Source organism: Nocardia sp. NPDC087230 (assembly GCF_044744725.1).
Classification (GTDB): Bacteria; Actinomycetota; Actinomycetes; order Mycobacteriales; family Mycobacteriaceae; genus Nocardia; species Nocardia canadensis.
Genome location: NZ_JBIUYV010000002.1, coordinates 286,765 through 344,207, shown reverse-complemented (window position 1 = coordinate 344,207; position 57,443 = coordinate 286,765). Strand labels below are relative to the sequence as shown.

45 protein-coding genes, 1 tRNA gene and 6 pseudogenes (2 of these 52 only partly in view) are annotated in these 57,443 nt (G+C 71.2%); 25 read left to right on the top strand and 27 right to left on the bottom strand.

Features of this window, described 5'->3' with window-relative positions; genetic code table 11:
- Together ACIO52_RS07770 and ACIO52_RS07765 are read right to left on the bottom strand one after the other, a co-directional pair.
- Positions 1–2,487: the 5' portion of a carboxyl transferase domain-containing protein gene (locus tag ACIO52_RS07770; RefSeq protein WP_402642523.1), read on the bottom strand. The gene continues 735 nt to the left of window position 1, outside the view; only the first 2,487 of its 3,222 coding nucleotides appear in the window; the start codon lies at positions 2,485–2,487; the stop codon falls past the left edge of the window.
- A gap of 30 nt (positions 2,488–2,517) precedes the next feature.
- Positions 2,518–3,150: a TetR/AcrR family transcriptional regulator gene (locus ACIO52_RS07765; protein ID WP_218717528.1), complete on the bottom strand. Its 633-nt coding sequence runs from the start codon at positions 3,148–3,150 to the stop codon at positions 2,518–2,520.
- A 120-nt stretch (positions 3,151–3,270) separates the two neighbouring features.
- On the opposite strand from ACIO52_RS07765, the gene ACIO52_RS07760 reads away from it, so the two are divergent.
- Positions 3,271–3,344 (top strand) — tRNA-Asp (locus ACIO52_RS07760).
- 55 nt (positions 3,345–3,399) lie between these two features.
- Here the strand turns inward: ACIO52_RS07760 and ACIO52_RS07755 are convergent.
- The 5 genes and pseudogenes from ACIO52_RS07755 to ACIO52_RS07735 form a co-directional block, all read right to left on the bottom strand.
- Positions 3,400–4,434: a hypothetical protein gene (locus ACIO52_RS07755; protein WP_316573448.1), complete on the bottom strand. Its 1,035-nt coding sequence runs from the start codon at positions 4,432–4,434 to the stop codon at positions 3,400–3,402.
- Positions 4,435–4,443: 9 nt separating this feature from the next.
- Positions 4,444–5,724, bottom strand: coding sequence for a hypothetical protein (locus tag ACIO52_RS07750; protein ID WP_218717526.1), 1,281 nt, complete (start codon positions 5,722–5,724; stop codon positions 4,444–4,446).
- Complete coding sequence (locus tag ACIO52_RS07745) at positions 5,724–6,032, bottom strand: hypothetical protein (protein ID WP_218717525.1); 309 nt, start codon at positions 6,030–6,032, stop codon at positions 5,724–5,726. Before ACIO52_RS07745 ends, ACIO52_RS07750 begins: the two co-directional genes overlap by 1 nt.
- An 83-nt stretch (positions 6,033–6,115) precedes the next feature.
- Positions 6,116–6,328 (bottom strand): annotated as a pseudogene (locus ACIO52_RS07740) (zinc ribbon domain-containing protein); the annotation flags it as partial.
- Positions 6,329–6,342: 14 nt separating this feature from the next.
- Positions 6,343–6,570: pseudogene (locus ACIO52_RS07735) on the bottom strand (transposase); the annotation flags it as partial.
- A gap of 89 nt (positions 6,571–6,659) precedes the next feature.
- Here ACIO52_RS07735 and ACIO52_RS07730 point away from each other — a divergent pair.
- Together ACIO52_RS07730 and ACIO52_RS07725 are read left to right on the top strand one after the other, a co-directional pair.
- Positions 6,660–7,343, top strand: coding sequence for a GAP family protein (locus ACIO52_RS07730; protein WP_218717523.1), 684 nt, complete (start codon positions 6,660–6,662; stop codon positions 7,341–7,343).
- Between the two features lie 124 nt (positions 7,344–7,467).
- Entirely contained in the window at positions 7,468–8,187 is a 720-nt protein-coding gene (locus ACIO52_RS07725; RefSeq protein WP_255587442.1) for a polyprenol monophosphomannose synthase, read from the top strand.
- Between the two features lie 55 nt (positions 8,188–8,242).
- On the opposite strand, the gene ACIO52_RS07720 is transcribed toward ACIO52_RS07725, so the two are convergent.
- Positions 8,243–8,683 carry a DUF6069 family protein gene (locus tag ACIO52_RS07720; protein ID WP_218717522.1) on the bottom strand — a complete coding sequence of 147 codons (441 nt, stop codon included), beginning with the start codon at positions 8,681–8,683 and terminating at the stop codon, positions 8,243–8,245.
- Between the two features lie 153 nt (positions 8,684–8,836).
- Here ACIO52_RS07720 and ACIO52_RS07715 point away from each other — a divergent pair, with 153 nt between their 5' ends.
- The 3 genes from ACIO52_RS07715 to ACIO52_RS07705 all read left to right on the top strand — a co-directional run bounded on the left by ACIO52_RS07715 (position 8,837) and on the right by ACIO52_RS07705 (position 11,227).
- Positions 8,837–9,388 (top strand): hypothetical protein, encoded by a 552-nt coding sequence (locus ACIO52_RS07715; protein WP_402642515.1) that lies wholly within the window; start codon positions 8,837–8,839, stop codon positions 9,386–9,388.
- A gap of 80 nt (positions 9,389–9,468) precedes the next feature.
- Positions 9,469–10,029 carry a copper chaperone PCu(A)C gene (locus ACIO52_RS07710; protein ID WP_316573453.1) on the top strand — a complete coding sequence of 187 codons (561 nt, stop codon included), beginning with the start codon at positions 9,469–9,471 and terminating at the stop codon, positions 10,027–10,029.
- Entirely contained in the window at positions 10,022–11,227 is a 1,206-nt protein-coding gene (locus tag ACIO52_RS07705) for a Dyp-type peroxidase (RefSeq protein WP_218717520.1), read from the top strand. Before ACIO52_RS07710 ends, ACIO52_RS07705 begins: the two co-directional genes overlap by 8 nt.
- 18 nt (positions 11,228–11,245) lie before the next feature.
- Here the strand turns inward: ACIO52_RS07705 and ACIO52_RS07700 are convergent, their stop codons facing one another.
- Together ACIO52_RS07700 and ACIO52_RS07695 are read right to left on the bottom strand one after the other, a co-directional pair.
- On the bottom strand, positions 11,246–12,664 hold the full coding sequence (locus ACIO52_RS07700) for an HAD-IB family hydrolase (RefSeq protein WP_402642512.1): 1,419 nt from the start codon (positions 12,662–12,664) through the stop codon (positions 11,246–11,248).
- Positions 12,664–15,093 carry a glycerol-3-phosphate 1-O-acyltransferase gene (locus ACIO52_RS07695; protein ID WP_218717518.1) on the bottom strand — a complete coding sequence of 810 codons (2,430 nt, stop codon included), beginning with the start codon at positions 15,091–15,093 and terminating at the stop codon, positions 12,664–12,666. The genes ACIO52_RS07700 and ACIO52_RS07695 overlap by 1 nt, the downstream gene beginning before the upstream one ends.
- Before the next feature lie 193 nt (positions 15,094–15,286).
- On the opposite strand from ACIO52_RS07695, the gene ACIO52_RS07690 reads away from it, so the two are divergent.
- Positions 15,287–16,573 (top strand): salicylate synthase, encoded by a 1,287-nt coding sequence (locus tag ACIO52_RS07690; RefSeq protein WP_402642508.1) that lies wholly within the window; start codon positions 15,287–15,289, stop codon positions 16,571–16,573.
- A 117-nt stretch (positions 16,574–16,690) separates the two neighbouring features.
- Here ACIO52_RS07690 and ACIO52_RS07685 read toward each other — a convergent pair whose 3' ends face one another.
- The gene (locus ACIO52_RS07685; protein ID WP_402642505.1) at positions 16,691–18,310 is read right to left on the bottom strand and encodes a (2,3-dihydroxybenzoyl)adenylate synthase; all 1,620 of its coding nucleotides are present in this window, start codon (positions 18,308–18,310) and stop codon (positions 16,691–16,693) included.
- Positions 18,311–18,471: 161 nt separating this feature from the next.
- Here ACIO52_RS07685 and ACIO52_RS07680 point away from each other — a divergent pair.
- The 4 genes and pseudogenes from ACIO52_RS07680 to ACIO52_RS07665 form a co-directional block, all read left to right on the top strand.
- Positions 18,472–20,214 (top strand): annotated as a pseudogene (locus ACIO52_RS07680) (condensation domain-containing protein); the annotation flags it as partial.
- Positions 20,215–20,313: 99 nt separating this feature from the next.
- Positions 20,314–22,254 (top strand): annotated as a pseudogene (locus ACIO52_RS07675) (amino acid adenylation domain-containing protein); the annotation flags it as partial.
- Positions 22,255–22,330: 76 nt separating this feature from the next.
- A complete protein-coding gene (locus ACIO52_RS07670; RefSeq protein ID WP_316573457.1) occupies positions 22,331–23,194 on the top strand; it encodes an oxidoreductase in 864 nt (287 codons plus the stop codon).
- A gap of 94 nt (positions 23,195–23,288) precedes the next feature.
- Positions 23,289–23,759 carry a carboxymuconolactone decarboxylase family protein gene (locus ACIO52_RS07665; protein WP_316573458.1) on the top strand — a complete coding sequence of 157 codons (471 nt, stop codon included), beginning with the start codon at positions 23,289–23,291 and terminating at the stop codon, positions 23,757–23,759.
- A gap of 43 nt (positions 23,760–23,802) precedes the next feature.
- On the opposite strand, the gene ACIO52_RS07660 is transcribed toward ACIO52_RS07665, so the two are convergent.
- Positions 23,803–24,621 carry an NAD(P)H-binding protein gene (locus ACIO52_RS07660; RefSeq protein WP_402642501.1) on the bottom strand — a complete coding sequence of 273 codons (819 nt, stop codon included), beginning with the start codon at positions 24,619–24,621 and terminating at the stop codon, positions 23,803–23,805.
- 314 nt (positions 24,622–24,935) lie between these two features.
- Here ACIO52_RS07660 and ACIO52_RS07655 point away from each other — a divergent pair, with 314 nt between their 5' ends.
- A complete protein-coding gene (locus ACIO52_RS07655; RefSeq protein WP_316573460.1) occupies positions 24,936–26,024 on the top strand; it encodes a 3-deoxy-7-phosphoheptulonate synthase in 1,089 nt (362 codons plus the stop codon).
- Between the two features lie 51 nt (positions 26,025–26,075).
- On the opposite strand, the gene ACIO52_RS07650 is transcribed toward ACIO52_RS07655, so the two are convergent.
- Positions 26,076–26,693: a LysE family translocator gene (locus tag ACIO52_RS07650; protein WP_218717510.1), complete on the bottom strand. Its 618-nt coding sequence runs from the start codon at positions 26,691–26,693 to the stop codon at positions 26,076–26,078.
- Between the two features lie 97 nt (positions 26,694–26,790).
- Here ACIO52_RS07650 and ACIO52_RS07645 point away from each other — a divergent pair.
- A pseudogene (locus ACIO52_RS07645) lies at positions 26,791–27,765 on the top strand (Rpn family recombination-promoting nuclease/putative transposase); the annotation flags it as partial.
- An 84-nt stretch (positions 27,766–27,849) separates the two neighbouring features.
- Positions 27,850–30,702, top strand: a complete 2,853-nt coding sequence (gene hrpB / locus ACIO52_RS07640; RefSeq protein ID WP_402642497.1) for an ATP-dependent helicase HrpB — start codon at positions 27,850–27,852, stop codon at positions 30,700–30,702.
- Between the two features lie 342 nt (positions 30,703–31,044).
- Here hrpB and ACIO52_RS07635 read toward each other — a convergent pair whose 3' ends face one another.
- Together ACIO52_RS07635 and ACIO52_RS07630 are read right to left on the bottom strand one after the other, a co-directional pair.
- Positions 31,045–31,584, bottom strand: a complete 540-nt coding sequence (locus tag ACIO52_RS07635; protein ID WP_402642494.1) for a class I SAM-dependent methyltransferase — start codon at positions 31,582–31,584, stop codon at positions 31,045–31,047.
- Positions 31,585–31,674: 90 nt separating this feature from the next.
- Positions 31,675–32,253 carry a GNAT family N-acetyltransferase gene (locus ACIO52_RS07630; protein ID WP_218717507.1) on the bottom strand — a complete coding sequence of 193 codons (579 nt, stop codon included), beginning with the start codon at positions 32,251–32,253 and terminating at the stop codon, positions 31,675–31,677.
- A gap of 67 nt (positions 32,254–32,320) precedes the next feature.
- Between ACIO52_RS07630 and sigJ the strand changes: the two genes are divergently transcribed.
- Positions 32,321–33,214: an RNA polymerase sigma factor SigJ gene (sigJ, locus tag ACIO52_RS07625; RefSeq protein WP_218717506.1), complete on the top strand. Its 894-nt coding sequence runs from the start codon at positions 32,321–32,323 to the stop codon at positions 33,212–33,214.
- Positions 33,215–33,262: 48 nt separating this feature from the next.
- Here sigJ and ACIO52_RS07620 read toward each other — a convergent pair whose 3' ends face one another.
- Complete coding sequence (locus tag ACIO52_RS07620; RefSeq protein ID WP_316573465.1) at positions 33,263–33,391, bottom strand: hypothetical protein; 129 nt, start codon at positions 33,389–33,391, stop codon at positions 33,263–33,265.
- A 261-nt stretch (positions 33,392–33,652) separates the two neighbouring features.
- Here ACIO52_RS07620 and ACIO52_RS07615 point away from each other — a divergent pair, with 261 nt between their 5' ends.
- A complete protein-coding gene (locus ACIO52_RS07615) occupies positions 33,653–34,831 on the top strand; it encodes a pyridoxal phosphate-dependent aminotransferase (RefSeq protein WP_402642489.1) in 1,179 nt (392 codons plus the stop codon).
- A gap of 8 nt (positions 34,832–34,839) precedes the next feature.
- Here ACIO52_RS07615 and ACIO52_RS07610 read toward each other — a convergent pair whose 3' ends face one another.
- Together ACIO52_RS07610 and ACIO52_RS07605 are read right to left on the bottom strand one after the other, a co-directional pair.
- On the bottom strand, positions 34,840–35,505 hold the full coding sequence (locus ACIO52_RS07610) for a trimeric intracellular cation channel family protein (protein ID WP_255587448.1): 666 nt from the start codon (positions 35,503–35,505) through the stop codon (positions 34,840–34,842).
- Positions 35,506–35,661: 156 nt separating this feature from the next.
- Entirely contained in the window at positions 35,662–36,258 is a 597-nt protein-coding gene (locus ACIO52_RS07605) for a LysE family translocator (protein ID WP_402643535.1), read from the bottom strand.
- A gap of 369 nt (positions 36,259–36,627) precedes the next feature.
- Between ACIO52_RS07605 and ACIO52_RS07600 the strand changes: the two genes are divergently transcribed.
- The 3 genes from ACIO52_RS07600 to ACIO52_RS07590 all read left to right on the top strand — a co-directional run bounded on the left by ACIO52_RS07600 (position 36,628) and on the right by ACIO52_RS07590 (position 40,555).
- A complete protein-coding gene (locus tag ACIO52_RS07600; RefSeq protein WP_342801066.1) occupies positions 36,628–38,295 on the top strand; it encodes a DNA repair helicase XPB in 1,668 nt (555 codons plus the stop codon).
- A 94-nt stretch (positions 38,296–38,389) separates the two neighbouring features.
- Positions 38,390–39,055 carry a DUF3239 domain-containing protein gene (locus tag ACIO52_RS07595; protein WP_218717501.1) on the top strand — a complete coding sequence of 222 codons (666 nt, stop codon included), beginning with the start codon at positions 38,390–38,392 and terminating at the stop codon, positions 39,053–39,055.
- Between the two features lie 108 nt (positions 39,056–39,163).
- Positions 39,164–40,555, top strand: coding sequence for a M1 family metallopeptidase (locus tag ACIO52_RS07590; protein WP_218717500.1), 1,392 nt, complete (start codon positions 39,164–39,166; stop codon positions 40,553–40,555).
- Here ACIO52_RS07590 and ACIO52_RS07585 read toward each other — a convergent pair whose 3' ends face one another.
- Entirely contained in the window at positions 40,556–41,413 is an 858-nt protein-coding gene (locus ACIO52_RS07585; protein ID WP_316573469.1) for a hypothetical protein, read from the bottom strand.
- Between the two features lie 109 nt (positions 41,414–41,522).
- Here ACIO52_RS07585 and ACIO52_RS07580 point away from each other — a divergent pair, with 109 nt between their 5' ends.
- On the top strand, positions 41,523–42,032 hold the full coding sequence (locus ACIO52_RS07580; RefSeq protein WP_218716885.1) for a hypothetical protein: 510 nt from the start codon (positions 41,523–41,525) through the stop codon (positions 42,030–42,032).
- A 95-nt stretch (positions 42,033–42,127) separates the two neighbouring features.
- On the opposite strand, the gene ACIO52_RS07575 is transcribed toward ACIO52_RS07580, so the two are convergent.
- Positions 42,128–44,428 (bottom strand): helicase-associated domain-containing protein, encoded by a 2,301-nt coding sequence (locus ACIO52_RS07575; protein ID WP_316573470.1) that lies wholly within the window; start codon positions 44,426–44,428, stop codon positions 42,128–42,130.
- A 155-nt stretch (positions 44,429–44,583) separates the two neighbouring features.
- Between ACIO52_RS07575 and ACIO52_RS07570 the strand changes: the two genes are divergently transcribed.
- The gene (locus ACIO52_RS07570; protein ID WP_218716887.1) at positions 44,584–44,775 is read left to right on the top strand and encodes a hypothetical protein; all 192 of its coding nucleotides are present in this window, start codon (positions 44,584–44,586) and stop codon (positions 44,773–44,775) included.
- A gap of 65 nt (positions 44,776–44,840) precedes the next feature.
- Here the strand turns inward: ACIO52_RS07570 and ACIO52_RS07565 are convergent, their stop codons facing one another.
- Entirely contained in the window at positions 44,841–45,449 is a 609-nt protein-coding gene (locus ACIO52_RS07565; RefSeq protein WP_218716888.1) for a resuscitation-promoting factor Rpf1 domain-containing protein, read from the bottom strand.
- A 373-nt stretch (positions 45,450–45,822) separates the two neighbouring features.
- Positions 45,823–46,071, bottom strand: coding sequence for a hypothetical protein (locus ACIO52_RS07560; protein WP_218716889.1), 249 nt, complete (start codon positions 46,069–46,071; stop codon positions 45,823–45,825).
- A gap of 158 nt (positions 46,072–46,229) precedes the next feature.
- Between ACIO52_RS07560 and ACIO52_RS07555 the strand changes: the two genes are divergently transcribed.
- Positions 46,230–46,649 (top strand): cold-shock protein, encoded by a 420-nt coding sequence (locus tag ACIO52_RS07555; protein WP_218716916.1) that lies wholly within the window; start codon positions 46,230–46,232, stop codon positions 46,647–46,649.
- Between the two features lie 46 nt (positions 46,650–46,695).
- Here ACIO52_RS07555 and ACIO52_RS07550 read toward each other — a convergent pair whose 3' ends face one another.
- The 3 genes from ACIO52_RS07550 to ACIO52_RS07540 form a co-directional block, all read right to left on the bottom strand.
- Positions 46,696–47,211: a DUF2771 domain-containing protein gene (locus tag ACIO52_RS07550; protein WP_218716890.1), complete on the bottom strand. Its 516-nt coding sequence runs from the start codon at positions 47,209–47,211 to the stop codon at positions 46,696–46,698.
- Complete coding sequence (locus ACIO52_RS07545; RefSeq protein WP_308248384.1) at positions 47,208–49,037, bottom strand: MFS transporter; 1,830 nt, start codon at positions 49,035–49,037, stop codon at positions 47,208–47,210. The genes ACIO52_RS07550 and ACIO52_RS07545 overlap by 4 nt, the downstream gene beginning before the upstream one ends.
- A gap of 67 nt (positions 49,038–49,104) precedes the next feature.
- A complete protein-coding gene (locus ACIO52_RS07540) occupies positions 49,105–49,881 on the bottom strand; it encodes a glutaminyl-peptide cyclotransferase (RefSeq protein WP_218716891.1) in 777 nt (258 codons plus the stop codon).
- Between the two features lie 8 nt (positions 49,882–49,889).
- Here ACIO52_RS07540 and ACIO52_RS07535 point away from each other — a divergent pair.
- Positions 49,890–50,649, top strand: a pseudogene (locus ACIO52_RS07535) (DUF3027 domain-containing protein); the annotation flags it as partial.
- Positions 50,650–51,469: 820 nt separating this feature from the next.
- Positions 51,470–54,499, top strand: a complete 3,030-nt coding sequence (locus ACIO52_RS07530) for a sacsin N-terminal ATP-binding-like domain-containing protein (RefSeq protein WP_402642480.1) — start codon at positions 51,470–51,472, stop codon at positions 54,497–54,499.
- Here ACIO52_RS07530 and ACIO52_RS07525 read toward each other — a convergent pair.
- Positions 54,496–55,122 carry a TetR/AcrR family transcriptional regulator gene (locus ACIO52_RS07525; RefSeq protein ID WP_218716894.1) on the bottom strand — a complete coding sequence of 209 codons (627 nt, stop codon included), beginning with the start codon at positions 55,120–55,122 and terminating at the stop codon, positions 54,496–54,498. The two genes, ACIO52_RS07530 and ACIO52_RS07525, sit on opposite strands and share 4 nt — an antisense overlap.
- A gap of 119 nt (positions 55,123–55,241) precedes the next feature.
- Between ACIO52_RS07525 and ACIO52_RS07520 the strand changes: the two genes are divergently transcribed.
- Entirely contained in the window at positions 55,242–57,290 is a 2,049-nt protein-coding gene (locus ACIO52_RS07520) for a neutral/alkaline non-lysosomal ceramidase N-terminal domain-containing protein (RefSeq protein ID WP_402642476.1), read from the top strand.
- Here the strand turns inward: ACIO52_RS07520 and ACIO52_RS07515 are convergent.
- Positions 57,287–57,443 carry the 3' portion of a DUF2530 domain-containing protein gene (locus ACIO52_RS07515; protein ID WP_218716896.1) on the bottom strand. The gene runs 104 nt beyond the window's last position, so the window shows 157 of its 261 coding nt (coding positions 105–261); its start codon lies beyond the right edge, outside the window — the gene reads right to left on this strand; it ends in the stop codon at positions 57,287–57,289. The genes ACIO52_RS07520 and ACIO52_RS07515 overlap by 4 nt on opposite strands.

The following is a 57,443-nucleotide window of genomic DNA, read 5'->3' as shown; positions in this document are numbered from 1 at the left end:
CGGGCCCTGGAAGTAGCCGAGGTACTGCTTGGCCAGCGCGACCGCGTGCGCCTCGTCGCGGGCCACCAGGTGCACGACACCGTTGCGCCGCTGCACCTCGATCGGCCCGATGTCCTCGGGCCGGTACACGCCGAGCCCGCCGCCCTCGATCATCGCCGGGCCGCCCATGCCCAGATTGGCGTCCGGCGTCGCGATGATGACATCACAGACCCCGGCCAGCGCGGCATTGCCGGCGAAGCAGCGGCCCGACACGATCGTCACCAGCGGCACCCGCCCGCGCAGCGCGGCGAGCGCGCGGAAGGTCGGCACGTCCAGACCCATGCCGGTCACGTCGGTGTCGCCGGGCCTGCCGCCACCACCCTCGGCGAACAGCACCACCGGCACCCGCTTGCGGGCGGCCAGCTCGAAGGCGCGGTCGGTCTTGGCGTGATTGTTCTTGCCCTGGGTGCCCGCGAGCACGGTGTAGTCGTAGGAGACCACCACGGCCTCGGCGGCCGCAGTGCCGAAGCGGTCCGCGCCGATGGTGGCCAACCCGGTGACCAGGCCGTCGGCGGGGGTGTTGGCGATCAGGTCCTGCTCGGAGCGCCTGCTGCGCTGCGCGGCGACGGCCAGCGCGCCGTACTCGACGAAGCTGCCCGGGTCGACCAGGTCGGCGATGTTCTCCCTGGCCGTGCGGCGGCCGAGCCGGTGTCGCTTCGCCACCACGTCCGGGCGAGCTTCGTCCAGTGTGACGCGGTGGCGCGCGCGGATCTCGTCGACGTCGGCCCGGGCGCGCGCCGGGTCGAGCTCCGCCTGCGCGGCGCCGGTGGCGTCGGCACCGGTGGGGGCGATGATCACCAGCGGATCGCCGGGCGCGACGACCTGGCCCGGGCGGACCAGCACCCGGACCGTGCGCGCGGCGGCCGGTGCGGCGAGCACGTGCTGCATCTTCATCGCCTCGAGCACGACGAGCTGTCCGCCCGCCGCGATCTCGACATCCTCGCCGGTCACCTCGACCACGGTGCCCGCCAGCTGCGCCCGCACCGCCTCCTGCCCCGGATACAGCTCGACCGCCGCGACCGCGAGCTCCGGCTGCCCGGCCTCGGCCGCCGCGACCAGCGTGGCCAGGTGCTCGCCGAGATAGGAGGTCGTGACGGTGCCGGTCTGGAATCGGCGGTCGGTGAGCACTTCCCGCAGGAAGCCGCTGTTGGTGCGGAGGCCGTCGACGGTGAATTCGGCCAGTGCGGTCGCCGCCTTGCGCGCGGCGGCGGGGAAGGAGTTCCCCCTGGTGCGGGTGATGACCTTGGCCAGCAGCGAGTCGTAGCGCGGGCTCGGGGTGAGGCCCGGTCGGCCGAAGGTGTCGACGCGCACGCCCGGACCGGTGGGCGGGGCGAAGGCGGTCAGCGTGCCCGCCGTCGGCACCGCCGATCCATCGGCCGCCATGGTCTCCATGTTCACCCTGGCCTGAATGGCGATGCCGTCGGCGGCGGCCGGTTCCCCTTCGGCTCGGGTTCCGTCCGAGACGATTCCGCTCGGCAGGCCCAGCGCGTCGAAGGTCGCGCCCCGGGCGATGTCGAGCTGGACCGCGACCAGGTCGACCCCGGTCACCTCCTCGGTGACGGTGTGCTCCACCTGGATGCGCGGATTGACCTCCAGGAAGACGAAACGGTCACCGGCGACCAGGAATTCGACGGTGGCCAGGCCGCGATAGCCGACCCGCGCGCACAGCCGGGCCGCCGCCTCGTGCAGGCCACGGCGCAGCTCGTCCGGAAGCCCCTGCGCCGGAGCGATTTCGATCAGCTTCTGATGCCTGCGCTGCACACTGCAATCCCGGTCGCCGAGCGCGAGCGCGGTGGTGCCGTCGCCGGCCGACGCGGCGACGACCTGCACCTCGATGTGCCGGGCGTCGGTCATCAGCGCCTCGGCGAACACCGCCGGATCGCCGAAGCCGAGCTCCGCCTCGGCGGCGCACTGCCGGTAGGCGTCGTCGAGCTCGGCGGCGGTGCGCACCACGCGCATGCCGCGCCCACCGCCACCGGCCAGTGCCTTGATCATGATCGGGCCGGATTGGGCCGCGAAGAACGCGCCGACCTCGGCGAGCGTGCTCGCGCCCGCGGTGGCGGGCAGCACGGGGACGCCGGCGGCGTCGGCGCTCCGGCGGGCCGCGGACTTGTCGCCGAACAGGTCAAGGACGGCGGGGTCGGGGCCGACGAAGGTGTGGCCCGCCGCCGCGCAGGCCCTGGCGAACTCGGCGTTCTCGCTCAGGAAGCCGTAGCCGGGGTGGATGAGCTCGGCGCCGGATTCCTTGGCGGCGGCCAGGATCGCGACATGGTCGAGATACGGTGCGGGTCCGGCGCCGGTCAGGCAGATCGCCTCGTCGGCCGCGTGCACAGGGGGAGTGGCGGCGTCGTCCTCGGCGTAGACCGCCACGGTGCGCAGGCCGAGTTCGGTGGCGGTGCGGATGATGCGCAGGGCGATCTCGCCGCGATTGGCGATCAACAGGGTCATGGGCGTCCTCGATGTCGTCGACCGTGCCGGTCAGGGAGCTCGGTGGGGTTGCTCGGTGAAGCCGATCAGCCGGTGGGCGATGGCGATGTGGTCGGTGACGAACTGGGCGCGCTCGTCGGCGCGTACGCGGGCGGCGCCGATGAGCAGTGCGTCGGACAGGGTTTCGACGATGCGCGGCAGCGGCGCGCACGGGTCGATCGCGCCCTCGGCGTCGACGCGTTCGAGAAAGGCGATGAACCGCTGCCGCAGGCGTTCCCGCATCCGGGTCCACTGCGCGCCGATCGCCGGGTCCACGTCGGCGCGATGCTCGATCAAGGTCCCCAGGGCGCCGTTGGCGAACACCGCCTCCGCGAACGCCCGCGTGGTGGCGGCGATGACCTCCGCAGGCGCGGTGACCTCGACGTCGACCACCAGCTGCGCGTCCAGGAACCGCGCGCACACCCGCTCGGTGATCGCCTGGAACACCTCGTCTTTGGAGGAGAAGTACGCGTAGAACGTCGCCCGCGAGACCCGCGCCCGCGTGGTGATCGTTTCCACCGAGGTCTGGTCGTACCCGAGCTCGGCGAAACACCCCGCCGCCGCGTCGAGCAATTCGCCCCGCCGCGGCCCACCACTGTCCTTGCGGGCCGACCGGGCCCGCTCCTGCGCCGCACTCGTGGTCACCGCCCGAGTGTCGTTGACATTGACGTCAATGTCAACGCTTCCTCGCGGGCCCCACCTGCGTGATTACCGCCCACACCGTTCCACCGGGTACAGTCCACCCGCGATGTAGCGATACATCACGGCCCTGTGGCGCAGTTGGTTAGCGCGCCGCCCTGTCACGGCGGAGGTCGCGGGTTCGAGTCCCGTCAGGGTCGCAAGAAAATCCCCGCATCGAGCATCGGTGCGGGGATTTCTGCGTTCGGGGCGAGGTCAGCGGCGGTGGTCGATGCTGGTGATGCGGTAGCGGCCGGGGGCCACTTCGGCGGTGCGCATGGTCTGCTGGATCTTCTCGATGGCGGTGTCGCCGGGCCACTGCTGCTGGACGGTGACGTTCCAGACGGTGGGGTCGGTGGAGTCGGCGCGGGTGATGTGGATGCAGTACTTGACGCCGGTGGGGAAGGTGGAAATGCCTGCGGCCAGGGCTGATTCGTCGCCCACGTGAGCGTCGTCGGTGACGTAGGTGCGGGCCTTCGCGGCATCGCGGTCGACGTAGTAGCTGTATTCGAAGCCGAGGATGGCGCCCTGCGGGGTGGCGGTGTCGCCGCGTTCGGCGCTGATCGTGATGGACTGGCTGCGGAAGGACTCACAGCCCGCCACCGCGTGCGCGGGCAGCGGGGCGACGGTGGTCGCGGTGGATCCCGTGGTCGGTGAACCGGAGACGGAGGCCTGTTTCGCCGCGACCGGTTTGTCGCCCGAGCCGAGGAAGATGTTCGCCGCCAGACCGAGCACCACCACGAAGATCAGCGCGCCGACGATGCCCTTCACCGCGGCGGCGGCCTTCGCCCGGCCGTGCGGATCGTCGTAGCGTTCGTCGTCGTACTTCTTGCGTGGCCTGCGCGCGATCGGGCCGCCACCACCGAAGTCCTTGAGCCGCGGCAGCACCGGCATCTCGACCCGATCACCGCTCTGCTCGGTCGCGGTGGCGGTGGCCCAGTCGTTCCAGTCGACGTCGTCGGTCCGGCGCGGCGGTTCCTCGACGGGCGCCTCGTCGTTCCAGTCGTTCCAGTCGCCGGTGAACCCGTCCTCCTCGGCGGCGGTGCGATAGATCGGCTCGGTCGGCGCGGTGGTGAGCGCGCCGGGAACGTCGTCGTAGTGTTCCGGCTCCGGTGGCGGCCAGGTCTCCGGATTGGTGCCGATGGTCTGCGGCTCGGCCTCACGCCGCCGCCGGCGTCGCCGTTTGCCCTGCGGACGACGGCGCGCCGGATCGGCGGGCGAGGCGAAATAGGCCCCGAACGGGTTGTCCATCCGGCGCCCTTACGCCGTAGCCGGGACGACTCCCGGCTGCCCGTGCTTGGGCGCGGCCGACGGGCGCTCGCTCTCCTGATCCTGTTGCGGACGGCTCGTCGGCGGAATCACCCCGGTCTGGCTCGGCTGCTGCTGCGCGGGTGCGGGCGCGGCGGGGGCCTGCTGCTGGGGCTGCTCGACGACCGGCGCCTGCACCGTGGGCGCCGGTGTCGTCGGCGCCGCGGGCGCGGGCTTGGTCGCGGTGCCGTTGCCGCCGGAGGTCTCCGGTTTGGTGGTGGTGTCGCCGTTGCCGAGTCCGGCGAACAGGCCGCCGGAGTTCCCGCCGCCGTTGGTGGACGGGCTGGTCGGCGTCGGTGTCGTCGTGGCCGGCGTGGTCGCCGTGCCCTCGGTGCCCGTGCCGGTGACATTCGCGGCGAGGGTGTCGATCCCGGTGGTCGCCAGTTCGGCGCCCTTGTCGATGCCGTGCATCGCGACCTCGGCGATCTTGTCGATCAGATGCGTGCCGAAGGTGACGCCCGCGTCGATCGCCGCGGTGCCCAGCGAGACGCCACCGTCGATCAGCGCCTCCTGCAGCGCGATCTGCGCCGCCGTCGCCGGATCGGTGGTGGTCGTGGTCGTGTCGGTATCGATGGTGTTCGTCGACGTGCCGCCGGTGCCGAGAACGTAGACGCCCGGCGACACCTCGACCGCGCCCGGCGGCACGGTGACCCCGTTGGTGCCGCCGAGATCGGAGGTCAGCTCCTTGGTGTTGCGGGTGTGCTCGTCCATCTCGGTGCTCGCGGTCCCGACGACGGTGACGGCCTCCTGGATCGCCTCCTCCGCCAGCGCGACGATCGCGTCCAGGTTGTTGCCGTTCACCGCGGGTGCGGCGGCCTTCGCCTTGGCGCGGAAGTCGGCGATGATCGCGTCGACCTTGGCCGCCGCGGTCGACTGGGTCGAATGCGCCTGGCCGAGCAGGGTGCTGAGCTTCTGGCCGCGGTCGGCGGCCGCCGACACCTCGGTGGCGGTCTGGCGCAGGGCCGGGGTGGCGGGCGCCGCAGTATCGGTCGACTCCAGCGCGTACAGGCCGAGCCGGTGCGGGTCCTCGGTGGCGCTGGTCGCGGCGCTGGCCGTGGTCAGGGCGTTGACCACGTCGGTATCGGGGTCGGCGGAGGTGTTGGAGCCCAGCGATTTCCGCAGCTCCAGCAGCGGCACCTCGAGCAGGGCGACCACCGGCGCGATCTTGGCCTCGGCCTCCTCCTGCGTGATCGTGCTCAGTGTGGTCTCGGTGACCAGGGATTTCGCGCGCATCACGCCACCTCGCTCTCGATCGCGCCCAGGTCGCCCGCCAGCCCGCTGTCGACCCCGGTGACGTTGGCGCCGTACTGATTCAGGATGTCCTGATACGCGCTGACCAGATTCCCCGCGGTACTCAACGTCGACGCGTGCGCCCCCGCGGCCGCCGTCCACGCGGCCGCGAATTCCTTCCCCAGCACCCCGAGCCCCGACAGGTCCACCCCCGCCGCCGTCGTCGTGCTCGTCGCCGCTTCTCCGAGTAGATCCGCGACCCGAGCAGCAGCGCGCTGATACGCGTCGAGCGCTGATGGGTCGAATGACATTTCCGCCACGATGTCTTCCGTTCCATGAAGCCAGACAATGTGTCCCGGTCATCGACTCGCCGTCTTGCGACGACGAGGTTGAGTCAGTGACTCTTCCCGAGGCAGTCTCCCTGCACGACGAGGTCGTGTCCGACAGGAGTTCCTTCGGGCTGCTCCCGCACCAACTGTACGGTGTCGGCCGCTAGCGCGGCGAGGTTTCTCGCGGCGTTGACGTCCCGGTCGAGGGTGTAACCGCAGGCCTTGCAGACGTAGCTGCGTTCGGACAGGGCGAGCTTGGCTTTCGCCGCGCCGCATCCGGAACATGTCTTATGACGATCGTGTCGAACTCGGCAACCAGACGGGTGGTCAGCTTTTGCTGTGTATCGCGGCGCAGGTTCGCGACTCGGGTATGCAGTGTGTCGGCTCGCGCATGGGCCTTGGTCCAGCGCCGGGACGGCATTAGACCACCGCGCCGATCGGGGCCCTGTCGGCGTGCGATCTGCCGCTGCACCCGCCGCAACGACTTCTGCATGCGGTCGAGGTGTCGTGGATTCGGCACCTGTTCGCCCCGTGCCGTCCTCGATCGCAGCTTCGCGAGGTCGGCGGTCGTCGGCTCGACCGTGACCGGCGAGTAGGGTCGCGGGGGTCATGGGTGTCCTGCTGATCACGTTGCTCGGGTTTGCGGTGGTCGACGCGTTGGATGTGCTGTTGGTGGCGATCACGACGGCGGTGGTGGCGGACAGTCGGTTGGCGCGGCGGTCGCCGGTGGTCGGGGGGCTCAGTTTTCTCGGTGGTGTGTTCGCGGTGTCGGTGGCGTTCGGGATCGCCACGGTGCTGGGGATCGATTTCCTGGTCCGGCTGTTCGACTTCGAGCTGACGCCGCTGCTGCGGTACTGGGGTGAGCTGCTGATCGGTGTGGTGCTGATCGTGGTGGCGGCGTTGCCGATGGACACGACGATGGGCAGCGGCGGGCGCTGGGTACGGCCGGTGCGGAAGTATCCGTGGTTGATGGGGGTGGTCGGGGTCACGCTGGGGCTGGCGAAGGTGCCGACCTCGGTGCCGTACCTGGCGGCGCTGGCGATGGTGTCGGCGCAGCGTCCGCTGCCGGTGGTGTGGCCGCTGATCGTGGTCGCGTACTGCGCGATCGCGCTGCTGGTGCCGCTGGTGGTGCTGGCGCTGGCCCTGCGCACGACTCCGCGCGCCCGCCGGGTCTACCGGGTGCTGGTGCGGGCGATCACCCGCTACGGTCCGCCGGTCGTCCGGGTGTTGTTCGTCGTTTTCGGCGTGGTCCTGGTGGTCGACGCGCTGGTCCACGCCCGCCAGCTGTGGTGACGCGGCCACGGCCGCTCAGGTTCGCGTCAGGTCGATCGAGTACGGTCATAACGAATCGATGACATGCTCGCGCACCCGTTCGGTGGGTCGCGCAGCGTAACCAGGTGAGCAGGGAGGGCGACCCTTGAGGGTTACCGTTGTTGTGCCGACCTACAACGAGCGGGAAAATCTGCCGGTGGCGGTGGAGCGGCTGACGGCACTGCCGGTTCCCGATCTGCACGTGCTGGTGGTGGACGACAACTCACCCGACGGCACGGGGGAGGTGGCCGACAAGCTGGCCGCCGAGCTGCCGAACGTGGTGAGCGTGCTGCACCGCACCGAGAAGGACGGCCTCGGCCGCGCCTACATCGCCGGCATCACCCAGGCCCTCGACGAGGGTGCCGACGTGGTGATCCAGATGGACGCCGACCTGTCGCACCCCGCCGAGGTGATCCCGGCGATGCTGGAGAAGCTGAGCTCCGCCGATGTCGGCGTCGTGCTGGGCTCGCGCTACGTCCCCGGTGGCTCGACCGCCGCGGAGTGGAAGTGGTACCGCAAGGCGCTGTCGGCCTGGGCGAACTTCTACGTGAACCTGATCCTGCGTCTCGGCGTGAAGGACGCGACCGCCGGCTTCAAGGCGTGGAAGGCCGACACCCTGCGCGCGATCGACGTGGCGTCGATCCGCAGCAACGGCTACTCCTTCCAGGTCGAGATGAACTACCGCGCGATCAAGAAGGGTTACACGATCGCGGAGGTGCCGATCCGGTTCGAGGAGCGCACCCTCGGCGCGTCGAAGATGAGCCTGAAGGTGCAGCTGGAGTCGGCGCTGATGCCGTGGAAGCTGCTGTTCGGCCGCTCGGTCTAGGACTTACGGCGAAGGGCCCCACCGGTTTCCGGTGGGGCCCTTCGTCATGTTCGGACTATCCGGTGGTGATGCCGCGGCGCACACCTTCCAGCGCGACCACGATCACCGGCACCAGCACAACGTGCATCACCGACAGCGCGATGGTGGAGGCGGTGTCGAAGTCGGCGTCGACGGTCAGCGCGATGGTCGCGATCGACAGCAGCGACCCGACGACGGCGGCGACCCGCAGCACGCCGGTCCACAGGTAGGACACCGCGACCGCGACCGTCAGGCCGATCAGCAGCGGCACGGACGACATCAGGACCACCCCGCCGGGGGCGACATCGGAGACCTTCCCCGCGTTCGTCATGGTGAAGTCACCGCCCGCCGCGGCGCCGATCGCCCACACGATCAGGTTGAGCGCGACGGCGGCGACGACGCCGCCCAGCACGGCGACGGGGCGGGACAGCGCGGGCAGGGTCAGGGTGCGGGTGGCGGGGGCGGTGGTGGTGGTCATGTCGTTCTCCCTCATTCGGTGGTGAGACCATCATCAAACCTAAACAAATATTGAGGTCAAGCCGTCGGTCGAAATCTTTCGCTTCGCATCGATGAGACGCTGGTCATAGGCCCTGCGCCCGGTCACTACGACAGATGGTCGTAGCATGGCGGGGTGCGTTCACCGAGGGATCACACCGCGCGCTTACGTGGCGCCGCGGTGGGTGCCGCCTCCGGTGCGGTCGCCGTCCTGGCGCACGGACTCGGTGGCGCGAGCTCGGTTCCCGGCGGATCGTCGGTGGCCCTGCTGCTCGCAGCCTGCGCGCTGATCGGCGTCATCACCTCGGCCCTGCCGCGCGGGAACACGCCGCTGGCGACGATGGCCGTGCTGGCCGTCGGCCAAGGCGTCGGGCACGCCGCGCTGTCGCTGGGACACGCCCAGCATCACCACGCCTTCTCCGCCGCCATGCTGGTCGCCCACCTGGTGGCGATCCCGGTGGGCGCGCTCGCGATCCGCGCCGCCGAGGTCGGGGTGCGCCGGGCGATCACGAGCGTGCGACGGCTGGTCCTCGCGTTGGATGGTCCGCCTGCCCCGTCCGCGCGACCGTGTCCGCTGCCCCGCGCCGACGAGCGCGCCCTCGCGCGGCACCTGCTCCGGCGACCCGGGATCGGACTGCGCGGTCCGCCTGCCGCAGGTCGTACCGCACTTCACCCCGTTCCGGCGTAGCCGCCGACATCCGCCGACGCGGCGGATGATTCGCCGTGCCGGTCCGGGTCCTCACCTCACCCGATGATCGGAGATCTGCCGTGTCCGCATTCCCGCATACCCTCCTGCGTTCGCCCCGCGCCGCCCGCCGGCTCGGCGCCGCGACCGCGCTGTCCGTCCTCGCTGTCTTCGCCACCGCCTGCTCGGACGCCGAGCCCGCGCCCGCCGCGCCCGCCGCGGCGGGTGACCGGATCACCATGAGCGACCAGTGGATCAAGGCCGCCGACTCCGGCATGTCCGCCGCCTTCGGCAATCTGAAGAACACCGGTGACGCGCCGGTGACGTTGGTCGCCGCGACCAGCCCCGCCTCGGATCGGGTCGAGATCCACGAGGTGGTCCCGGACAGCACCGGCGCCAAGACCATGCGCCCGAAGGAAGGTGGCATCACCATCCCCGCGCACGGCGAGGTGACGCTGAAGCCCGGCGCCGAGCACCTGATGTTCATGGACCTGAAGCAGCCGCTGCGCACCGGCTCGGAAACCTCGCTGACCCTCACCTTCGCCGACGGCTCGAGCACCGTCGTCACCGCGCAGGTGCGCGACTTCGCCGGCGGCAAGGAGAACTACGCGCCGGGCACCGAGAACTCCTCGCACGGTGGCTGATCCGCAGACCAAGCTCTCCCGCCGGCGATTGCTCGGCGGGGGAGCGGCGGCGGCGGGCGTGGTCGGCGCCGCCGGGATCGGCTGGGGTGCGGCCGGTCTCGCGCAGCGCGAACCCGAACGCGACGACGCGCTCGAGGTCGTCCCGTTCTACGGCGCCCATCAGGCGGGCATCGAGACGACCCCGCCCGGTCATGTCGCCTTCGCCGGTTTCGACCTGGCGCCGGGTGTCGGCCGCGAGGACGTCATCGGGCTGCTCCGGATCTGGACCGACGACGCGTCCCGGCTCACCCAGGGTCGGCCCGCGCTCGCCGACACCGAACCGGAGCTCGCCGTCCGCCCCGCGCGTTTGACGATCACGGTCGGTTTCGGCCCCGAGCTGTTCACCGCTGTCGGCCTGACCGAACGGCGGCCGAGCTGGTTGCGGCCGCTGCCGCCGTACCCCATCGACCGGCTCGAACCCGCCTATACCGGCGCCGATCTGGTGCTCCAGGTCTGTGCCGAGGAGGCGACGACGGTCGCGCACGCCGTGCGGGTGCTGTCCAAGCACGTGAAGTCGCTGGTGACGGTGCGCTGGGTGCAGCGCGGTTTCCGGGACGCGCCGCGCGGGCAGACCATGCGCAACCTCATGGGCCAGGTCGACGGCACCGTCAACATCGCCCCGCGCACGGTCGACTTCGATCGGCTGGTGTGGGACGACGGCACGTCGACGCCGTGGCTGGCCGGTGGCTCCTCCCTGGTGCTGCGCCGCATCGCCATGGACCTCGACACCTGGGACGAGCTCGACGCCGACGGCCGGGAACTGACGGTCGGCCGCCGGGTGTCCAACGGCGCTCCCCTGACCGGCACCGCCGAACACGACGAGCCGGACCTGGCCGCCGTCGACCGCAACGGCATCCCGGTCATCCCACCGTCGTCGCATGTCGCCAGGGCCAGGCACACCCACGCCGGGGAACGGTTCCTGCGCCGGGGATTCAACTACGACGAGGCCCCCGCGCCGGGGCAGGTGTCGAACTCGGGCCTGCTGTTCGTCGCCTACCAGCGCGACATCGCCGCCCAGTACCTCCCGGTCCAGGCGCGCCTGGCGGAATTCGACGCGCTGAACCAATGGACGACCCCGGTCGGCTCGGCGGTCTTCGCCATCCCACCCGGTGTCCCCGGCCCTGGTCGCTACCTCGGCCAGCAGCTGTTCGAGGGGTGAGACCGAGTCCGGCCGGGCTCAGTCGGCCTGCGGCCAGTCCAGCAGGGTGTTCTCGAACAGCCGGCGGACGCTTTCGACCTCGTCGTCCATGTCGGTGGGGTCCCAGCCGGAGACGTCGATGGGCGGCAGTACCGCGACATCGACGACTCCGGACCGGGCGATCGGTGAATCGCGCCAGGCGATCTCGCCCGCGTTGCGGATCACCACGGGGATCACCGGGACGCCGGCCTGGATGGCGATGTGGAAGGCGCCCTTCTTGAACGGGCCGACGCCGGGCGTGTAAGACCGGGTGCCCTCCGGCGCGACGGCGATGGACAGGCCGTCGCGCAGGGTCGAGACCACCGGCGCGAGCGCGGCTTTGGCGCGTTCGGTGTCGGTGCGGTCGATGAAGGTGACGCCGACGAACCGCATGAGCGGGCCGAACAGGGGATGGTTGGCGAGTTCCTTCTTGCCGATGCCGGTGACCGCGCCGTCGAGCACCTTGGGCACGATGATCACGTCGAACTGGCTCTGGTGGTTGAACAGGAACACCGCGGGGCGCGGGGAGCGGGCGTGCTCGGCGCCGACGACCCGCAGCCGCACATCGATCGCCGCCAGGGTCGCGGTGGTGCCGTCGTGCATCAGCGCGTCGGCCATCGCCTGACGCTCGCGGGTGTAGCTCTTGCGCAGCACGCCGACCAGCGCGCCGCCGAGGAGCGCGGCGAACCCGGCGAGGGTGCGCAGGTAGTCGACCGGCCGCGGGGCCTGCCGGGGCCGGAACGTCAGCGCGGGCCAGCCGCGTTCGGTGGCGAGCTCGGCGAGTTCGGGATCCGGGTCGACGACCGTCGGGATCTCGGCCAGGTCGAGCAGCGTCAGATCGGTGATGCTGTCGGCGTAGGCGTAGCCGATCTGCACTTCGGCGGCGGCGGCGAATTCGGCCACCGCCTCGGCCTTCTCGACCCGCCACAGTGGCGCGCCGTCCGGCTGCCCGGTCACGACCCCGTCGCGCACGGCCAGCTGGGTGCACAGCACGTGGTCGATGCCGAGCCGCTCGGCGGCGGGCTGCACCTGGAAGCGGGTGAGCTCGCTGACCAGCACCACCGTGTGCCCGGCGAGCTGATGCGCGCGCACGAGCTGCCACGCCTCGGGGAACAGCCGCCCGTAGATCTCCCGGCGGAAGGCGCTGCGGCCCAGCTCGTCCAGCTCGGCCTCCGACATCCCGGCCCAGCTCCGTTCGACGGCTTGCAGGAACCGCCCGAAGTCACCGTCGCCGCCACCGCGCCGAATGCCCCCGAGCAGTGCGGCCCGGCGCGCGTCGCCACGGCGCAGCACCCGGCTCGGCAGCCCACGGCGGGGCAGCCCGTCGACGACGGTGCCCCCGAAGTCGAACACGGCGGCGACGCCCGGTCCCTGCGGACCCGACCTGATCGCGGCGACGGCCGCGGCGCGGGTGCCCATCAGATCGTGGTCCGGTTCGACGGGTCGAGGCTGGCCGCGCGCGCGATGCGCTCGCCGAGATCACGCAGCCGATCGGCGAATTCTTTTCTGCGCGCGACCAACTCGTCCTCGGCACCCTCGGGGGCTGGGCCGATCAGTCCGTGGTTGGCCGCCAATTTCCAGGCGCTGGTGAACAATTCGGTCGATACCGATTCGGGGCTGTGCAGCCGCTGCTGCAACAGCATCTGCTTGCCGACGGCGACGCACTCGTCGATGAACTCCTTGCGATCGATCGTCGCGTCGGCCGGGCGCGCGGCCAGTCGCTCGGCCACCACGAGCTGGGCGTCGAAGAACGAGCGCAGGACGCGATGGGCCATCACGAACCCGGAATCGGTGAGCGCGCCGAGGAATTGACGATCCAGCCGGTCGTCGGGGGTGTTCTCGTCCCATTCCGGCACGATCAGGCGCACCTCGTCGATGATCTGCTCGGCGAATTCCTGGCGTTCGGGGAAGAAGAACTCGAACTTGAGCAGGTCGCGCAGCGCGAAGGCGGCCTTCCAGGCCGAGCGCAGCGGGTCGTCACCCGGTTCCTCGACGGCGGTGAGCGCGGCCAGCTCGAGGATGGCGCGGTTGACGAACCAGTGCACCGCGCTGTTGCGATAGAAGGCGGCCTCCAGGTGCGCGCCCGGTTCGATCGCGTAGACCGGTTCCAGCCCACCGCGATACACGGTGACCACCCCGGCCAGCGCGAGCTGTTCCAGCACTACACGCAGGCCCTGGTCGTCGCGCAGGGCGGACAGCTCGCCGCTGGGCAGGCCGCGCTGGGCGATATAACCGAGCACCGGGTCGACCACGGTGCGGACCTGTCCGAGCGTCAGCGCGCGCTCGTGCACGCCGAGCAGGGCTAGGGTGACCAGCGCGTTCACCGTGATCGGGGTGACGGCGTTGATCCCGACGGCGACGTCGAAGGCCAACCGCTGCACCGCTTTGCGCTCGGTCTCGCTCAGCGCCGACTCGTCGGGAACGCTTGTCGCGCCGGTCGTGGTGTCGCGCAACGGGATGGTCGTCGGCCGCTGGTCGAGCGGATCACCGTGCGCGCCCAGCCGTTCCCGCGCCGAGAGCGGCTCGCCGAAGCGCACATACACGCGTCCGGCCGAATGCTGCTGGCTGCGGACATATCTGGCGAGCCAGCCGATGCCCTCCGGCTTCTTCTTGCCGCCGGACTGTTCGCTGGCGATCGCCCCCAGCTCGTTGAGCCGCTCGTAGGTGATCGACACCGGCACCAGCAGCACGTCTTCGACGCGGCGTGAACGGACCGCGGCGGCGAGGTAATTGAGCAGACCGTAGCGCGGCGGCCGCAGCTTGCCGGTGCGGGTGCGCCCGCCCTCGAAGTACCACTCCATGTTGAATCGCTTGGCCAGCAGATAGGCGAAGTACTCCTCGACGACGGCCTTGTACACCTCGTCGTCGCCGAAGCTGCGGCGGATGAACACCGTTCCGGTGCGCCGCGCGATCGGGCCCATCGGCCAGAAGTTCAGGTTCGCGCCGCCGATCACGTGATTGGGGGGGAAGTCGTTGCGCGCCAGCACGTCACCGAGGACGAACGCGTCGACGTAGGAGCGGTGCGAGGGCAGGAACACCAGCGGGAACTTGCGGTTGAGCTTGCGCAACGCGTCCAGGCCGTGCAGGTCGGTGTCGACCTTCCAGGTCGAGGCGTGCACCGGCCGCATGGCCTGGGTGAACAGGTCCGAGACCAGTCGGCTCTGCGCGGCGACGAGCTCGCGCAGCGCCTTCTCCGCGTTGCGGTACACCTGGTCCGGCTCGGAGCCGATCTCCTCGGCGATGTAGTCGAGTTTGCGCTGGAATTCGGGGGAGTCGAGGATCTCCTCGGCCACCAGCTGCGGCACCTTGTAGCGGTCGCCGATCACGGTGCGTTCGGCCCGTTCCAGCGCCACCACGGCCGCGCGCACCACCGACCGCGCGAACGGATCGGCCGAGCCGGCCCGCAGCAGGGCGGCGGCCTCGGGGTTGTTGGTGCGCAGTTCGCTGAGCCGGGCCGGCGCGCCGACGAGCACCCGGTGCCGGTCGGGTTCGGTGCGCAGCAGCCTGCGCTGGACCAGTCGATTGGGCTTGCGGGGGTTGGTGAGCAGGGCCAGATCGGCGAAGGTGACCCGGCGGACGCCGTCGCGCTCCGGCGGCAGCCACAGCACCCGGACCGGGACGACGAGTGGGTCGTCGTGCCTGCCGACCAGGCGTTTGGTGATCGCCTTGGCGTCGAGGTCGAGCTGGGTCACCGGGGCGTCGGAGCCGATGTCGCGGGCAAGCCCGCCCTCGGCGATCCAGTTGCCGATCAGTTCGCGTTCGACGCCGGAGGCCGCGTCGACCAGGGCGACCACCGAGTCTGCCCCGGATCCCGTTCGCGGGCCGCGCCGCCCACCGATGTCGATCATCCCTCCATTCAAGCGGCAGTTCCGCCTCGGCGCACCGAACTTCGACGACAGCGCGTGGCGGGGACCGCTCGGGGTGGCATAGGTTACCCAATGCTGGGCTGGCCAATCGACGAGGTAATGCTAACCTAACCCGAAGAAGTTAGGTCAGCATTACCTTGGAGGATCGTTGTCGTCGACGGAGCAGCCCGTACGGGTGGAGTATGTGACCGATCCAGCGGCAGCGATGTCTCGTCTGGCGGCGGCGGACCGCTTCGGTGAGTACGTGATGTACGAGCAGCCGGGGGAGTGGGTGTTCGCCGCCGATCCGCTCGGCAGCGTGGAACTCGACGCCGGTGAGCTGCGCACGGTGTGGGGCGGCAAGACCACCGCGCGCGCGTGGACGGGCAGTCCCGCGCAGGTCGTCGACGCCGCGCTGGCCGAACTGCCGCTCGACGGCCGCAACGCCTTCGGCTGGATCGGATTCGAGTTCTGCGCGTACTCGCTGGCGGCCACCCGCTACCTGAACCAGCGGACCCCGCTGGCGCACCTGATGATTCCGCGGATCGAGGTGCGCATCGACGCCTCCGGCGTGCGGATCAGCGGTGCGACCCCGGGGGAGGCGTGCGATATCCACGACCTGATCGCCGCGTCGCAGGGCACCGACCTGCCGGTCGCGCACCCCGTCGACGTGCGGCCCGACCCGACCGGCTACCAGGACCGCGTCGCCGCAGCGGTGGCCGAGATCCGTTCCGGCAGCTATCAGAAGGTCATCCTGTCGCGGAAGGTCGCGCTGCCCTTCGCCGTCGATGTGCCCGGCACCTATCGCCTCGGCCGCGCCAACAACACCCCCGCCCGCTCGTTCCTGCTGCGCCTGGGCGGGCTGGAAGCGGCCGGGTTCAGCCCGGAGCTGGTGGCCTCGGTCGACGACGATCGCATCGTCACCACCGAGCCGCTGGCGGGCACCCGCGCCTTCGGGCTCGGTGTCGAGGCCGACGACGCGGCCCGCGCGGACCTGCTCGCCGATCCGAAGGAGATCGTGGAGCACGCGATCTCGGTGCAGACCTCGTTCGCCGAGATCACCGAGGTGGCCGCGCCCGGCACGCCCGCTGTGTCCGACTTCATGGCGGTGCGCGAGCGCGGCAGCGTGCAGCACCTGGCCTCGACCGTGCGCGGCACCCTCGCCGCCGACCGGACCAGCTGGGACGCGCTCGAGGTGCTGTTCCCCTCGGTGACCGCCTCCGGCATCCCCAAGCGCGAGGGCGTCGACTCCGTCTTCCGCAACGACTACGACCCGCGCGGCCTGTACTCCGGTGCGGTGGTGTGCGTCTCGCCGACCGGCGCGCTCGAGGCGACCCTGGTACTGCGCGCGATCTATCAGACCGGCGAGGGCGCCTGGCTGCGCGCCGGTGCGGGCATCGTCGGGCAGTCGCGGCCCGAGCGTGAGTTCGAGGAGACCTGCGAGAAGCTCGGCAGCGTCGCGCCCTACGTCGTCAAGGCTTGAGCCTGTCCGCGAATTCTGCCGATCGTCGGGTGCGCGGGACATGGGCATCGGGCCGACGGTGGTGGCCGTCGGCCCGTGCCGGGCGTACCCGTGTTCACGCGAGATCAGTGCGCGGGGTCAGGCGAAATCGGCGCGTAGGGCCTTCTTGTCGATCTTGCCGACGGCGGTGATCGGCAGCGAATCCGCCTGGCGCACCAGGTCGGGCAGCTTGTAGGTGGCCAGCCCGCGCTCGGTGAGGAAGGTCTTGATCTCGCCCAGGCTGGGCAGTTCGCCGGTGACGACCAGGACCACGCAGGCCTTCTCGCCGAGCGAGGCGTCCGGCAGACCGACCGCCGCCGCGTGCCGGATGGCGGGATGGGCGAGCAGGTGCTCCTCCAGCTCGTCGCACGAGATGTTCTCGCCGCCGCGGTTGATCACGTCCTTGATCCGGCCGCTGACCACCAGGTGCCCACTGGGCAGCTGCCGCACCAGGTCACCGCTGCGGTAGTAGCCGTCGGGGGTGAAGGCGCGCGCGTTGTGTTCGGGCGCGCGGTAGTACCCGCGCAGCGTGTACGGGCCGCGGGTGAGCAGTTCGCCCTCCTCGCCGGGCGCGACGTCGTTGCCATCGGCGTCGACGACGCGCAGTTCGTCGGCGGGGGAGAGCGGGCGGCCCTGAGTGGTGTAGACCAGCTCGTCGTCATCGTCGAGGCGGGTGTAGTTGAGCAGGCCCTCGGCCATGCCGAACACCTGTTGGAGACGGCAGTGCAGGGCCGGCTCGACGTCGCGGGCGTTGACCTCGGCCAGACGCGCGCCGCCGACCTGCAACAGCCGCAGCGAGCTCAGGTCGGCGTCCTCCCAGTCGACCGCCGCGCTCCACAATTGGGCCAGCGGCGGGACGACCGCGGTGACGGTGACGCCGTGCTTCTCGATCGCGGCGAAGGCCGCCTCGGGGCTCGGGTCGAGAGTGAAGGCGATCGCGCCGCCGGTCGCCACCACGCCGAGGATGCCGGGGCAGGCCAGCGGGAAGTTGTGCGCGGCGGGCAGGGTCGCGAGGTAGACGTCGTCGGCGGTGAGTTCGCAGATCCGGGCGCTGGCGGTCGCGTTGTAGGCGTAGTCGTCGTGGGTGCGGGCGATCAGTTTGGGCAGGCCGGTGGTGCCGCCGGAGACCAGCATCAGCGCGATCTCGGACGGGTCGATCACCGGCAGTGATGCGCCGTCGGCCGCGATCGAATCCAGCGCGGTGAACTCACCCGGATCACCGGCGACGAGGACGTGGCGCAGGCTCGGGACGGCCTGGCGCACGGTGGCGGCGAGCTCGCGGTAGTCGAAATCGCCCAGGGTGTCGGGGATCAGGTAGGCCACGGCGCCGGAAAGCGCGGCCAGGTGCTCGATCTCGGCGCGGCGATGCGCGGGCAGGGTCAGCACGGGGATGATGCCCGCTCGCAGCAGGCCGAACAGGGCGGTGGCGAACTCGGGAATGTTGGGCAGCTGCACGACCACCCGGTCGCCGGGTTCGATGCCGAGCGCGAGCAGGCCGTGCGCCATCCGGTCGGCGGCGGCGTCGAGGTCGGCGTAGGTGCGCACGCCCGTGTCGGCGAGGATCGCGGGCCGGTCCGGCTGGGTGCGGGCGGAGTCGCGCAGGAGGTCGCCGAGGGTGCGTCCGGCCCAGTAGCCATCGGCGCGGTACTGCTGTGCGGCGGCCTCGGGGAAGGGGACGTAGCCCTGGCGATGGTCTGCTGCGGCTGATGTCGACGTCACGTTCTGCCTCGCTGCTCTGGCCGGTGGTCCGGTGGTTCGGCGCCCGCGTCGCAGGCTACCCTTGCATAGGTTAGGCAACCCTATCTCAATGGAGTAGGCTGCCGCCGAGCAGTACCGGAATCCGTCCGGCCACGGACGGCGAGCAAGGAGTGAACCGGCAGATGGATACCGCACCCGCAGGCGTCGTGATCGACCGCGCCGAGATCCGCGCCGCGATCGCCCGCCAGCTCGAGCTCACGCCCGACGATGTCGCCGACGCCACCGACCTCATCCAGCTCGGCCTTGACTCGATCCGCACCATGAAGCTCGCCGGCGGCTGGCGCAAACGCGGTATCGCGGTGAACTTCGCGCTGCTGGCGGCCCATCCGACGGTCGACGCCTGGTACGCCTTACTCAACGGCGCGCATCCGGACGAACTCGATGCCGCCGCTCCGAATCCGTCCGCGGAGGATGCGTCGCGGGCCGGCTCCGCCGAGGGCTCGGCCGCCGCACCGGGCGCGGTAGCGCGTGGCCCGCTCGTGCGCGACCGCCTCGAATCCACGACGGCTGATGCCGCGCGGCCCGTCGGCGACCCGGTCGGGGCCCCCGACTTCGAGTCGGCGGCAAGCGAATCGGAGATCGTCCCCGACGACGGGACGCCGTTCGCGCTGGCCCCCATGCAGCACGCCTACTGGATCGGCCGGTCCGACGCCCAGGAACTCGGCGGCGTCGCCGCGCACCTCTACGTCGAATTCGACGGCGCGGATGTCGATCCCGAGCGGCTCGCGCGGGCCGTCGACCAGCTGCTGGTGCGCCACCCCATGCTGCGCACCCGGTTCCTGCCCGACGGCACCCAGCAGACCCTCGACCGTCCCGGTCGCCCCGTCTACAGCGTCACCGACCTGCGTGCGTCCTCCGCCGAGGACGCCGAGCGGCGGCTCGGGGACCTGCGGACCGCGCGCACCCATCAGCGGATGGCGGTGCAGGACGGCCAGGTGATCGATATCGCGCTGACCCGCCTGCCCGACGGCCGCACCCGCCTGCACCTCGATGTCGACATGCTCGCCGCCGACGCGATGAGCTACCGCATCCTCGTCACCGACCTGGCCCGGCTTTACCACGGCGAACAGCTGCCGCCGCAGGACTACACCTTCCGGCAGTACCTGGCCGAGCACCCGGCGGGCACCGGTGACGAGCACGCCCGCGACCGCGCCTGGTGGCAGGATCGTCTGCCCGAGCTGCCCGGCTCGCCGGAACTGCCGCAGTCCCAGCACATTTCCGACCCCAGCCGGACCGTCCGCCTGCACCGCTGGCTGTCGCCGCAGGCCAAGGCCCAGGTGTTCGACGCCGCCCACGCGCGCGGCATCACCCCGGCGATGGCGCTGGCCTCGGTGTTCGCCGAGACCATCGGCGGGTGGTCGGCGCAGCGCCGGTTCCTGCTGAATCTGCCGCTGTTCCACCGTGAGCCGGTGCACCCGCAGGTCGACGGCGTCGTCGGCGACTTCACCTCCTCGGTGCTGCTCGAGGTCGACGTCACCGAGCCGGCCACCGTCGCCGACCGGGCCCGCGCCCTGCAGCAGCGGCTGCACGAGGCGGGCGCGCACTCGGCCTACTCGGGCCTGGAAGTGCTGCGCGATCTGGGCAGGCACCGCGGCGAACCAGTGCTGGCCCCCATCGTCTACACCAGCGCGCTCAACCTGGGCGAACTGTTCGCCGACGCCGTCACCGACACCTTCGGCGAGCCGGTCTGGATCATCTCGCAGGGCCCGCAGGTGCTGCTGGACGCCCAGATCACCGAGGTCCGCGGCGGCCTCCTGCTGAACTGGGACATCCGCGAATCCGCCTTCCCCGCAGGCATGGTCGAGTCCATGTTCGCCCGCTACATCGAGGCCATCGAACGTCTCGGCGGGCAGACCTCCGCGCCTGCCGACGCGCCGGTGAGTGTCGAGTCGGTCGCCGGTGCCACCGAGCCCGTGGCGGACTCCGCGACGCCGGAGGCGGCCGACCCCGGTGGCCGGGGACGGTCTGCCGCCGCGATCGGCGGTGCCGGGTGGCAGGCCGAGGCAGGCGTGCGAATTCCGGTGGAGCAGGCCGCGACTCGGGCCCGCGTGAATGCCACGGCCGGTCCGGTCAGCGGGGGACTGCTGCACACGGGCTTCTTCGCCAACGCCGCCACCAACCCGTCCGCGCCGGCGGTGCTCTGGGAGCCCGCCGGGCAGCTGACCTACGGCGAACTGGCCGCCGACGCGCTGGCGGTCGCCGGTGCGTTGCGTGAAGCCGGTGTGGCGCCGGGTGATTCGGTCGCGGTGCAGCTGCCGAAGGGACCGGATCAGATCGTCGCGGTGCTCGGTGTGCTGGCGGCCGGCGCGGTGTACGTGCCGATCGGCTTCGATCAGCCCGCCGCCCGGCGCGCGGAGATCCTGCGCACCGCCGACGCGGTCGCGGTGCTGACCGTCGGCGGCGCGCGGATCCCCGACGTGCGAGCGATCGATCTGGCAGAGGCCCGCGCGCACGCGGAACCGTTGGCGCGCCCCGTCTTCGGTGATCCGGAGAACATCGCCTACGTGCTGTTCACCTCCGGCTCCACCGGCAAGCCCAAGGGTGTCGAGGTGCCGCATCGCGCCGCGATGAACACCATCGACGACCTCAACGAGCGCTTCGGCCTCGGCGCCGCCGATCGGGCACTGGCCCTCTCGGCGCTGGAGTTCGACCTGTCCGTCTACGACATCTTCGGCCTGCTCGCCGTCGGCGGCGCGGTCGTCGCGGTGGACGACACCCAGCGCGCGGACCCGGTCGCGTGGGTGGACCTGATCGGCCGCCACCGGGTGTCGATGCTCAACTGCGTTCCGAGCCTGCTCGACATGCTGCTCACCGCCGCGGCGGGTGCGGCACTGCCGTCGCTGCGCACGGTGATCCTCGGCGGCGACTGGGTCGACGTGGCCCTGCCCGCGCGCCTGGCCGCGGTGGCGCCGGAGTGCCGGTTCGCCGGTCTCGGCGGCGCCACCGAGACCGCGATCCACTCGACCATCTGCGAGGTCGTCGACGCGCGGGTGCCCGCCGAGTGGAGCGCGGTGCCCTACGGCACCCCGCTGCGCAATGTGCGCTGCCGCGTCGTCGGGCCCGCGGGCAACGACTGCCCCGACTGGGTCACCGGTGAGCTGTGGATCGGTGGCGACGGCGTCGCGGCCGGCTACCGCGCCGATCCGGAACGCACCGCCGACCGGTTCGTCACCCACGAGGGCGTGCGCTGGTACCGCACCGGCGACCTGGCCCGCTACCTGCCCGACGGCGGCCTGGAGTTCCTCGGTCGCGCCGATCACCAGGTCAAGATCCGGGGTTACCGGGTGGAGCTCGGCGAGGTGGAGAGTGCCCTGCGCGCGGTTCCCGGCATCCGGCACGCGGTCGCGGCCGTGGTCGGCGCCGCGGCCCCGAAGCTGGTCGCCGCGGTCGTCGCCACCCCGGGCACCGCCCTCGACGTCGATGCCGTGCTGGCGGCGACCGCCGAGCTGGTGCCCGCCTATATGGTTCCGACCCGGCTGGAACTGCTCGCCGAACTCCCGCTCACCTCGAACGCCAAGCCGGACCGCAAGGCGGTGCGCGCGGTGTTCGAGCGCAGCGAGACCGTGGTCGAATTCGTCGCGCCGCGGACCGATCTGGAGCGCGCGCTCGCGTCGGTGGTCGGCGAGGTGCTCGCGACCGAGCGGATCGGCGTGACCGACGACTTCTTCGCCCTCGGCGGCGACTCGGTGCTCGCCACCACCGCCGTGGCCCGCATCCGCGAGTGGCTCGACGCTCCCGACACCGTCGTCGCCGACCTGTTCACCGCGCGCAGTATCGCCGGGCTGGCGGCGCGCATGCTCGAACGGGAAGCCGCGGCGGGCGCAACCGGCAGGCTCGAGGCGGTCGCCGCGATGTACCTCGAGGTCGCCGCGATGACCGACGAGGAAATCCTCGCGCAGTCCTGATGACCAGAGCCGGTGCGAACCACGCACCGGCTCTTGTCGATTCGCGCTTTGCGCAGGTCGCAGTAGACTTTCGCCGGTGAGCAAGTGGACTACCGCGAACCTGCCCGACCAGACCGGCCGCACCATCGTCGTCACCGGAGCCAACAGTGGCTTAGGCGCCGCCACCGCGCGGGCGCTCGCCGGCGCGGGCGCCCAGGTGATCCTGGCGTGCCGAGATACGGGCAAGGCGGAGCGGGTCGCGGCGAGTCTGCCGGGCGAGACCGAGGTCCGCCCGCTCGACCTGGCGAACCTGAACTCGGTGCGGGCCTTCGCCGACTCGATCGAGCGGGTCGACGTGCTCATCAACAACGCGGGCGTGATGGCGCTGCCGCTGCGCCGCACCGCCGACGGCTTCGAGATGCAGTTCGGCACCAACCACCTCGGCCACTTCGCGCTCACCAACCTGCTGCTCGACCGGGTCACCGACCGGGTGGTCACGGTGTCCAGCGGCGCGCATCGCATCGGCCGGATCGATCTCGACGACCCCAACTGGGAGCGCCGCCGCTACGACCGCTGGATGGCCTACGGCCAGTCCAAGCTGGCCAATCTGATGTTCGCCTACGAATTGCAGCGCAGGCTGGCCGGGGAGGGCGCCGCCGTGGTGTCGGTCGCCGCGCACCCCGGCTACGCCGCCACCGAACTCATGTCGCACACCGAGACCATCCAGGACGCGGTCATGTGGCTGGGCAACCGCACCCTGGCGCAGAGCGCCGAGCAGGGCGCGCTGCCGACGCTGTTCGCCGCCACCGCCGACATCGTGCCCGGCGCGTTCTACGGCCCCGACGGCCTGCTCGGCCTGCGCGGTTACCCGGCCCGCTGCGGCAGCAGCGCCGCGTCGAAGGACCGCGCGGTCGCGGCCGAACTGTGGGAGCTCTCCGAGAAGCTCTGCGGCCTGATCTGAGATGCGGTGACCGGCATCACCTTCGGTGATGTCACATCCCGGGTGGCTCCCTCGTCCTCTCTGTAGAACCCCACAGAACGACGAAGGAGCCATCATGGAACCGCGCTTCAACCTCTTCGGTAACCCCGTCGCCGCCGGCTTCGCCAAGCGCCTGACCATGGCGAGCAAGGTGATCGACGATTCGACGCTGGACAAGGTGACCTACGAGCTGGTGAAGCTGCGCGCCTCGCAGATCAACGGCTGTAGCTACTGCACGGACATGCACTTCAAGGACGCCGTGCACGCGGGCGAGTCCGCGACGCGGCTGAACCTGGTCGCCGCCTGGCACGAGGCCACCGTCTTCACCGAGGCCGAGCGGGCCGCGCTCGCGCTGACCGAGGAGGCGACCCGCGTCGCCGACGGCGGCCACGTCTCCGACGACACCTGGGAGCAGGTGCGCAAGCACTTCGACGACGACCAGACCGCCGCGCTGATCGCCGCCATCGCGATGATCAACGCCTGGAACCGGATGAACGCCATCGCCCGCACCCCCGCGGGCGACTACGTCCCCGGTCAGTGGGGCTGAGCGAGCCGGTGCCCGCGCGGCCCCGCCGGTGACGACGTCGCGGTCAGCGGGGCCGCGTGAACCGGTGCCCGTGTTCGGCCGCCCACTGCGCGAACGTGCGCGCCGGGCGGCCGAGCACCTGTTCCACCGTCGGATCGACCGTGTACGACTCCGGGCTCGACTCGGCGTACCAGCCGATCACGTACTCGGCGTCGGCCCGCGAGACGCCGGTGGCCAGCAGCCGGTCGACGGCCTGCTGGTGGGTGATCTCGGCGAACTCGATCGGCCTGCCCGCCGCCGCGGCCAGGATCGCGATCCGCTCGCGGGTCGTGAGCGGCGCGGGTCCGGTCAGGTTGTAGGCGCGGCCGTGATGGCCGTCCTCCAGCAGTGCCGCCGCCGCGACCGCGCCGATATCGGCCTCGTGGACCACCGCGCTCGGGTGGTCGTAGGGCTCGCGGACCACGCCGTCGGCCAGGATCGTCTCCTGCCAGGTGAGCGCGTTCGACATGAACTCCTGCGGCTCCAGCCGCGTCCATTCCACGCCGGACTCGGCGACGGCCCGCTCGACCGGCCCGACGCCGCCGCCCCAGACCACGGTGATGCGGCGCAAACCCGCGTCGACCGCCCGGCCGATCAGCTCCGGTCCGACCTCGGCCAGTCCGGCCGTCGCCGTCACGTGCAGCCGGTCGACGCCGTGCCAGGCGTCGTCGAGGGTCGACGGCACGGTGTGCGTGCCGGTGACCAGTTCCACCTCCGCGCCGAGCAGCGTGCGCGCGGCGGCGGCATCGCGGGTGAGTGCCTTGACCTTCTCTCCGCGACCGACGAGTTCGCGGACCACCTGGCGGCCGGTATTGCCGGTCGCGCCCGTAACCAGTGTTGTCACAGTCGTTTTCCTTTCCTCGGCTACCGACGCTAAAAGCTCGAGCAAGGTAGAGGTCAAGGGTTTCGGTCTGCGGACCCGCGGGCGCGGCGGTGTGATGGTCCGCACTCCGGGCAACCATGCCCCGGCCGACGACGTTTCACCGGTGGTACAGTCCACGGCATGCAGCGCGCATATTTCTGGTTTAGCGAGCCGGCCCTGGGTGGGCCGGTCTGCGACCCTGCGCGCTGACCTCTTCCACCCCGAGCCGGACACTGACCGGCTCGACGGGTTCGCGAAAGTCCGTGGGTCGGCCTCGAAGAATAGGAAACCCACACATGACCACCGCAGCCGATGTCGACTCGCGGCATTCCGATCTCGATGATCAGCGCACCCTCAGCGTGAGCCCCCTGCGCTCGCCCGCCGAGGTCCGCACCGTCCATCCCATCACCGACCAGCTCGCCGACACCGTGCGCGCCGGCCGCAAGGCCACCGTCGACGTGCTCAACGGCGACGACGACCGCCTCATGGTGATCGTCGGCCCGTGCTCGGTGCACGACCCGGCCGCCGCGCTGGACTACGCCCGCAAGCTGGCCGCCAAGGCCGCCGAGCTGAGCGACCGGCTGCACGTGGTGATGCGGGTGTACTTCGAGAAGCCGCGCACCACGCTGGGCTGGAAGGGGCTGATCAACGATCCGCACCTGGACGGTTCGTTCGACGTCAACACCGGCCTCGGCATCGGCCGCAAGGTGCTCGTCGACATCACCGCGCTCGGTCTGCCGGTCGCGTGTGAGTTCCTCGACCCGATCACCCCGCAGTACATCGCGGACCTGGTCTCCTACGGCGCGATCGGCGCCCGCACCGCGGCCAGCCAGGTGCACCGCCAGCTGTCCTCGGCGCTGTCCATGCCGGTCGGCATCAAGAACGGCACCGACGGTGACGTGCAGGTCGCCGTCGACGGCGTGCGCGCCGCCGCGGCCAGCCACGTCTTCCCCGGCACCGACCTCGACGGCCGCTCCGCGCTGATCCGCACCACCGGCAACCCGGACTGCCACGTCATCCTGCGCGGTGGCAGCAACGGCACCAACTACGACGCCGCCTCCGTCGCCGAGGCCAAGCTGCGGCTGGAGAAGTCCTCGCTGGCCCAGCGCGTGGTCGTCGACGCCAGCCACGGCAACAGCAACAAGGACCATAACCGCCAGGTCGACGTCGTCACCGACATCGCCGAGCGGCTCGCCGCCGGCGAGCAGGGCGTGGTCGGCGTCATGCTGGAGTCGTTCCTCGTCGCGGGCCGCCAGGACCTGACCCTCGGCAAGGCCGACGAGCTCACCTACGGCCAGTCCATCACCGACGCGTGCATCGACTGGGACGTCACCGCGGCCCAGCTCGACCGCCTCGCCGCCGCCGTCGAATCCCGGCGCGGCTGAGCCTTTCTCGTCCTGTGGCCCCGGAGAAATCCGGGGCCACAGTGCTTTCCGCTACTGGTTCTGCACCGCGAGGCGACCGGCCAGCGCGACGAACGAGGCGCCGAACACCCGTCGCATCCACGTCACCACGACCGGTCGCGCCAGAATGTGCGAGCGCACCGCCGCCGCGGCCGCCCCGTAGACGGCGAAGACCACGAAGGTCGCCAGCATGAACAGCCCGCTCAGTTCGAGCATGCGCGCCAGGGCATTCGGGGCGCCGGTGGGCACGAACTGCGGCAGGAACGCGAAGAAGAAGATCGTCAGCTTCGGGTTCAGCACATTGAGCAGAATCGCCGACCCGATCACCTTCCGCGCCGACGGCGCGGGCCCCGCCTCCGCGTCGGGAACCCCCAGCGCTCCCTTGTCCCGGAAGGTGCTCCACGCCATGTACAGCAGATAGGCGACGCCGAGATACTTCAACGTCTGAAACGCGACCGCACTGGTGTTCAACACGGCCGCCAGCCCGGTGATCGCGGCGATCATGTGCGGCACGATGCCGAGCGTGCACCCGAACGCCGCGACAACGCTGGCCCGCACCCCCCGAGCCAACCCGGCAGCCAGCGTGAACAGCACCCCGGTCCCCGGCGTAGCGACGATGACGAGCGTGGTCAGCACGAATTCGATGCTCATCTCCCGCAGGGTAACCGCTCGCCGAACCTCGAGGAAGGCCCATCCCCGGCGAGCGTAGGGTGTGCCGGTGACCGGGCGCTGAGGCAACCCACACGACAGCTTGTTTCGTGGCATCACGGGCGAGCCGACCTACGCGGCTTCCGAATTGCGGTCGGTGCTACCCGAACGCCTGTCCGCCTGGCTGAATTGGTCGACGCTGCGCAAAGGGCCCGCCGACTACGTCACCGAAGAGATGCCGGTCCGGTTCGGTGACTTACTGTTCGAGGTCGACAGTCGCGACGGTGCCGCCCTCATCTACGTGGCGATGGAGCATCAGAGCAGCAGCGACGAATTGATGCCGTTCCGGATGATCGAGTACCTGACACAGATCTGGGCGCGTCATCTGCGCAAGGCCAAGCCGCGACCGAGACGGTTGCCCGTCGTCATTCCGCTGGTTGTGCACATCGGCTCACAGGGGGCCCGCTGGAGTCACTCGACACAGTTCGTCGACCTTTTCGAGATACCGGCGGGCGTGGCCGACGTGCTCGGTGACTACCTGCCGCGATTCCGGTTCATGCTCGACGACATCACGGCGGTGGATTCGGCAGAACTGGCCGAGCGCCCGCTCGCACCGGAAGTGCGGCTGATGCTGAATGTGATGAAGTCCGCCCCGAACAATTCCGATCTGGGTCGGGCGCTCGCCGAATGGACCGCCGACCTGGCCGAGGTAGCCGATGGCGTGGACGCCTTTCGGGTCCTGAATATGCTAGTTCGCGACATTATGCTGGTCGGTGAGACCGAAGAGAAGGCGTTGACGCCGCTGTTCGATGGGCTCGGACCGGAAGCGAAGGAGGCGCTCGTGACTGCTGCTGATCGGCTTCGTGCCGAGGGGGAGTTGCGTGGGCGTGCCGAAGGCGAGGCTCGAGGAGAAGTTCGGGGCGTGGTCAAGACGCTGCTGAATCAGCTCCAGCTCAAATTCGGTGTTGTGCCTGCTTCTGTTGTCGACACCGTCCGTGCTGCCGACCCCGAGGATCTGAATCGATGGGCTGGGCAGATTCTGACCGCGAACACGATCGAGGAAACGCTGCGCTGATCGCTGTGGCGGCCGCCGGGACGAGTTCGCGAGCCGGCCGGGTGCGTGCTGGAGGTTTGTTCTGGGTCGGCACACTGGTAGGCGATGAAGCTGCCTGAACTACCTGATCTGCCGGTGCGGCCCGCGCTGAGGGAGATCGTCGAGACGCTGGTCGAGCGGGGGGTGGCGGTGCTGGTCGCGCCGCCGGGGACCGGGAAGACGACCCTGGTGCCGTTGGCGTTGGCGGCGGGGACCGCGGGGAAGGTTGTCGTGGCCGAGCCACGGCGGCTGGCGGCGCGGGCGGCGGCGGCTCGGATGGCGGCCTTGCTCGGGGAGCGGGTGGGGGACAGCGTCGGGTATTCCGTGCGCGGGGATCGGAAGGTCGGGTCGCGGACGCGGATCGAGGTGGTGACCTCGGGGCTGCTGGTGCGGCGGTTGCAGAGTGATCCCGAGTTGGATGGCGTCGGCACCGTCGTGCTCGACGAATGCCACGAGCGGCACCTGGACGCCGACCTGCTGTTGGCCCTGCTGCTCGACGCCCGCTCCGGACTCCGGCCCGACCTGCGGGTCCTCGCTACCTCGGCGACGGTCGCTGCCGGTCGCCTCGCGGTGCTGCTCGGCTCGGGGGAGGCGCCGCCGGGCTCGGCGCCGCCATCGGCGGGTGGTGCGGGCACTGCGCTCGAGGCTGGCCCGATGGTCGGGGGCGGCGCGGTGTCGTCGGCGGTCGTGGCTGATGGCGGTGCGGCGGACCCGGCCGAGTCTCGCGTGGGCCCGCAGGTTCGGCCCGGCGTGCGCTCAGTGGGCGCGGAGGTTCGGCCTGCCGTGGGCTCGATGGGCGCGGAGGTTCGGCCCGGCGTGGGCTCGGCTGATGTGTCCGGCGGTGGCTCGGGGGCGCGGGTGAGCGCTGACGCGATGGGCGCGGCACCGGTGGTCGAAGTTCGGGGGCGGGCGTATCCGGTTGCGGTGGACTATGTTCCGGCGCTGGCTCGGGAGCGGGTGGAGGCGCAGGTCGCGCGGGCGACTCGGCGGGCGCTGGCCGAGACCGAGGGGGATGTGCTGGTGTTCTTGCCCGGCGTCGGTGAGATCACTCGGACCGCGGGGTTGTTGCGGGATCTCGACGGTGTCGACGTGGTGCCGCTGCACGGGCGATTGGGGAGCTCGGTGCAGGATGTCGCGTTGCGGCCGGGGGCCAGGCGGCGCGTCGTATTGTCCACGGCGGTAGCCGAATCCAGTCTCACCGTGCCCGGGGTTCGCGCGGTCGTCGACTCGGGTCTGTCGCGGGTGCCTCGCATCGATCACCGTCGTGGGTTGTCCGGCCTTGCGACCGTGCGGGTTTCGGCCGCCGTCGCCGAGCAGCGCGCGGGGCGGGCCGGGCGTGAGGCGCCTGGTCATGCGTGGCGCTGCTGGCCCGAGTACGAGCATCAGACGCTGCCCGCCTATCCCGAGCCGGAGATCCGCACCGCCGAACTCACCCGCCTCGCACTGGAATTGGCATGCTGGGGAACTCCCGACGGCACCGGCCTCACCTGGTGGGACGCCCCGCCCGAAGGTGGTCTCGCCGCCGGCCGTGCGGTCCTGCATGCCCTGGGTGCCCTCGACGACGCGGACCACGTCACCGAACGTGGCCGCGCCATGGCGGCCCTCGGCCTGCACCCCCGCCTCGCCCGCGCCCTCCTCGACGGGGCCGCCGACGTCGGTGCTCGCGCGGCCGCCGAGATGGTGGTTCTGATGGATGACGATGCCCTCGCCTCCGGGGTCGACGCGGCAGCTGCCCTGCGCGCTCTGCGCGCCGAACGACCGCCCCGCTGGACGCGAGAGGTCCAACGCCTGATCCGGCTGATCGATGCGAGCGCGGGCGCGGCGACAGCTGGTGACCAGGGCGCTGGAGCCGCCCGCGGTGGTCCGAACGCCGGGTCGGCTGCTGGGCGGCGTGGCGGAGCGAAGGTTGCGGGCGATGACCGGGGTGGTGTCGTGAGTTCGGCGTCGGCGGATCCGGCGGCGCTCCTCATCGCGTTGGCGCATCCGGAGCGGTTGGCTCGGCGGCGGGCGAACGGGGCGTCGTATCTGATGGCGGGTGGGACGGCGGTGACCTTGCCGCCGGGGTCCGGGCTCGCGGCGGCGGAGTGGCTCGCGGTCGCGGTGGCCGATCGGGATCCGGGGCGGGCCGAGGGGCGGATTCGGTTGGCGGCCATCGCCGATGAGGATCTCGCGCGGGCGGCCGCGCCGGGGTTGGTGACGCGGGCCGACGAAGTGCGCTGGGAGTCCGGTGATGTCGTCGCCCGGCGGGTGGAACGGCTCGGGGCGATCGTCCTGTCGGAAAAGGCCCTGCGCGAACCGGATTCGCGATTGCTGGCAGAAGCGGTGCGCGAGGGGTTGCGTTCGGAGGGGCTCGACCTGCTGCGCTGGGACGAGGACGCCCGTGGTCTGCGCCAGCGCCTCGACTTCCTGCACCGCACCCTCGGCGCACCCTGGCCCGCCGTCGACGACGACACCCTGCTCGCCGACCTCGATGCGTGGCTCGGCCCCGAGCTCGGCACGGCCCGCCGTCGCTCCGACCTGGCTCGTATCGACGCCGGCACCGCGCTGCGCCGACTGCTGCCCTGGCCGGCGGCCGCCCGCCTCGACGAGCTCGCCCCGGAACGCCTGGAGGTGCCGTCGGGCAGCCGCATCCGCCTCGACTACAGCGCCGACCCGCCGGTGCTGGCGGTGAAGGTCCAGGAGATCTTCGGCTGGACCGAGCCGCCCACCCTCGCCGGCGGCCGTGTCACGATCGTGCTGCACCTGCTGTCGCCCGCCCAGCGTCCCGTCGCCGTCACCGCCGACCTCCCGTCCTTCTGGCAGAACGGCTGGCCGCAGGTCCGTGCCGACCTCCGCGGCCGCTACCCCAAACACGCCTGGCCCGAGGACCCCACCACCGTCACAGCCCACCGAGGCACCGCCCGCAACGCCAACCGCTGATCCCGACGACCGGACGTTCGCACGGGGCACAGGCGATAGGCACGCCCAGCGTCCGCTCAAAGGTGAGAGATCGAGCCCGGCCCGGGACCATCCGACAGCGTTCCGAATCGGTCACTCCTGACGGCGAGAGTGCTTCGGCCGGGGCGGATCGCGTCGTGGCCCGGTCTGCGCACGCGCCCGCAGGTAAGGCGGTCACGCGGTCACGCGGTGACGCCGTGGGGCGGTGACGCCGTGGGGCGGTGACGCCGTGGGGCGGTGACGCGGTGAGGTGGTGACGCGGTGACAGGGAGACGCGGTGACGCGGTGACGCCATGGGGGTGGCGCGGAGGCGCGGTGGACGCTCTACCTCGATACCGCCCGTGCGGCCAGGAGGTCGCCGGAAGTGGTGATTTCGCAGCGGAATCCGGCTGCGGCGAAGCGCGTGGTGAGTTGGTCGGGGGTAGGTTTCGGGCTGGTAGGCGGATCGGTAGGGCTGCCGTAGCCGTAGCAGAGCCACAGTCGCCCGGTGGGGGACAGGCACTCTCGGATCATCGACCAGGCCGCCGTCGCGGGGCCGGTCCAGAAGAGGTTGACGTTCACCGCGAACACGAGGTCGAAACGCCGGCCCCCGTCGAGCTGGGCCAGCACCGTGCTCGTCGACGCCGGGCCGATCGCCCCCTCGACCAGCCGAACCCGGCCGTCCGCGATCTCGGCGGCGCAGCGTTCCTGGGCCCGGCCGATCGCGGTGGCCGACCGATCGAGACCGACGATCCGCCCGCTCCGCAAGCGGTCCGCGATCCGCGGCAGCGAAGCGCCGGTCCCCGGCCCGAACTCGAGCACACGGTCGTCCGCCCGCACACCCATGAGGTCGGCGAACCACTCGAACCGCGCGTCGTCAGACATCGGAACTCCTCGGAGTGCCCATGCCTCCATGTTGACACGCCGCCTCGGCAATCGATTCTGGTCACCGTGGGGTCGGCCCGGACCGGCGGCTCAGCGCGGCGCGATCTCGGCAGGCCAGCCTTCGGCGAAGACGCCGGGGTCGGTGGCGAGGCGCGCCGCGTGCCATTCGTCGACGCGAGTGCCGCGCTGCATCCCGCCCTGCCGGGCCAGGCCCTCGTAATGGAACCCGACCCGGCGGACGGCGGCGGCCGAGGGATGGTTGCCGACCATGGCGCGCCAGGTGACGCGGTCGAGGGCGAGGCCGTCGGGGGCGAAGGCGAAGTCGCAGGCCAGGGTGATGGCGCGGGTCATCAGGCCCTTGCCGCGGTGGTCCGCGGTGAGCCAGAAGCCGATCTCGCAGACGCCGGGGCCCCGGGCGTGCAGGCCGAGCATGCCTTCGACGGAGCCGTCCGGGGCGGTGCGCAGCGCCCAGACCGGCGTGTTGCTCGCCCAGCCGGGGGCGACGACCGTGTCGAGGAATTCCTCGGCGTCGGAGCGGGCATAGGGAACGGGGATCGTCGTCCAGTGGCCTACCTCGGGGTCCTGGCAGCACTCGACGATGCGGTCGATGTCGGCACCGGTGGGGCGGGTGAGCCAGAGGGTGCCGTCGGTGAGCGTGTGCTCGTACATCGTGTCATCGTGACAGGTCGGCGCCCGGTTTCTCAGCTGGTTTTCGCCGTCCGTAGGATCTGCGGCGATGGTTTCCCCGCTTCTCGCCGACCTGTTCGAATCGCATCGAGCGCATCTGCTTTCGGTGGCCTATCGGCTCACCGGCAGCGTCGGCGACGCCGAGGACGCCGTGCAGGAGAGCTGGCTGCGGATGGCCGGTGTGCACCAGTCCGAGATCGAGGACCTGCGGGCCTGGCTCACGACCGTGGTCAGCCGGATCTGCCTGGATCACCTGCGCAGCGCGGCGGTGCGCCGGGAAACCTATGTGGGGCAGTGGCTGCCCGAGCCGATCGTCACCACGGCGAGCAGCACCCCGGATCCGCTGGACGTGGTGGTCCGGCATCAGGACAGCCGGCTGGCGGCGCTGGTGGTACTCGACGCGCTGACTCCGCAGCAGCGGGTCGCGCTGGTCTTGCACGACAGCCTGGACGTGCCGTTCGACGAGATCGCCGACATCCTCGGGGTATCGGCCGACGCCGCACGGCAATTGGCGGTGCGCGCCCGTAAGGCGGCGGCGAAGGCGCCGCAACCGGTCGCCGACGAGGTGCACGACGCGGCGGTGCGACGCTTCCTGGCGGCACTGGCCACCGGCGACGTCGAGGCGGTAGCCGCCACCCTGCATCCGGCCGCGACCTTCGTCGCCGATGCCGGCGGCACCACCAGGACGGCGCTCAATGTCGTTGCGGGAGCGGAGAAGATCGCGCGCCTCGCGCTCGGCCTGTGGCGCAAGCAGCAGGAGGAACCGGGTCTGGAGCTGGGCTTCGCCACGGTGAACGGGCAATCGGGCCTCGTGTTCACCGATCCGAACTCGCCGTTCGGTCGCCCCGTGCGGGTGCTCGGCTTCGCGGTGCGCGAGGGAAAAGTCTGGGCTGCCTACGATTTCGCCAATGTGGCGAAGCTGTCGGGCGCGCGGTCGCGTTGACCCCGCGTCGGACCGGACCCGCGCGATCCGGTCCGACGCGCCGAGTGTCTACGGGTAGGTCGACCCCCACTGATGGTCGCCGGTGGACGAACCGAGGTTCATGTCCCCGGTCGAGGAACCCATGTTGTTGTCCGGGGTCGCCGAGCCGGTGAAGTAGTCGACGATGGGGCTGCCCATCAGGTGATCGTGGATGAACCGCAGAGCCGAACCGGCAACCTCCGACGCAGCCGGGTCGACAATGAAATCGAGCAAGGGTGAGGCCATAAGGAGCCCCTTTCGATATGCCACCACGCTGTGGTGTGTGAGGTAGAACACGGCGAGGCTAGCTCAGCCTGGGTGATCGCACAATAGTGCAGGTCAACCCCGCAAAACGTTTGTGAAACATGCGTGTTCGCTATCGGTCGGCAACGGTGCCGAAAAGTGGGATACGCTGCGGAGATGTCGTCTGCGCCGCCCACTGTCTCCCGTTTGCGCCCGTTCGGATCGACCATCTTCGCCGAGATGACCGAACTGGCCCTCCGCCATGACGCGGTGAATTTGGGGCAGGGATTTCCGGATACCGACGGACCCGCGGGCATGCTCGAGGTCGCCAGGGCCGCCATCGCCGACGGGCTCAACCAGTACCCGCCGGGCCGCGGCATGCCGGTGCTGCGCCAGGCGATCGCCGACGACCGCGCCCGCCGCTACGGCACCGCCTACGACCCGGCCACCGAGGTACTGGTGACCGTCGGCGCCACCGAGGCGATCAGCGCCGCCGTGCTCGGTCTGGTCGAACCGGGGCAGGAGGTGGCGCTGATCGAGCCGTACTACGACTCCTACGCCGCCTCGGTCGCGCTGGCCGGTGCGCAGCGGCGCACCGCGCGCCTGGTCGCCGACGGTGATCGTTTCGTCCTCGACCTGGACAGCCTGCGCGCCGCGATCACCCCGAAAACCCGCATGCTGGTGATCAATTCACCGCACAACCCCACCGGCGCGGTGCTCGACCGCGCCGCCCTCACCGCCATCGCGGAGCTGGCGCGCGAGCACGATCTGCTGGTGCTGGCCGACGAGGTGTACGAGCACCTGGTCTACGACGGCGTCGAACACATCAGCATCTCCACGCTGCCGGGCATGCGCGAGCGCACGATCGTGGTGTCGAGTGCGGCGAAGACGTTCAATGTCACCGGCTGGAAGATCGGCTGGGTGTGCGCGCCGGCGCCGCTGCTCGACGGTGTGCTCGCGGCCAAGCAGTTCCTCACCTTCGTCGGCGGTGGACCGTTCCAGCCCGCGGTCGCGCACGCGATCAACGCCGAGATCGACTGGGTGCACGCCCTGCGCGACAGCCTGTCCGACAAGCGGCTTCGGCTCTCGGCCGCGTTGCGTGACACCGGGTTCGGCGTCGCGGCCAGTTCCGGCGGGTATTTCGTGTGTGCGGACATACGCCCGCTCGGCGCCGAGGACGGGATGGCGTTCTGCCGGGAACTGCCGGCCCGGCTCGGCGTCGCCGCGGTGCCGGTGAGTGTGTTCGCCGACCACGCCGACGACTGGAAACACCTGGTGCGCTTCACCTTCAGCAAGCGCGACGAGACCATCGACGAAGGCGTGCGCCGCCTGCGCGCGGGCATGGCGGTGCGCTGAGGGCGCACTCAGTCGCGAGCGTGCCGGGCCAGCGGCGCGTGCCACTGGTAGTGGCGGGCCAGCAGGCGGAAGCCGATGGCGCCGACGGCGGCGAGCAGCCCGGTCCACGACCGGTACAGGTCGAAGTGCAGCAGGGTGGCCGTGGCGGCCGCGCCGAACAGGGCCGGGATCGCGTAGAGGTCCTGGTCGGGGCGCAGCACGCTGGGCACCTCGCCGCTGAGCACGTCGCGCAGGACACCGCCGCCGATGGCCGTCGTCATGCCGAGCAGCGCGGCGGTGGGCGCGCCCACCCCGGCCGAGTACGCGATGACCGTGCCGGTGACGCAGAACAGGCCGAGTCCGATCGCGTCGGCGATCTCGAGCGGCCCCTTGGTGAGCCGGCGCGAGGGCGCGATGAAGTACAGGACCAGCGCCGTCAGCAGCGACGCCGACAGGTAGGTCAGGTCGGTGAACGCGCCCGGCGGCGTGCGCCCGATGAGCAGGTCGCGCACGATGCCGCCGCCCAGCGCGGTGGCGGTGGCCAGGATCGCCATGCCGAACAGGTCGAGCCGCTTGCGCACGGCCACCAGCGCGCCCGATGCCGCGAACGAGACGACGCCCATCAGCTCGCCGCTGTGATGCACGGCGGTCAGCGCCGAATCCAGCTCCGTCGCCGACGGCCCGGCCGCGACCATCGCCACCAGCACCCCAACACTCACCACTCGCTCCTTCTCGCCTGCGCCACACAGCAGCGTGACACGGCGGGGTGCGGCGAGGGCGACCCGGCCACACGTGTCGCGTGCCCGTGGTCGCGCCGGCGAGCTCCGACAGCGCGTCGGGTCGTGCGGGGGTCAGGCCGGGGTCGGGCGGGCGCGGTCGGTGGCGAGCATGATCGCGATGCCGCCGAGCGCGGTGCCCATGAGGTACCGCTGGGTGCGCAGCCAGAGCGGGCGGGCGGTGAGGAACCCGGCCAGCCCGGCCGCGCCGAGCACGATCAGCGTGTTGACGGTGAGCGCGACGGTGATCTGGATCGCACCGAGCGACAGGCTCTGCAACCACAGCGCCCCGCGCTCGGGATCGACGAACTGCGGGATCAGCGCCATGTACATGATCGCGATCTTGGGATTGAGCAGATTGGTGACCAATCCCATGGTGAACAGTCGCCGGGCCGGGTCGACGGGCAGGTCGACCGGCGCGAAGACCGACACCCCACCCGGCCGCACCGCCTGCCAGGCCAGCCACAGCAGATAGCAGGCCCCGGCGAGCTTGAGCCCCAGGTAGAGCCCCGGAACCACCGCGAACACCGCCGTGATCCCGGCCGCCGCGGCCAGCAGATACACCCCGAACCCCGCCGCGACACCGGCCAGCGAGATCAACCCGGCGCGCCGGCCCTGCGCCACCGTCCGTGATACGAGATACATCATGTTCGGCCCCGGCGTGAGGACCATGCCGAGCGCCGCCGCACCAACCCCGAGTACCGCCGTAGTCTGAAGCACGCCCTGAGTCTGACCTGGTCAGCCGGGCCTTGTCGCGGTCCAGTCGACACCTGCTGGACCGCTCACCCACCGCTTCGCCCCAGGTCGTGTCGGCTCGGGTCCGTACAATCGACAAAGGCCGCCGAAGCGATCCGCCCGCGGCGGCGCCAACGTCAAACATCCAGGCCGAACGCACCCCGCACAGGGCGAGCTCGACGAGCCCGTTCGGGGCCGCCCCTCGGTTCAACGCTCGAAGCGCAGGCGCCGCAGGCGCGAGTCTCGAGCGTTGAACCGAGGGGTCACGAGGCCCCGAACCCGCGGCCCCGGCCGCCGAGGAGCACAGTGACCGACGGTCCGCTGATCGTGCAGAGCGACAAGACCCTGCTGCTCGAGGTCGACCACGAGCTGGCAGGCAACGCGCGGCAGGCCATCGCGCCGTTCGCGGAGCTCGAGCGCGCGCCCGAACACGTGCACACCTACCGGATCACGCCGCTGGCGTTGTGGAACGCCCGCGCGGCCGGTCACGACGCCGAGCAGGTCGTCGACGCGCTGGTGAACTTCTCGCGCTACGCGGTGCCGCAGCCGCTGCTGGTCGACATCGTCGACACGATGGGCCGCTACGGCAGGCTGCAGCTGGTCAAGCATCCGGCGCACGGGCTGTGCCTGGTGAGCCTGGACCGCGCGGTGCTCGAGGAAGTGCTGCGGCACAAGAAGATCGCGCCCATGCTCGGGGCCAGGATCGACGACGACACGGTGATCGTGCACCCCTCCGAGCGCGGTCACATCAAGCAGATGCTGCTCAAGATCGGCTGGCCCGCCGAGGATCTGGCCGGTTACGTCGACGGCGAGGCGCACGACATCGGCCTGGACTACACCGCGGGCAAGTGGCACCTGCGCGACTATCAGGAGATGGCCGCCGATTCGTTCTGGGCGGGCGGCTCCGGCGTGGTCGTGCTGCCGTGTGGCGCGGGCAAGACGATGGTCGGCGCGGCAGCCATGGCCAAGGCGAAGGCGACCACGTTGATCCTGGTCACCAATACCGTCGCGGGCAGGCAGTGGCGGCGTGAGCTACTGGCGCGCACCACGCTCACCGAGGACGAGATCGGCGAGTACTCCGGCGAGCGCAAGGAGATCCGCCCGGTCACCATCGCGACGTACCAGGTGATCACCCGCAAGACCAAGGGCGAGTACAAGCACCTGGAGCTGTTCGACAGCCGGGACTGGGGCCTGGTGATCTACGACGAGGTGCACCTGCTGCCCGCGCCGGTGTTCCGGATGACCGCCGACCTGCAATCGCGGCGCAGGCTCGGCCTGACGGCCACGCTGGTGCGTGAGGACGGCCGCGAGGGCGACGTCTTCTCGCTGATCGGCCCCAAGCGCTACGACGCGCCGTGGAAGGACATCGAGGCGCAGGGCTGGATCGCCCCCGCCGACTGCGTCGAGGTGCGGGTGACGCTCACCGACGCCGAACGGATGGCCTACGCCACCGCCGAGCCGGAAGAGCGCTACAAGCTGTGCTCCACCGCGCGCACCAAGATCCCGGTGGTGGAGTCCATCCTGGCCAAGCACAAGGACGCGCCGACGCTGGTGATCGGCGCGTACCTGGACCAGCTCGAGGAGCTGGGCGTTGACCTGAACGCGCCGGTCATCACCGGCGCCACCAAGAACAAGGAGCGCGAGGCGCTCTTCGACGCGTTCCGGTCCGGCGAGGTGCCGGTGCTGGTGGTCAGCAAGGTCGCGAACTTCTCCATCGATCTGCCGGAAGCCTCGGTGGCGGTGCAGGTTTCGGGCACGTTCGGCTCGCGGCAGGAGGAGGCGCAGCGCCTCGGCCGGCTGCTGCGGCCGAAACAGGATGGGGGACAGGCGCATTTCTATTCGGTGGTCGCCCGCGACACTCTCGACGCGGAGTACGCGGCCCATCGGCAGCGCTTCCTCGCCGAGCAGGGCTACGCCTACCGCATCACCGACGCCGACGATCTGCTCGGACCGCCCATCGGCGACGGCGCGTAGCGACGATCGCCCGGTCGGAACGCGGTACCGTGCGGTGAAGTCCTCGGCAGATAAGTGGAGGCAACTCCTCCGCAACTTGTGCTAGGAAGGAACCGTGCGCCGCTTCGAATTCGTGGTCGACCGTGAGCACGCTCATGCGGTCAACGAGACGTTCACCGGGTTACGCAGGTTGCGGGTGGTCGCCCTGCTGGTCGCCGGGCTCGCCGTCGCGGCCACGGCCGCCCTGCTGTGGAGCGGGCAGGCCTGGGGGTTTCTGCTCGCCGTCGTGTGCGTGCTGGTCGCGGCGATCGCGCTGTGGGTCGCGCTGTGGACCCCGCACCGCTCCAGTATCGAAAAGCTCTACCAGGACGGCGCATTGGTGCCGGCCGTGGTCACCGAGGCCGAGGACTCCGGCATCGTGCTGCTCGCCCTCGTCGACATCGCCGAGCCCGCCGCGCCGACGCGCAGCTGGGCGCTGATCACGCGCAAGGTGCGCGCGCTGCCCGGACACCTGCCCGAACCGGGGGAGCGCGTGCCCGCCGTGGCGGTGCGCACCGATCGCGCGCCGCGCCAGGTCGGCGAACGATGGCAGCTGGTCACGGCCATGCCGATCGCCTGGGGAACGCGTGATCGCCTGGTGATCGAGCGGGCCCGCGACGCCATCACCGAACGGGAATGGCGGTTGCTCGCCGAGAATCTGGCACTGGCCGCGCGGGTGAAGCGGACCGCGACCAAACGGCTGCTGCTCGACCCGCAGCAGCTACCCGGCGACCTGGGCTGAGCGCGGGCTCGCACCGACCGCGCGTATTAGGACCTGCGCGGCGTGCCTGCGACGATGGAGGGTGTCCGCGGGATCCGAGCCGGAGCAGGCGAAAGGTGTCAGTCGAGGATGCGATGGTCGGCCGGAGTGTGCGCGGTGCTCGCCCTGCTGGCGCTGGGTGTGCGCCCGGTCGACGCCGATCCCGGCCTGATCGGCGCGCCGGGACTCGGTGATCCCTACTACCCGCTCGACGGCAACGGCGGCTACGACGTCGCTCACTACGACGTGGCGGTCGACTACGACCCGGCCACCTATGTCCTGCGCGGCACCGCGACCGTCGACGCCCGCGCGACTCAGCCGCTGGCCCAGTTCGATCTGGACTACCGCGGCCCCGAGGTGCTGATGGTGACGATCAACGGGCAGCCCGCGGGCTTCACCCACGACGGCGACCAGGAACTGGTCGTCACGCCGCTGCTGCCGCTGCCGCCCGGCCTGCCCATGCGCGTCGTCGTCGACTACGCGGGCCCGGTCGCCGACACCGAGGGCGAGGGCTGGACCTACGCGCCCAGCGGCGGCGCGTTCGCCGTCGGCCAGCCGCACAGCGCCGGCACCTGGTACCCGCTCAACGACACCCCGTTGGACAAGGCGACCTTCACACTGCACGCCACGGTGCCCGCCGAGTGGGAGGTGATGTCGACCGGCGAGCGCACCCGGCACGAGGTCGTCGACGGCCGCCTGCACACCACCTGGGAGACGCGGCAACCCGTCATCGGCTACCTGACCACGATCGCCGTCGACCACTTCACCTTCCTCGAACAGCGCACCGCCGACGGCACGCCGGTGCTCAGCGCCTTCGCGCCGGAATCGGAGGGCAATCGCGACGACGAGCAGCGCCTGCCGGAGATCCTCGCCTTCCTCGAAAACCTCTACGGGCCCTACCCGTTCGACGTCGCCGGTGGCATCTACGTCGACGCCGTGATCCCGTTCTCGCTGGAAACCCAGACCCGGCCCACCTACGCGCCGTGGACCGACCTGAACACCGTCGTGCACGAACTGGCGCACCAGTGGTGGGGCGACACGATGTCGGTGCGGCAGTGGTCCGACATCTGTCTGAACGAGTGCTTCGCCAGCTACACCGCCGACTACCTGTGGCCGGAGCGGATCGACCACGCCGACGTCGACACCAAGTACCGCGAGAAGATCGCGAAATACCGTGATGATCCGGAGTTCTGGGAGGTCGCGCTCGCGAGTCCGGGCGCGGGCAACGAGTTCACCTCGGTCTACTATCGCGGCCCGCTGTTCCTGCACGCGCTGCGCAAACTGCTCGGCGAGGACGTGTTCTTCACCGCCATCCGCGATTTCGTGAATGCGCACCGCGACGGCAACGCCTCGATGCCGGAGTTCCGGGAGTTCCTGCAGAGCCGGACCTCGCTGCCGCTCGGTGAGTTCCTGGCCGAATGGCTGGACACGACCACGCCGCCGCGCGAGTCGTTCCTGTACCCGGGCACGCTGGGCCGGTAGTCAGTCCTCGTCCAGGCGGGCTCGCGCGCGATCGGTCAGCCGCTGCATGCGCTCGAATTGGCTGCGCGCCGAAGTGAGTTCGCCCCTGGCCCGATGGTCGGCGGTCCGGGCGAAATGGCGCTGCTGCTCGGCGTGCTCGAGTTCGGCGCGCAGTTCGTCGATGCGGGCCTCGATCTCGTCGAGCGCGGCTTTCGCCCGCGCGGCGGCGGCTTCGGCCTCGTCGCGCGCGGAGCGAGCCGTGGCCAGCGCGGCCTCGGCGTCGTCGAGTTCCTGCCGCGCCTCGGCGCGGCGGGCGGCCTCGGCCTCCGCCGGCGACTTCCCGGTGCGCCGGGTCGCGCGTGTGGCCGGTGCGGCGGCCTTGCCGCCGGTGATCGCGACCAGCCCGGCCGGGCCGAAGCCGTCGTAGGTGACGGTGGCGGGCAGCACGCCGGCGCGGACCTGGTCGGCGACGCCGGGATCGGCCAGCGCGGCGGTCAGGGTCTGGCCGACCTCGCGCAGCACCTGCTCGCCGGCCGGGCGGTCGTGCTCGGCGGCCAGTTCGCCCGCCCGCTTGGTCATGGCGTTGACCACCTGCTGGCGCTGGGCGCCGAGGGCGCGCAGTTTGTCGCCGGAGAGCTGGCGCTGGGCCGAGCGCAGGGCGTCGCCGAGGTCGAGCAGGGCGGTGATCTCCTGCGGCGCGTGCCGGGCCAGCAGGTTGACCGTCCACGCCGCGACCGTCGGTTTGCGCAGCGCGGTGATGGCCTTGGCCAGCTCGCGGTCGCCGTCGGCACGGGCCTGGGCGGCCCGTTCGGTGCGGGTCGGCACGAAGTCGCCGGGGTCGAGGCCGTACAGCTCGCCTGCGACATCGTCGAGGGTCATCTTTGTGATGGTAGCCAGGGTTCGACGGGGCCGAGCGCGGGCGCGGCGGGCTTGGGTATCGTCACCGGCGGGCATGTTCGCCTGAACCGTTCGGTGAGTGAGGTTTTCAGTGTTGTTCCCAGGAAAGCGACTGCTGGCGCGGGTCGTGCTCGCCCCCGTGGCGACGGTCGCACTGGTCGGGGCGGTCGCCGCCTGTTCGTCGGACAGCGATTCGGCGGGCAGCTCGCTCGCCACGGGCTCGTGCGTCGAGGTCACCGACAACGCGGCCGACGCGATGGTCGGCAAGCTCGGTGACTGCTCGGCGACGACGTCGAACTACCGGATCGTGCAGGTCGGCACGGCCCCGCTGACCTGCGATGTCGCCGATGCCACCTTCAACGGCACGGTGGGCGACACCAAGACCGGTCTCTGCCTGGCCCCCAACTTCGCCCAGGGCAACTGCTACGCCGACGCGGGCAAGCGCCCCGCCGAAACCGTGGCCTGCACCGCCCCAGAGGCCACGTTCAAGGTCGTCAAGCGCATCGACGGCGTGGCCGACGAGCTCCAGTGCGGTGCCGACGCCACCCAGTTCCGCACGGTCTCCGACCCCAAGGCCACCTTCTGCATGGCCAAGCCCTGATATTGGAGCGCTGGCGCGCGCGACGGCCGACTGCGTCGGCCTGCCCCTCCTCGGGGTCGGGGCGTGTGTGATCGGGGCGGCCGTTTCCTGCGGTGTCAGTCGAGGAGGGCGACCGAGGCTATTCGGTGCAAAGTGAAGTGGCGGGTCGCGCCGGTGACGGGGTCGACGGCGTCCAGTTGGCCGTTGCCGACGCGGAGGGGCTCGACCACGCGCTGGCTGGCGACGCCCTGGGCGTCGACGTAACCGATGTTCACCGGGCGGCCGACCCTGGCGGCCAGCTGGAGCAGGGCCAGGGTCGCCGCGGTGCCGGTGCGGGTGCCGTCGGCGCGCACCGACTGTCCCGTGCGGGCGCCCGCGGCGCGTTCGCCCGCGCGGAGTTCGGTGACCAGCAGGGCGAGCTGTTCGTCGCTCGGCGGGTTCGGGCGGTAGGGCTTGCGGGCCAGCGGGCGGACCGCGATGCGGGCGCCGCGCGGGCGCAGGTCGACGATCGCGCCCGCGGAATCCTCACCGGCCGGGGCGAAACCGGCCGCGCGCAGCTGTTCGAGCAGTTCACCCAGCGGAGCCAGGGCGATGGCGACGGTCGGCGCGATCGCGCGCAGGGCCAGCGTGTCGGCCACCGGCGCGGCCAGGACCTGGGCGAGCAGCGCGGGATCGTCGCTGCGCAGGAACGACTGCGCCATGCCCGCCCGCAGCTGGCCGTGGCGGCGGGCGACGTCGTCGATGAGGTAGGTCAGCGACTGGGGGACCGGCGTGCGTGAGTGGTTGGCGAACAGCGCGTGCAGTTCGGCGGCGGTCATCCCCGCGTCGAGCGCGCGGCGCACCGAGGCGTCACCGACCCGGTAGACCGTGGCCGCGCCCGCCGACTCCACATCCGCGACGAGCGCGATCCGGCCGCGTAACTCGGGCACCAGGGGACCGGGCGCGATCACCGTCAGGTCGGCTTGGACGAGGACGTGATCGACCGGCTCCGGCAGCGCCGCGGCCATCTCCGCCTCGGCGTCGGCGACGCTGGTGTCCGCGCCGTGCAGCAGGGCCCTGGCGGCGGAATCGAGCGCGCCGCGGCCGAGCAGGCCGAGGGTGGCGGCCTCGGCCAGCGTCGCGGTCACCGCGTCGAGCCGGAAGTGCCTGCGCCTGCGCGGCATCCGCCAGGCCAGCAGCTTGCCGATATCGGTGGCGGTCAGCGCGGTGCCGCTGGGGTACTCGGCGAGCAGGCCGAGGACGGCGTGCCGGTCGCGCACCGCGTGCGGGATGCGCAGCTCCGCCGAGAGCGCGGCGATCGGCTTGTCGGCGGCGTCGCGCAGGCCGATCATCCACGGCATCCGGTCCAGGTCCAGCCAGGCCTGCGCGAGCAGCACCCAGCGGGTCGCCGGCGGTGCGTCCAGCCAGGCGTCGGCCGCGGGGGTCGGGGCCCAGAAGTCGTCGGTGGAGTCGACTTCCGGCACCGGCTCCGGCAGTCCCTTCTCCACGAGCTTCGCGGCCGCCAGCAGTTCCAGCAGCAGCCCGGTGCGCTGCTCGTCGATGCCGGTCTGCTTGGCGAGGCGGCGCAACTCGCGCACGCCGAGACCACCGGCGCGCAGCGCGGGGGCGGGCAGGCGGCCCAGCGCGTCGAGCAGGTCGGCGCAATCGCGCAGCAGCTCACCGACTTCGCCCGCGCCGACCGCGTTCACCTCGGCGGGCGCGTGCTTGGTCAGCGTCGGCTTGGGCGGGGCGAGGGCGTGCGGGTCGGTGACCGGGTCGCCGCGCAGCACCTGGCCGACCGTCACCGGCAGTTCGACCGTCTCGTCGTCGATCCGGTGCAGCAGCCGGGCCGCCAGCAGCCGCGGTACCGGGCGATCGGGGTCAGCGCCGGGTGCGGCGTCCCTGGTGCGGCCACGCGGCCCGGTGGTGGCCAGTTTCTCGAGCAGCGCCCGCTCGGCCGGGCCCGCCGCGGCGAGCGCGGCGGTGACTTCGGGCTCGGTCAGCGCGTCGGGCAGCGCCGTCGTCGCGCCGAGCGGCCAGGGGAGGGCTTCGGCGGCGCTCGGGGCCAGGTGCAGGCCGTCGTCGGTCTGCCAGACCAGCGCGCGGTCGAGCAGGCGGGTCAGCGCGGTGGTGAAAGCGGTCTTGGTGACCCGGTCCTTGAGCTGCGCGTGCAGGGTGGTCCGGGTGAGCGGGGTGACCTCGGTGCCGATCGTGCGGGCGTCCTCGTTGGCCGTGAGCGCTTCGATGATCGCGAACTCGAGGGTGTCGAGATCGTCGGCGGCGCGCAGCACCGAGGCCCGCTGCTGGGCACGCACCGCGAGCACCGACATCGACGCGGGCAGCGGTACCGCCAGATCGGGCCGCAACTGCAGCAGTTTCACCAGTTGGGAGTCGGTGCGCGCACCGAGCCAATCGGCGAGGGAGTCCGTCGCGATCATCCGATCCAGCCTACAGTTCTCGGCCGCCTCGCTCGGGACTGACCGAAGGCTGTGACGAAGGAGTGCCCGGAGGGAGGAAAGATCGCGGAAACAGGCCGAGAACCTGCGGCGCCAGCCGCGATTGAGCACCGTGGTGGGTATGCCAGAATGACCCCGTGGTGAACAAATCGAAGAAACCCTACGTCGACAACGGCTGGCCGCAGGTGGCCGACGGCGAACACGCCGTGACCGAACTGTCGTCGACCCGCGCCGGTAACCTCTCGCCCTTCGGTGAGGACACCGAGTTTCCCGTCCCGGCATCGAAGCTGCCGTACATCCACCCGCAGACGGTGATCAACCGGGTGTAGGTAGGACGGGAAAGACAAGAGCCCGCATCCCTAGGGATGCGGGCTCTAGTTGTCTGCGCGGGCGATCAGGAGGGCAGCAGGCCCTTGTTCGCCTCGAAGAAGTCGATCACGGCCGGGTCGAGCTGAGTGCCCTTGGCGGCGTTGAAGAAATCGAGCGCCTGCTGGGGCACGGCGACACCCTGCTGCTGCACGACGGAGAGGGCGCGATCGACGGCCTGGAAGACTTCCTGGCTCGGATCCTGCACCTGCGGAACGGTCACCTGCGGGGCCCAGCTCGGCGAGGAGGGCGCGATCCGCTCGGTCGGGCCGCTGCTCAGACCCAGCTGAGACGAGCAGGAGGGCCAAGCGCCCCAACCCTGAGAAGCGAGAACCTTTTCGGCGACCGCGATCTGCTGTTCGCGGGTGGCCTGGTTGGCCGTGGCGGCGTACTCGCCACCACCGTGCGCGTTCCAGGTGGAGGGCGAGAACTGCAGCCCACCCTGGTAGCCGTTGCCGGTGTTGATGCCCCAGTTGCCGCCGGCTTCACACTGCGCGAGGCGATCCCAGTCGGAGTCGGGGGCCGCGCTGGCGTTTCCGGCGAAAGCTGCACTGGCGGTGCCGATGATCGCGCCGGTGACGGCGACCTTGGCGACAGTGCGGCCGGTGGAAGTCGGCTTGCGGTGGCGTCCACTCATATCGGGTTTCTTCCTCTCGTGCGCACCTGCATGTGGCCCGGACTGAGAGGTCTCCCGGTCCGCCCTCACTCCTGATTCCAATCGGGGTCCGGTACCCGCGGGGTGAGGTTCGGTGCGGCGGGCCGGTGGTTCCGGGGGTTGCCCCGGCTGAGAGAAACGGTACGACGGACAGCGGGGAAAGTCACTATTTGGTAACCGGCGTGTACGGGTGGGTCTCGGGGTGGTCTCAGGGTGATCCCCGAGGCGTCCGCGCAGGTAGTCGCGGTGTCTGGTGTGCGCGACGGTTGCACGCTCAGTTCGTGACCTACTCGTTATGTGATGAGGATCACACTACTGTCTGGGTATCGATTCGCGCGGGTAACCAGTTGACGCGTCAACGCGCGCGTCGGCCCGACCACAGCGCGAACACCAGGCCGAGCAGGAAGCCGACCGGCGCGAGCATCGCCAGCAGGTACAGCCACAGCCCCGGAGACGAGTCCGACACGATCGGCGTCACGAAGATGGCGACCACGGCCAGGATCCCGATGCCGAACAGCGCGACGGCCAGTCGCAGCAGTCGATCGCTGGGCCGGCGGGGGTCGCGCTCCGGCGGAGTGGCGGCGGGCGGAGGTGTGTTGGTCACCGGTGCACCGTAAAACTGATGTGCTCGCGTTATAGCAACCGGGGTAGACTCTGAGCACATCGCGTCCTGCCTTGTTGTGGGGCGCGTTCTTTTCGCGACAAGCAGATGTAACCCGAGCCACAAGGGTCCGGGTATCGAATGATGAACGGGTGAGCGCAGTGCCGACCGGCCGGGTGAAGTGGTACGACGTCGAAAAGGGCTTCGGCTTCCTTTCCCAAGACGAGGGCGAGGACGTCTACGTCCGTTCCTCCGCGCTGCCCGATGGCGTCGAAGGTCTCAAGCCCGGCCAGCGCGTCGAATTCGGCATGGCCGCGGGTCGGCGTGGCCCGCAGGCACTGAGCCTGAAGCTGCTCGAGGCGCCGCCGACCGTGCGCGGCAACCAGTCTCAGCAGCCTGCCCGCAAGGACGCGGGCCCGCGCAAGTCGCCCGACGAGCTGCACGGCCTCGTCGAGGACATGATCACGCTGCTCGAGACCAAGGTGCAGCCGGATCTGCGGCGCGGCAAGTACCCGGATCGCAAGCTGTCCCAGCGGATCTCCGAGGTCGTGCGGGCCGTCGCCCGCGAACTCGACCACTGATCCGATCCTCGGTCCCGGGCACCACGGTGTCCGGGACCGAGTCGTGTCAGGCCTCGGGGGTGCTGATCGACCAGGCGGCGTGCGGGATGTAGGTCTCGCGGCCGGTCACGGTGTCGCGGGCCAGGATCGGGAGCTGGACCTCGATGCCGGCCAGGCGCAGGTCGGGTTCGGGCTTGGTATCGATGGTGAGCGCGCGGGCGCCCGAGGGGAAGTCGGCGAAGCTCAGCACCCGGTCGACCTGCTCGCCGGAAGGTCGCTGGTAGATCAGCTGGACCAGCCACGGCGACTCGGCGATCTTGTCCGGGAGCGACAGCTGCACCGGGCGGCCCGCCGTCGTCGTCAGCTCGGTGGTCTCGCCGTAACGGCAGTCCTGCATGGTGACCGTGCAGTACAGGAACGGGTCGACGGTGACGGTGGTGCCGCGCGCGAACGCGGTGATCTGCGGGTCGCGCTCGGGCGCCTTCGACACGCCGTAGGCCACCAGACCCGCGGTCACCGCGGCGACGGCGAAGAGTCCGACCGCGACCAGAACGACGATCGTGCGGACGTTGAGCTTGCTCACCGGATGGGGTCTCCTGTCCCTCGCGGAACCGCACCGGGGTCTGCCCGGTACGGATGGGTGTTGGGCACTTCCTGCTCGGCGTGCTGCGGACGATTGCCGCCCAGGCCGGGCAGCAGCGAATGTCCGGTGTAGCTGACGAACGTCTGGATCAGGCCGATCACCAGGATCACGCTGATCACCGCGAAACCCTTCCAGAATTCGATCGGCAACAGCACACCGGCCGCGCCGCCGATCACCCAGCTCAGTTGCAGCACCGTCTCCGATCGGCCGAAACCGGACGCGATCGACTCCGGCGGCAGGTCGTCCTGGATGGCCGCGTCCAGCGACACCTTCGCCAGCGCGCTCGCCGCCGAGGCGATCAGCGCCGCGAACGCCGCGCCGAACAGGTTGCCGGTGAACATCGCGAACAGTGCCACCGCGGCGCACGCGCCGGTGCAGCCGAGCACCACCAGCGACGGCCTGCCGAGGGTCAGCCGGGCGCCGGTCGCGTTGCCGCCGAAGTTGCCGATGCCTGCCGCGGCGCCGACCACCGCGAGCATGGCCGCCTGCTCGGTCGGGCTGCCGCCCGAGCCCTTGGCGACGAAGGCGATGTAGAAGGTCAGGAAGCCGGTGAGCACGCGGATGGAACTGTTGCCCCACAGCCCGGTGACCACGGCCCGGCCCAGCGGCTGCCGGCGTTTCCGGGCGGGCACCGAGGACTCCGTGCCTGGCTCGAGCACCTCGGTGTGCGCGTCGGGGCCGTGATAGCTCAGCGTCGCGGGCACCTCGCCCTCGGTCACCTCCACCCACGACGGAATCCGCAGGCTCAGATACGCCCCGGCCACCGCGATGCCGGTCGCCAGGACCAGCGCGCCGGTCGAGCCGGCGATCATCGCGGCGAGCGCGGCCACCGCGCCGGCGCCGATGGTGCCGCCGACCAGGCCGAACACCGTCAGCCGGGAGTTGGTGCGCACCAGGTCGATATCCGGTGGGAGCACCCTCGGCGTGACCGCGCTCTTGAGGACCGCGAAGGATTTCGAGCCGACCATCATGCACAGCGCCAGCGGATACAGCCCCCAGGTGTCGATCTCGAAGATCAGCAGCAGGGCGAAGACCGCGCGCAGCCCGAACGTCGTCGCCAGCGCCAGCCTGCGGCCGCGCTGCAAACGGTCCAGCAGCGGGCCGATCAGCGGCGCGATCACCGCGAACGGGGCGATGGTGATCAGCAGGTACAGCGCCACCTTGGTCTTGGACTCGGCGGTCGCGCTGGCGAAGAACAGGGTGTTGGCCAGTGAGACGGCGATCGCGGCGTCGAGCGCGAAGTTGGCCATCGTGGCGTAGGTGAGCGCGGTCAGACCCGATTGATCGGCGCCGTCGGCCTTGGCCGCGCGCTGGAAGGTGGCGAATCCGCGTTCGGTGAGTTCGCGGCTGCGCATGGCGGCGACCCGGGTGACGGTCAGCTTGCGCGGAACCCGCTGCTTGATCTCGTCGTCGACGGGCTCCTCGGCGCGGGGGAGCGGGCGGGTGCCCGGCGGGCCGAGATCCTTCTCCGGCGGCGTCGGCCTGGCGCGTTCGCGGGGCGTCGGCGCGCCGCGTAAGGGTGTGGTCGGGGCGGCATCGGGCTCGGACCGTCCGCGCCGGAACGGGTTCTTCGACCGGATCGTCGGCGGGTCGGGCGAGTCGGGGCGGGGGAAGACCTTCCGCGGCGCGGTCGGCCTGCGCGGCTGCTCGTCGTAACCCGGCCCGCCCGCGCGCGGCGGGTACTGCCCGAAGCCGGGATGCCTGCCCGCGGGGTTACCGTCCCGGCGACCACGGTCGGGACCGGAGGGATCGCGGGGAGTAGTCACAGTCCAATTCTGGCCCACGCGGCGTTTCCGCGTTCACTCGCGGCGCGGCAGTGTTGGCCACAGCGCGCTATTCGGGGACGAATCGCACCTCGAACAGGCGCGGCCAGTACTTGCCGGTGAGCAGGAACCGGTCGGTCCCGGGCAGGTGGGCGATGCCGTTGAGGACATCGGTACCCGCGCGCTCGGCGGCGGTGAGCAGTCCGCTCGCCTCGATCACCGCGAGCACCCGGCCGGTCTCCGGGTCGATCCGCAGGATCTCGTCGGAGGGGTAGTTGTTGGCGTACACCGTGCCGTCGGGGGCGCAGTCGAGTTCGTTCGGCTGGGGGGACGGGTAGCCGGTGAGCGTCACCGAGCCGGTCTTCGCGAAGGTCACCGGGTCGCGGAAGGTGAGCGTGGGCGTGCCGTCGCTCATCACCAGGCGCTGGGGTTGCGCGCACACGCCCCACCCCTCGCCCTCGTATTCGACGCGGCCGGTCTCGGCCAGGGTGACCGGGTCGCGGGCGATGGCGATGTGGTCCTGCCAGGTGATCTGCCAGACGATCCCGCCCGCCCTGGTCATGCCCTCGCCGAACAGGTTCCCCGGCAGGTCGACGCGCGCGGTCTCGACGCCGGTGGCCTGATCGGCGGCCCGCGCGCTCGACACGCCCCACATGCCGGTGCTTTCGTAGCGAACCCCGTCGACCACCTCCAGGCCCTGGGTGAAGGCCCGCGGATCGTGCGGTGACGAGCCGATCACCTCGACGCGCAGGCGGGGCGGCGCGGGCTCTTCCCGGCCCCCACAGGCCCCCACGCCGAGCAGGCTGACCAGCACTGCGACGGCCAACGAACTCCGATTGCACTTCATACGGCAAAATGTATGCCGTGAGCGCAGTATCTGTTTCGGAGTCCGGCGTGCGTCCTGTTCTGGCCGATGCGGCCGAAGTCGCACGTCGTGCGCTCGTCGAGTTGGAACCCGACGGGGTAGGAGTCCATCTGGGGGTGAGTGCCGAGGACGAGACGGCAGCCACCCACCGGTTCGAGGCGACCCTGCCCGGTTACCGGGGCTGGCAGTGGGCCGTGGTGGTCGCCGCGCCGCCGGAGGCCACATATGCCACGGTCAGCGAGTCGGCGCTGCTGCCGGGGCCCGACGCCCTGATCGCCCCCGACTTCGTCCCGTGGGAGCAGCGGGTCCGGCCCGGCGACCTCGGCCCCGGCGATCTGCTCGCCCCGCCCGCCGACGATCCCCGGCTCGTCCCCGGCTACATCGCGACCGGTGATCCCGTGGTCGACGAGGTCTGTCACGAGGTCGGCCTCGGCCGCACCCAGGTGCTCAGCCTCGAGGGCCGGATCGAGGCCGCCGAGCGCTGGTATACCGAGTTCGGCCCCGACACCGAGATGGCCAAGGCCGCCCCGTCCACCTGCGGCCTGTGCGGCTTCTTCCTGCCGCTGGCCGGCGCCCTGCGCGAATCCTTCGGCGTCTGTGGCAACGCGATGGGCGCGGACGGCCACGTCGTCCACATCGAATACGGCTGTGGCGCCCACTCCGACGTGGTCGCCCCCTCGGGCAACGGTTCGCCGCGGTACGAGGCGTTCGACGACCACGCCGTGGAACTCGTCGAGATCGTGCGCGCGAACGGCACCGCCGCTGCCGAGGCATCCGCCGCCGCAGTGACCGAGCAGCAGGAGACCGCCGAGGCCGAAGCCGCCGACGCGGCCGCCGCCACCCGCGCAGCACTCGCCGAAGGCGCGCGACCGGAATCGGCCGACGAGGTCGTCGCCGCCGAGCCGGCCCCCGTGGCCGAGCCCGCTTCGGCCGCCGGGACTGTGGCCGAGCCCGCCCAGGCTGCCGACGCGGCCGCCACCGCGCCTCGAGCACTCGCCGAAGGCGCGCGGCAGGAGTCGGCCCCCGATGCCGAGACGGCTTCGGTCGTCGAGCCTGCTACCGAGGCGCCCTCGAGCGCGGAGGACGTCGACACCGTCGCTGAGTTGCCGGTCGCTGATCCCGAGGTCACCGCCGAGTCCTCCGCTGCGGCTGTGGCAGACACCGCTGCCGTGGAACCCACGACCGGCGATCAGCGTGCGTCGGCCGCCGCCGACCAGGCCGCTGTCGCGGATCAGGCTGCCGCGGATCAGGGTGCTGCCGCCGAGTCGGCTGCTCGGGATGCGGCGGAAGACACCGCGTCGGTAGCGGCCGCTGAATCGGAGGTGGCCGAATCTGTTTCGCAGGCCGACACTGATGCGGCCGCCGACGGTGCGCGGGCCGACGCTGCCGAGGAGGCTGCCGTCGCCGGTGCCGCAGTGGCGAGTCCGTCCGCGACGGAAACCGCGTCGGACGCGGCGGGTGCCGAGGTCGTCGACGCGGCGCAGGGCGACTCCGCCGATGAGCACGGATCGTCGGTGGCGCGCTGAACGGATCGGCGGATCCCTTCGGCACCGCGGAGCTGCGTGCCGGAGTGCTCGCCGCCTGGCGGGATTCGCCCACCCGGTTGCGGGAGGACAGTGCGAGTGAGGCGGATCTGGTGGCCGCGGGCTACCGGGATCGGGTGCTCACCGAGCTGGCCCAGAACGCGGCCGACGCGGCGGCGAAGGCGGGTGTTCCCGGCGAGTTGAGTGTCCGGGTGCTCGACGGGCGCCTGCACGTCGCGAATACCGGCGTGCCGCTCAGTGTTTCCGGTGTGCACGCGCTGACGGCGTTGCGCGCCTCGGGCAAGGCCGAGGCCGAGCAGGTCGGGCGGTTCGGCGTCGGCTTCACGGCGGTGCGCTCCGTGGGCGACGAGATCGAGGTGCGGTCGACCACCGGCTCGATCCGGTTCTCCCGGACCGCGACCCGGAACGCGCTGCACGACATCGGGATCGAGATCCCCGAGGAGCTGCCGACGATCGAGCCGCCGGTGCTGCGCCTGGCCTGGCCCGTGCCGACCACCCCGGTCGCCGGCGCCGATACCGAGGTCGTCGTACACCTGCGCGACGACATCGACGCGGACGCCCTCCTCGCCGCCCTGCGCGCGGAGGCGACCGACCTGCTGCTGGAACTGCCCGCCCTGCACCGCATCCGGATCGGCGCCGACGAATTCACCAGCACCGTCACCGATCTCGGTGCCGACGGCCGCACCGAACTCGCCATCACCCAGCCGGAGGGCGCCACCCGGCGCTGGTGGCAGTACCGCACCCCCAGGGCCCGCTGGCTGCTCCCGCTGCGCGACGGCCGCCCCGTGGCCGCCGCGCCCGATGTCCTGCGCGCCCCCACCCGCTCCGACGAGGAGCTGTCCCTGCCCGCGATCCTGGTGGCCGACATCGCGATGCAGCCCGATCGCCGTCGCCTCCTGCCCGGCGCCCGCCTGTCCGAACTGGCCTCCGGCTACGCCGATTTCGCCCGCGCCCTCCCGCCCCGCGACCGCCTCGTCCTGGTCCCGGCCCCCGGTTTCGCCCGCAGCGAGGCCGACGGCCTCCTGCGCGAAGCCGTCACCGCCGAACTCCGCACCAACCCGTGGCTCCCCGTCTGCGCCGCCCACATCGACGACCCGGTCGAACTCGCCACCGAGCCCGACCTGCCAGAAGCCGTCACCGCTGACCACGGCCGCTCCGCATCGGTCACGGCCGTCGGCCCCTTGTTCGGCGGGTCGCCCGAGTCTGATTCGGAGACAGCGGGTTTCGCGCCCACCGGATCGGCCGAGTCCGATCCGAGCGCCGCGAGCTCTGCGGCCGACGCTCCGGCCTGGCCCGGGCGGGACGAGGTCGCGCTGGATGCGACCGGAACCGCGTCCGCCGACGCCCTCGCGTTCGGATCGGCGACGGCGACCGTGGGCTTCCGCCCCGACGCGACCGCGGACCGGGTGTGTATCCCGACCCGCGCGAGCGTATTCCCTGATCTCACGCCCGAATTGGCGGCTTTACTCGCCGATGTCACCGGCCCCCTGCTGATCCCGGAACTGTCCGGCCGCGCTCAGCAGGAGAAGCTGTCGGTCCTCGATGTGCACCGCCTCGGCCCCGCCTCCCTGGCCGACCTGTCGAGCGGCCTCGATCGCGAACCGCACTGGTGGCAGCGGTTCTACGCCGCCCTCGAACCGTTCGTGGTCGATACCAGGACCGCCGAGGAATTCGGCGCGCTCGCGGTGCCGCTGGCCGACGGCAGGCTGGTCACCGGCCCGCGCACCGTCGTCCTCGACGATCAGCTCACCGTGGCCGTTCCGGTGCACTGGGCCCGCCTGGTGCACCCCGACGCCACCCACGCGCTGCTGGCCCGCCTCGGCGCCCGCAGCGCCACCGCGGAGGACCTGCTCACCGACCCGGGCCTGCGCGACCTGCTCGAGCAGGACCCGGCCGACCCCGACACCGTCGACGCGGTCCTGCGACTGGCCCCCTTCGCGACCCCGGAACTGCTCCCGTCGTGGCTCGGCCTGCTCGAATTGCCCGACGACACCGGCGAACCGCGTCCCGCCGACGAACTGCTGCTGCCCGGCGCACCGCTGGCCGCCGTCCTGGTCGACGACTCGCCGTTCGGCACCGTCGCCGACGACACGGTCGCCGAGTACGGCGCCGAGGCCCTGCGCGCGATCGGCGTCGGCTGGGACTTCGCGGTGGTCAGCGACCCCGACCCGGTCGGTCCCGATCACGACCTCGACGACGAACACGCCTGGTGGGACGGTCTTTCCGAGGATCCGCGCGAGCTGGCCGCCGTCCGCGATCTGGATCTGGTCGACGAGAACCGCTGGCCCGCCGCCCTGCGGCAGCTGCTGGCGGAGCCGCGCACCCGCGCCCTGCTCGCCGACCGCGACGGTTACACCGCCTGGTGGCTGCATCGGCACGCGCACGTCGGTGATATCGCGCTCGGCCGCCTGCGGCACCCCGACGACGACGAATTCGCGGGCCTGCTCCCGGCTTTCGAGGTCGACGGCATCGCGGGCACCGACCTGGACGTGCTGCGCCCGCTGCTGGTCCGCCCGGACGTGATGTCGGCCGAACTGGCCGAGGAACTTCTCGATGCCCTCGCCGACCCGTCGAAAACCCCGGCACCCGAGGTCATCGCGCACACCCACGCCCGGCTGGCCGCCGCCGTGGAGACCGGTGCGCTCGATCCGCGCGAACTGGATCTGCCCGATCAGGTGCGCGCCCTGTCCGGCGCGGTCGTCGACGCGAGCACCGCCCTGGTCCTGGACCAGCCCTGCTTCGGTCTGGTCGTCCCGCCGGAGCGGTTGGTGGCCGGTGATATCGACAGCGCCGAGGGACTGGCGACCCTGCTGGACCTGCCGCTGGTCTCGGAGGAGGTCAGCGCCGAGGTGCTCGGCACCGGCAGACGGACCACCTGGGCCGCGGACGCGCTGGGGGTGGTGCTGCGTCAGCTGTGGTCACCGCGGGATACCTCGGGCGCGCTGGTCCTGCACGAGACGCTCGAGGTGCATCTGCGCGGTGCGCTGACGGGCACGGTACGGGTGCCGTGGTGGCACACCGAGGACGCGGTGCACGTGCAGGTGCCGCGGGGCTAGCGCGCGTGCGCGGCCACCATCGCGGCGAGCAGGTCGAGCTGGGTCTGCACGGCCTCGCTGTCGTCGTCGACGAGCCAGCGCAGCACGACACCGTCGATGACGCTGAGGATGAATCGGCTCAGCTCGGTGACGGGGGTGGTCCAGGTGGTCTCGGTCGCTTCCCGGAAGTGGTCCATGACGTCGGCGACGGTGGTGTCGTTGAACGCGTACTGCTCACGCGCGATCGCGATCTTGGCCGGCGTCGACTCGCCCTCGCGCAGGGCGTAGGTGGTGGTCTCGTAGGTGAGCAGCTGGCGCTCCGGAGTGGCTTCGATGTTGCGCCACATCAGTTCCAAACCGGAACGCACCAATTTCTGAAGCGCTTCTTTTCCGGTTCCGGCATCGGCCCACAGCGAATCATCGGCATCGACGGAATCGCGCAATTCCATGGACAACGCTTTGACCAGCTCGGTCATCAGTGCGTCCTTGTTTTCGAAACAGTAATGCACCACACCGAGTGAGACGCCCGCGGCTTGTGCGACATCGCGCGTGGTCACGCCCGCGACGCCTTTTTTCTCGGCGAGACCGATCGCAGCCTCGATCAGGTGGGCTCGTCGTTCTTCGACGCTCAATCGGGAGGACACGTGTGCGAGTTAAGCGCCCGCGTGGCAAACAGTCAATTCGCCGGTCCGCGAGAAAATCCTGGACATCTGACCAGTTGATGTGGTTGTCTCCGAATCGGAAGTTGCGAAGGAGTCGCCTGATGTCCGTGTCCCGCCGTACCGTCCTGGCCGCCTCGGCCCTGGGTGTGGCCGCCGTGCCTGTCGTCTCGGCGCTCACCGGCGCCGCGACGCCCGCCGCCCGCGCGAATCCGAAACCGGGCGGATTCGAATTCGGGCTCGGTATCGCCGATCTCACCGGACCGGCCGCGGAATGCGGCATGATGGGCTACTCGCAACTCGATCAGGCGACGGCCGGAATTCATCTGCGCCCCCGCGCCCGCGCGTTCGTGATAGGCGCGGACGGAAATCGCGTCGCCTACGTCGCGGTGGAGAACGGGGCGGTGTTCGGCTCGGTGCATCGCGGTGTGCTGCTCGCGCTCGCGCAGCGATTCGGCGATCGCTATACCGAGCGAAATGTCGTGCTCACCTCGACCCACACCCATGCCAGTTGTGGCGGTTCCGCGCACGACTACGCCTATACGCTGGCGACCCTGGGATTTCAGCAGCAGGTCTACGAGGCCGAGGTGAACGGCATCGTCGAGGCGATCGTCGCCGCCGACGCCGATTTCGGGCCCGGCGCCATCGCGCTGGGTCGGTCCACCCTGCGCGACGCCAGCGTGAACCGGTCCCGCGTCGCCTTCGAGCGTAATCCCGAGGCCGACCGCGCGGTGTTCCCCGACGCTATCGACCCGGCCGTGACCACGCTGGTCTTCACCAGGGCGGGCCGTGAGGTCGGCGCGCTGACCTGGTTCGCGACCCACAACACCTCGATGACCAACGCCAACCGGCTGATCAGCTCGGACAACAAGGGCTACGCCAGCTTCGCCGCCGAGCACATCGAGCACGGCGTGCGCCATCTCGACGGCCCACCGGCCTACATCGCGGCGTTCGCGCAGACCAACGCCGGTGACATGTCACCCAACCTGAATCTGCGGCCCGGCGACGGGCCGACCACCGACGAGTTCGACAACACCAGAATCCTCGGCGAGCGCCAGTACGACGCGTCCAAAGCGGCTGCCGCGCAGGCGGTGCCGATGTCGGGGCCGGTCGGATCGATGCTGTGCTACATCGACCTGGCCGACATCGCCGTGGACGGCCGGTTCACCCCGGACGGCGCGCCGCGGCGCACTTCGCCTGCCGCCGCCGGTGTTTCGCTGATCGCGGGCAGCGTCGAGGACGGGCCCGGCCTGCCGGGCGGGCCGATTCCCGAGGGTGTGCGCAATCCGATGGTGGATTTCCTCGGCGGGATCGACCATCCGCACCCGGCCTGGCTGGCGGACGCCCAGGCGCCCAAGGCGATCGCGGTGCCACTGGGGCTGCTGCCGCCGGTGCCGTGGGTGCCGAACGTGGTGCCGATCCAGCTGATCCGGATCGGCGGGCTCTATCTGGCCGCCGCAGGCGCGGAATTCACCATCGTCGCCGGGTTGCGGGTGCGGCGCGCGGTGGCGGCGGTGCTCGGCGTCGAGCCCGAACACGTGCTGCTGCAGGGCTACGCGAACTCCTACCACGAGTACGTGACCACGCCGGAGGAGTACGACGCGCAGCAGTACGAGGGCGCCTCGACGCTGTTCGGCCGCTACACGCTGTGCGCGTATCAGCAGGAGTTCGCCCGGCTGGCCGCCGCGTTCGTCGCGGGCGGGGCGATCGGGCGTGGTCCGGCGCCGCGCGATGTGTCGGCGCTCCAGCCGAATTTCGCCGCCGTGCCCGGCCCGGACGCGACGCCGCAGGGGCGAGGCTTCGGCGATGTCCTCGTGCAGCCGCCGGCGACGTGCGCGCGCGGCGAGCGGGTGGCGGTCGAATTCGTCTCGGCGCACCCGAAGCACAATCCGCGTCGCGGGGACACCTTCCTCGAGGTGCAGCGTCGCACCGGCGCGGGCGACTGGGAGCGGGTGGCCAACGAGGGCGAGTGGGACGTGCGGTTCCACTGGCGCAAGGAGGGCGAGGCGGTTTCGATCGCCAGGTTCACCTGGGACGTGCCCGCGACGGCCGCCGGCGTGCACCGGTTCGTGCATTTCGCCGACGTGCTGGGCGCCGACGGTGCGCTGCGTCCGGTCACCGGGACCAGCGCCGAATTCGAGGTGACCGGCTAGTCGGTCGACAGACCCACCTGCGCGCCCTTGTCGCCACGGCGGGCCGAGCGGAGCTGGGCCAGGTAGATCGAGACGCCGAGCACGCCGACCGCCAAGCCCATCAGGCACACCGACCGGGCCTCCGACCAGGCCGGATTCAGCCACACCAGCGCG

Excerpts from the sequence above, each read along its gene's own strand:
- ACIO52_RS07615 (WP_402642489.1), top strand. The coding sequence starts at position 33,653 with ATGTCGTCTGCGCCGCCCACTGTCTCCCGTTTGCGCCCGTTCGGATCG.
- ACIO52_RS07730 (WP_218717523.1), top strand. The coding sequence starts at position 6,660 with ATGGGTGTCCTGCTGATCACGTTGCTCGGGTTTGCGGTGGTCGACGCG.
- ACIO52_RS07565 (WP_218716888.1), bottom strand. The coding sequence starts at position 45,449 with ATGAGTGGACGCCACCGCAAGCCGACTTCCACCGGCCGCACTGTCGCC.
- ACIO52_RS07650 (WP_218717510.1), bottom strand. The coding sequence starts at position 26,693 with ATGAGCATCGAATTCGTGCTGACCACGCTCGTCATCGTCGCTACGCCG.
- sigJ (WP_218717506.1), top strand. The coding sequence starts at position 32,321 with ATGGTTTCCCCGCTTCTCGCCGACCTGTTCGAATCGCATCGAGCGCAT.
- hrpB (WP_402642497.1), top strand. The coding sequence starts at position 27,850 with ATGAAGCTGCCTGAACTACCTGATCTGCCGGTGCGGCCCGCGCTGAGG.
- ACIO52_RS07635 (WP_402642494.1), bottom strand. The coding sequence starts at position 31,584 with ATGTCTGACGACGCGCGGTTCGAGTGGTTCGCCGACCTCATGGGTGTG.
- ACIO52_RS07695 (WP_218717518.1), bottom strand. The coding sequence starts at position 15,093 with ATGATCGACATCGGTGGGCGGCGCGGCCCGCGAACGGGATCCGGGGCA.
- ACIO52_RS07590 (WP_218717500.1), top strand. The coding sequence starts at position 39,164 with ATGCGATGGTCGGCCGGAGTGTGCGCGGTGCTCGCCCTGCTGGCGCTG.
- ACIO52_RS07745 (WP_218717525.1), bottom strand. The coding sequence starts at position 6,032 with ATGTCATTCGACCCATCAGCGCTCGACGCGTATCAGCGCGCTGCTGCT.
- ACIO52_RS07575 (WP_316573470.1), bottom strand. The coding sequence starts at position 44,428 with ATGATCGCGACGGACTCCCTCGCCGATTGGCTCGGTGCGCGCACCGAC.
- ACIO52_RS07655 (WP_316573460.1), top strand. The coding sequence starts at position 24,936 with ATGACCACCGCAGCCGATGTCGACTCGCGGCATTCCGATCTCGATGAT.
- ACIO52_RS07630 (WP_218717507.1), bottom strand. The coding sequence starts at position 32,253 with ATGTACGAGCACACGCTCACCGACGGCACCCTCTGGCTCACCCGCCCC.
- ACIO52_RS07540 (WP_218716891.1), bottom strand. The coding sequence starts at position 49,881 with ATGAAGTGCAATCGGAGTTCGTTGGCCGTCGCAGTGCTGGTCAGCCTG.
- ACIO52_RS07700 (WP_402642512.1), bottom strand. The coding sequence starts at position 12,664 with ATGGGCACCCGCGCCGCGGCCGTCGCCGCGATCAGGTCGGGTCCGCAG.
- ACIO52_RS07750 (WP_218717526.1), bottom strand. The coding sequence starts at position 5,724 with ATGCGCGCGAAATCCCTGGTCACCGAGACCACACTGAGCACGATCACG.
- ACIO52_RS07520 (WP_402642476.1), top strand. The coding sequence starts at position 55,242 with ATGTCCGTGTCCCGCCGTACCGTCCTGGCCGCCTCGGCCCTGGGTGTG.
- ACIO52_RS07605 (WP_402643535.1), bottom strand. The coding sequence starts at position 36,258 with ATGGTCCTCACGCCGGGGCCGAACATGATGTATCTCGTATCACGGACG.
- ACIO52_RS07585 (WP_316573469.1), bottom strand. The coding sequence starts at position 41,413 with ATGACCCTCGACGATGTCGCAGGCGAGCTGTACGGCCTCGACCCCGGC.
- ACIO52_RS07755 (WP_316573448.1), bottom strand. The coding sequence starts at position 4,434 with ATGGACAACCCGTTCGGGGCCTATTTCGCCTCGCCCGCCGATCCGGCG.
- ACIO52_RS07720 (WP_218717522.1), bottom strand. The coding sequence starts at position 8,683 with ATGACCACCACCACCGCCCCCGCCACCCGCACCCTGACCCTGCCCGCG.
- ACIO52_RS07610 (WP_255587448.1), bottom strand. The coding sequence starts at position 35,505 with ATGGTCGCGGCCGGGCCGTCGGCGACGGAGCTGGATTCGGCGCTGACC.
- ACIO52_RS07620 (WP_316573465.1), bottom strand. The coding sequence starts at position 33,391 with ATGGGCAGCCCCATCGTCGACTACTTCACCGGCTCGGCGACCCCGGAC.
- ACIO52_RS07665 (WP_316573458.1), top strand. The coding sequence starts at position 23,289 with ATGGAACCGCGCTTCAACCTCTTCGGTAACCCCGTCGCCGCCGGCTTC.